Source organism: Photorhabdus thracensis (assembly GCF_001010285.1).
Lineage (GTDB): Bacteria > Pseudomonadota > Gammaproteobacteria > Enterobacterales > Enterobacteriaceae > Photorhabdus > Photorhabdus temperata.
Window position 1 is genome coordinate 4,090,408 of sequence record NZ_CP011104.1, and the last position, 57,671, is coordinate 4,148,078.

Annotated in this window: 54 protein-coding genes and 3 pseudogenes (2 of these 57 only partly in view); 29 read left to right on the forward strand and 28 right to left on the reverse strand. The window is 42.2% G+C overall.

Translation table 11 applies throughout. The features are described from left to right. The 15 genes and pseudogenes from VY86_RS17760 to VY86_RS17830 all read left to right on the forward strand — a co-directional run. A protein-coding gene (locus VY86_RS17760; RefSeq protein ID WP_046975939.1) for a phage tail sheath subtilisin-like domain-containing protein crosses the window boundary here: on the forward strand, window positions 1-1,179 show its 3' portion. Its footprint begins 249 nt before the window's first position; only the last 1,179 of its 1,428 coding nucleotides appear in the window; the start codon falls outside the window, past its left edge; its stop codon occupies window positions 1,177-1,179. Further along, window positions 1,179-1,703, forward strand: coding sequence for a phage major tail tube protein (locus VY86_RS17765; RefSeq protein WP_011147613.1), 525 nt, complete (start codon window positions 1,179-1,181; stop codon window positions 1,701-1,703). Before VY86_RS17760 ends, VY86_RS17765 begins: the two co-directional genes overlap by 1 nt. 257 nt (window positions 1,704-1,960) lie before the next feature. Then, a complete protein-coding gene (locus VY86_RS17770) occupies window positions 1,961-2,287 on the forward strand; it encodes a phage tail assembly protein (protein ID WP_011147612.1) in 327 nt (108 codons plus the stop codon). Further along, window positions 2,247-2,366: a GpE family phage tail protein gene (locus VY86_RS26310; protein ID WP_105395088.1), complete on the forward strand. Its 120-nt coding sequence runs from the start codon at window positions 2,247-2,249 to the stop codon at window positions 2,364-2,366. Before VY86_RS17770 ends, VY86_RS26310 begins: the two co-directional genes overlap by 41 nt. Before the next feature lie 747 nt (window positions 2,367-3,113). Next, a pseudogene (locus VY86_RS24255) lies at window positions 3,114-3,871 on the forward strand (IS5 family transposase). Window positions 3,872-3,884: 13 nt separating this feature from the next. Next, entirely contained in the window at window positions 3,885-5,807 is a 1,923-nt protein-coding gene (locus VY86_RS17785; protein ID WP_238591491.1) for a phage tail tape measure protein, read from the forward strand. Further along, complete coding sequence (locus VY86_RS17790; protein ID WP_046975940.1) at window positions 5,807-6,691, forward strand: phage tail protein; 885 nt, start codon at window positions 5,807-5,809, stop codon at window positions 6,689-6,691. The genes VY86_RS17785 and VY86_RS17790 overlap by 1 nt, the downstream gene beginning before the upstream one ends. 2 nt (window positions 6,692-6,693) lie before the next feature. Then, window positions 6,694-6,906, forward strand: a complete 213-nt coding sequence (locus VY86_RS17795; RefSeq protein WP_046975941.1) for a tail protein X — start codon at window positions 6,694-6,696, stop codon at window positions 6,904-6,906. Next, a complete protein-coding gene (locus tag VY86_RS17800) occupies window positions 6,894-8,072 on the forward strand; it encodes a phage late control D family protein (protein WP_046975942.1) in 1,179 nt (392 codons plus the stop codon). The genes VY86_RS17795 and VY86_RS17800 overlap by 13 nt, the downstream gene beginning before the upstream one ends. Beyond that, a complete protein-coding gene (locus VY86_RS17805; protein WP_046975943.1) occupies window positions 8,069-8,668 on the forward strand; it encodes a phage baseplate assembly protein V in 600 nt (199 codons plus the stop codon). Before VY86_RS17800 ends, VY86_RS17805 begins: the two co-directional genes overlap by 4 nt. A gap of 55 nt (window positions 8,669-8,723) precedes the next feature. Next, on the forward strand, window positions 8,724-9,077 hold the full coding sequence (locus VY86_RS17810; RefSeq protein ID WP_046975944.1) for a GPW/gp25 family protein: 354 nt from the start codon (window positions 8,724-8,726) through the stop codon (window positions 9,075-9,077). Then, complete coding sequence (locus VY86_RS17815) at window positions 9,068-10,171, forward strand: baseplate assembly protein (protein WP_046975945.1); 1,104 nt, start codon at window positions 9,068-9,070, stop codon at window positions 10,169-10,171. Before VY86_RS17810 ends, VY86_RS17815 begins: the two co-directional genes overlap by 10 nt. Next, window positions 10,164-10,739, forward strand: coding sequence for a phage tail protein I (locus VY86_RS17820; RefSeq protein ID WP_046975946.1), 576 nt, complete (start codon window positions 10,164-10,166; stop codon window positions 10,737-10,739). Before VY86_RS17815 ends, VY86_RS17820 begins: the two co-directional genes overlap by 8 nt. A gap of 1 nt (window position 10,740) precedes the next feature. Continuing rightward, a complete protein-coding gene (locus tag VY86_RS26045; protein ID WP_238591492.1) occupies window positions 10,741-11,718 on the forward strand; it encodes a gp53-like domain-containing protein in 978 nt (325 codons plus the stop codon). After that, window positions 11,719-12,171, forward strand: coding sequence for a tail fiber assembly protein (locus VY86_RS17830; RefSeq protein WP_046975947.1), 453 nt, complete (start codon window positions 11,719-11,721; stop codon window positions 12,169-12,171). A gap of 262 nt (window positions 12,172-12,433) precedes the next feature. Here the strand turns inward: VY86_RS17830 and VY86_RS17835 are convergent, their stop codons facing one another. Then, complete coding sequence (locus VY86_RS17835; protein WP_046975948.1) at window positions 12,434-12,781, reverse strand: hypothetical protein; 348 nt, start codon at window positions 12,779-12,781, stop codon at window positions 12,434-12,436. Window positions 12,782-12,957: 176 nt separating this feature from the next. Here VY86_RS17835 and VY86_RS24950 point away from each other — a divergent pair, with 176 nt between their 5' ends. Continuing rightward, complete coding sequence (locus VY86_RS24950) at window positions 12,958-13,281, forward strand: hypothetical protein (RefSeq protein ID WP_046975949.1); 324 nt, start codon at window positions 12,958-12,960, stop codon at window positions 13,279-13,281. A 79-nt stretch (window positions 13,282-13,360) separates the two neighbouring features. Here the strand turns inward: VY86_RS24950 and VY86_RS17845 are convergent, their stop codons facing one another. Both VY86_RS17845 and VY86_RS17850 read right to left on the reverse strand, forming a co-directional pair. Beyond that, a complete protein-coding gene (locus VY86_RS17845; protein WP_046975950.1) occupies window positions 13,361-13,699 on the reverse strand; it encodes a helix-turn-helix domain-containing protein in 339 nt (112 codons plus the stop codon). Continuing rightward, entirely contained in the window at window positions 13,696-14,055 is a 360-nt protein-coding gene (locus tag VY86_RS17850) for a type II toxin-antitoxin system RelE/ParE family toxin (protein ID WP_046975951.1), read from the reverse strand. Before VY86_RS17850 ends, VY86_RS17845 begins: the two co-directional genes overlap by 4 nt. A 117-nt stretch (window positions 14,056-14,172) precedes the next feature. Between VY86_RS17850 and VY86_RS17855 the strand changes: the two genes are divergently transcribed. Beyond that, window positions 14,173-14,496, forward strand: a complete 324-nt coding sequence (locus VY86_RS17855; RefSeq protein ID WP_036843602.1) for a hypothetical protein — start codon at window positions 14,173-14,175, stop codon at window positions 14,494-14,496. A 68-nt stretch (window positions 14,497-14,564) separates the two neighbouring features. On the opposite strand, the gene VY86_RS17860 is transcribed toward VY86_RS17855, so the two are convergent. The 8 genes from VY86_RS17860 to VY86_RS17890 form a co-directional block, all read right to left on the reverse strand. Then, on the reverse strand, window positions 14,565-14,903 hold the full coding sequence (locus VY86_RS17860; RefSeq protein ID WP_036850009.1) for a helix-turn-helix domain-containing protein: 339 nt from the start codon (window positions 14,901-14,903) through the stop codon (window positions 14,565-14,567). Continuing rightward, window positions 14,900-15,022, reverse strand: a complete 123-nt coding sequence (locus VY86_RS26595) for a type II toxin-antitoxin system RelE/ParE family toxin (RefSeq protein ID WP_387695626.1) — start codon at window positions 15,020-15,022, stop codon at window positions 14,900-14,902. Before VY86_RS26595 ends, VY86_RS17860 begins: the two co-directional genes overlap by 4 nt. Beyond that, window positions 14,997-15,077 carry a hypothetical protein gene (locus tag VY86_RS26600; RefSeq protein ID WP_387695633.1) on the reverse strand — a complete coding sequence of 27 codons (81 nt, stop codon included), beginning with the start codon at window positions 15,075-15,077 and terminating at the stop codon, window positions 14,997-14,999. Before VY86_RS26600 ends, VY86_RS26595 begins: the two co-directional genes overlap by 26 nt. Window positions 15,078-15,887: 810 nt before the next feature. Further along, window positions 15,888-16,406 (reverse strand): efflux RND transporter periplasmic adaptor subunit, encoded by a 519-nt coding sequence (locus VY86_RS24955; RefSeq protein WP_228939732.1) that lies wholly within the window; start codon window positions 16,404-16,406, stop codon window positions 15,888-15,890. Window positions 16,407-16,430: 24 nt separating this feature from the next. After that, the gene (locus tag VY86_RS17875) at window positions 16,431-20,822 is read right to left on the reverse strand and encodes a condensation domain-containing protein (protein WP_046975952.1); all 4,392 of its coding nucleotides are present in this window, start codon (window positions 20,820-20,822) and stop codon (window positions 16,431-16,433) included. 17 nt (window positions 20,823-20,839) lie between these two features. Next, window positions 20,840-21,334 carry a hypothetical protein gene (locus tag VY86_RS17880; protein WP_046975953.1) on the reverse strand — a complete coding sequence of 165 codons (495 nt, stop codon included), beginning with the start codon at window positions 21,332-21,334 and terminating at the stop codon, window positions 20,840-20,842. Continuing rightward, window positions 21,331-22,341 carry a hypothetical protein gene (locus tag VY86_RS17885; protein WP_046975954.1) on the reverse strand — a complete coding sequence of 337 codons (1,011 nt, stop codon included), beginning with the start codon at window positions 22,339-22,341 and terminating at the stop codon, window positions 21,331-21,333. Before VY86_RS17885 ends, VY86_RS17880 begins: the two co-directional genes overlap by 4 nt. Window positions 22,342-22,920: 579 nt before the next feature. Next, a complete protein-coding gene (locus VY86_RS17890; protein ID WP_046975955.1) occupies window positions 22,921-23,985 on the reverse strand; it encodes a radical SAM protein in 1,065 nt (354 codons plus the stop codon). Between the two features lie 539 nt (window positions 23,986-24,524). On the opposite strand from VY86_RS17890, the gene VY86_RS17895 reads away from it, so the two are divergent. Next, entirely contained in the window at window positions 24,525-24,977 is a 453-nt protein-coding gene (locus tag VY86_RS17895) for a DUF441 domain-containing protein (protein WP_046975956.1), read from the forward strand. A 5-nt stretch (window positions 24,978-24,982) separates the two neighbouring features. Next, window positions 24,983-27,034: a tRNA(Met) cytidine acetyltransferase TmcA gene (locus tag VY86_RS17900; RefSeq protein WP_046975957.1), complete on the forward strand. Its 2,052-nt coding sequence runs from the start codon at window positions 24,983-24,985 to the stop codon at window positions 27,032-27,034. Here VY86_RS17900 and VY86_RS17905 read toward each other — a convergent pair. The 5 genes from VY86_RS17905 to VY86_RS17925 form a co-directional block, all read right to left on the reverse strand. Further along, window positions 26,985-27,173, reverse strand: a complete 189-nt coding sequence (locus tag VY86_RS17905; RefSeq protein WP_036849379.1) for a YpfN family protein — start codon at window positions 27,171-27,173, stop codon at window positions 26,985-26,987. The genes VY86_RS17900 and VY86_RS17905 overlap by 50 nt on opposite strands. After that, window positions 27,173-27,850, reverse strand: a complete 678-nt coding sequence (locus VY86_RS17910; RefSeq protein ID WP_046975958.1) for a M15 family metallopeptidase — start codon at window positions 27,848-27,850, stop codon at window positions 27,173-27,175. Before VY86_RS17910 ends, VY86_RS17905 begins: the two co-directional genes overlap by 1 nt. Further along, a complete protein-coding gene (dapE, locus tag VY86_RS17915) occupies window positions 27,847-28,974 on the reverse strand; it encodes a succinyl-diaminopimelate desuccinylase (protein WP_046975959.1) in 1,128 nt (375 codons plus the stop codon). The genes VY86_RS17910 and dapE overlap by 4 nt, the downstream gene beginning before the upstream one ends. A gap of 1 nt (window position 28,975) precedes the next feature. Next, window positions 28,976-29,359, reverse strand: a complete 384-nt coding sequence (locus VY86_RS17920; RefSeq protein WP_046975960.1) for an ArsC family reductase — start codon at window positions 29,357-29,359, stop codon at window positions 28,976-28,978. 191 nt (window positions 29,360-29,550) lie between these two features. After that, window positions 29,551-30,186, reverse strand: a complete 636-nt coding sequence (locus VY86_RS17925; protein ID WP_011146941.1) for a response regulator — start codon at window positions 30,184-30,186, stop codon at window positions 29,551-29,553. Between the two features lie 576 nt (window positions 30,187-30,762). On the opposite strand from VY86_RS17925, the gene maeB reads away from it, so the two are divergent. The 5 genes from maeB (at window position 30,763) to VY86_RS17950 (ending at window position 39,578) form a co-directional block, all read left to right on the forward strand. Continuing rightward, window positions 30,763-33,042, forward strand: coding sequence for an NADP-dependent oxaloacetate-decarboxylating malate dehydrogenase (gene maeB / locus VY86_RS17930; protein WP_046975961.1), 2,280 nt, complete (start codon window positions 30,763-30,765; stop codon window positions 33,040-33,042). Between the two features lie 112 nt (window positions 33,043-33,154). Next, entirely contained in the window at window positions 33,155-34,030 is an 876-nt protein-coding gene (locus VY86_RS17935; protein WP_046975962.1) for a ChaN family lipoprotein, read from the forward strand. A gap of 153 nt (window positions 34,031-34,183) precedes the next feature. Beyond that, complete coding sequence (locus VY86_RS17940) at window positions 34,184-34,993, forward strand: TonB family protein (RefSeq protein WP_046975963.1); 810 nt, start codon at window positions 34,184-34,186, stop codon at window positions 34,991-34,993. 121 nt (window positions 34,994-35,114) lie between these two features. Next, the gene (locus tag VY86_RS17945; RefSeq protein WP_046976957.1) at window positions 35,115-37,172 is read left to right on the forward strand and encodes a S9 family peptidase; all 2,058 of its coding nucleotides are present in this window, start codon (window positions 35,115-35,117) and stop codon (window positions 37,170-37,172) included. A 129-nt stretch (window positions 37,173-37,301) separates the two neighbouring features. Next, entirely contained in the window at window positions 37,302-39,578 is a 2,277-nt protein-coding gene (locus VY86_RS17950) for a TonB-dependent receptor domain-containing protein (protein ID WP_046976958.1), read from the forward strand. A gap of 30 nt (window positions 39,579-39,608) precedes the next feature. Here the strand turns inward: VY86_RS17950 and xseA are convergent, their stop codons facing one another. After that, window positions 39,609-40,982 (reverse strand): exodeoxyribonuclease VII large subunit, encoded by a 1,374-nt coding sequence (xseA, locus tag VY86_RS17955; RefSeq protein WP_046975964.1) that lies wholly within the window; start codon window positions 40,980-40,982, stop codon window positions 39,609-39,611. Between the two features lie 172 nt (window positions 40,983-41,154). Between xseA and guaB the strand changes: the two genes are divergently transcribed. The 4 genes and pseudogenes from guaB to VY86_RS17975 form a co-directional block, all read left to right on the forward strand. After that, window positions 41,155-42,621, forward strand: coding sequence for an IMP dehydrogenase (guaB, locus tag VY86_RS17960; protein ID WP_046976959.1), 1,467 nt, complete (start codon window positions 41,155-41,157; stop codon window positions 42,619-42,621). Between the two features lie 79 nt (window positions 42,622-42,700). Further along, window positions 42,701-44,278 carry a glutamine-hydrolyzing GMP synthase gene (gene guaA / locus VY86_RS17965; RefSeq protein ID WP_046975965.1) on the forward strand — a complete coding sequence of 526 codons (1,578 nt, stop codon included), beginning with the start codon at window positions 42,701-42,703 and terminating at the stop codon, window positions 44,276-44,278. Between the two features lie 640 nt (window positions 44,279-44,918). Beyond that, window positions 44,919-46,245: pseudogene (locus VY86_RS17970) on the forward strand (TRM11 family methyltransferase). A gap of 84 nt (window positions 46,246-46,329) precedes the next feature. Further along, window positions 46,330-46,554, forward strand: a pseudogene (locus VY86_RS17975) (ATP-binding protein); the annotation flags it as partial. 90 nt (window positions 46,555-46,644) lie between these two features. On the opposite strand, the gene VY86_RS17980 reads toward VY86_RS17975, so the two are convergent. From VY86_RS17980 to VY86_RS17990, 3 genes are all read right to left on the reverse strand, one after another. Continuing rightward, window positions 46,645-47,847 (reverse strand): IS256 family transposase, encoded by a 1,203-nt coding sequence (locus tag VY86_RS17980; RefSeq protein WP_046974170.1) that lies wholly within the window; start codon window positions 47,845-47,847, stop codon window positions 46,645-46,647. Between the two features lie 765 nt (window positions 47,848-48,612). After that, complete coding sequence (locus VY86_RS22690; protein WP_052760872.1) at window positions 48,613-48,948, reverse strand: DUF2335 domain-containing protein; 336 nt, start codon at window positions 48,946-48,948, stop codon at window positions 48,613-48,615. After that, window positions 48,917-49,159, reverse strand: a complete 243-nt coding sequence (locus VY86_RS17990) for a hypothetical protein (RefSeq protein ID WP_238591495.1) — start codon at window positions 49,157-49,159, stop codon at window positions 48,917-48,919. The genes VY86_RS22690 and VY86_RS17990 overlap by 32 nt, the downstream gene beginning before the upstream one ends. 280 nt (window positions 49,160-49,439) lie before the next feature. On the opposite strand from VY86_RS17990, the gene rlmA reads away from it, so the two are divergent. Further along, entirely contained in the window at window positions 49,440-50,258 is an 819-nt protein-coding gene (gene rlmA / locus VY86_RS17995) for a 23S rRNA (guanine(745)-N(1))-methyltransferase (protein ID WP_046975966.1), read from the forward strand. Between the two features lie 57 nt (window positions 50,259-50,315). On the opposite strand, the gene mntP is transcribed toward rlmA, so the two are convergent. The 8 genes from mntP to pabB all read right to left on the reverse strand — a co-directional run. Then, window positions 50,316-50,897 (reverse strand): manganese efflux pump MntP, encoded by a 582-nt coding sequence (gene mntP, locus VY86_RS18000; RefSeq protein WP_046975967.1) that lies wholly within the window; start codon window positions 50,895-50,897, stop codon window positions 50,316-50,318. Window positions 50,898-51,251: 354 nt separating this feature from the next. Then, a complete protein-coding gene (locus VY86_RS18005) occupies window positions 51,252-51,710 on the reverse strand; it encodes a DUF986 family protein (protein WP_046975968.1) in 459 nt (152 codons plus the stop codon). 64 nt (window positions 51,711-51,774) lie between these two features. Continuing rightward, window positions 51,775-52,641: a PTS mannose transporter subunit IID gene (locus VY86_RS18010; RefSeq protein ID WP_046975969.1), complete on the reverse strand. Its 867-nt coding sequence runs from the start codon at window positions 52,639-52,641 to the stop codon at window positions 51,775-51,777. 13 nt (window positions 52,642-52,654) lie between these two features. Next, window positions 52,655-53,455: a PTS mannose/fructose/sorbose transporter subunit IIC gene (locus tag VY86_RS18015; protein WP_046975970.1), complete on the reverse strand. Its 801-nt coding sequence runs from the start codon at window positions 53,453-53,455 to the stop codon at window positions 52,655-52,657. 58 nt (window positions 53,456-53,513) lie between these two features. Beyond that, entirely contained in the window at window positions 53,514-54,497 is a 984-nt protein-coding gene (gene manX / locus VY86_RS18020) for a PTS mannose transporter subunit IIAB (protein ID WP_046975971.1), read from the reverse strand. Window positions 54,498-54,994: 497 nt separating this feature from the next. After that, the gene (locus VY86_RS18025) at window positions 54,995-56,359 is read right to left on the reverse strand and encodes an L-serine ammonia-lyase (protein ID WP_046975972.1); all 1,365 of its coding nucleotides are present in this window, start codon (window positions 56,357-56,359) and stop codon (window positions 54,995-54,997) included. 169 nt (window positions 56,360-56,528) lie between these two features. Further along, window positions 56,529-57,092 carry a CoA pyrophosphatase gene (locus VY86_RS18030; protein ID WP_046975973.1) on the reverse strand — a complete coding sequence of 188 codons (564 nt, stop codon included), beginning with the start codon at window positions 57,090-57,092 and terminating at the stop codon, window positions 56,529-56,531. After that, window positions 57,089-57,671 carry the 3' portion of an aminodeoxychorismate synthase component 1 gene (pabB, locus tag VY86_RS18035; RefSeq protein ID WP_046976963.1) on the reverse strand. 788 nt of this gene lie beyond the right edge of the window, so the window shows 583 of its 1,371 coding nt (coding positions 789-1,371); the start codon falls outside the window, past its right edge; it ends in the stop codon at window positions 57,089-57,091. Before pabB ends, VY86_RS18030 begins: the two co-directional genes overlap by 4 nt.

Genomic DNA, 57,671 nt, shown 5'->3' on the forward strand with positions numbered 1-57,671 from the left:
GTTCTTGATCCTGAGGTGCATAAAACTAATGTTGCCAGTGAAAGCATTATCTTTGATAAAACCACAGGAACAGCGAAATTGGTTAATCCCGTGGTCAGTAATGTCTTGCTAAAAGCCACCTCTGGTAGTGCACCTTATGTAGAAGGGCAAGATTATTCTCTGGATGCTCAAACAGGCAGCCTCAAGAATATCGGTAAAAACATTGCTGCTGGCGCAACCGTGATTGCCAGCTATGACTTTGCCGACCCTACATTAGTGACGCCTGCTGACATTATTGGCAGCATCAGTGCAGCGGGTAATCGTACAGGTATGAAGTTGCTGAATGATACTTATAACCTGTATGGGTTCTTTGCCAAGATTTTGCTGGCTCCTGTCTACTGTACCCAGCTAAGTGTGACAACAGAACTGATTGCCCTTGCAACTAAATTGGGTGCTATGACTTATATTGATGCCCCGATAGGTACCACTTTTGTTCAGGCTATCAGTGGCCGCGGCCTGTCTGGCACAATCAATTTTAATACCAGTTCTGATCGTGTCCGGCTGTGTTACCCACACGTCAAAGTCTATGATGCGGAAAGCAATAGCGAGCGCTTGGAACCCTTGTCATCTCGTGCGGCAGGGCTGCGTGCCAAGATTGATGCAGACAAAGGTTTTTGGTGGTCATCCTCCAATCAAGAAATTATGGGGATCACAGGTATTGAGCGTCAGCTATCCGCCATAATTGACGATCCACAAAGTGAAGTGAACCAGCTCAATGAACAAGGGATTACTACAGTGTTCAATAATTATGGCTCTGGTTTGCGCTTATGGGGCAACCGTACCGCCGCGTGGCCAACTGTGACACACATGCGTAACTTCGAGAACGTGCGCAGAACGGGCGACGTGATTAATGAATCCCTGCGTTACTTCAGTCAGCAATATATCGATATGCCGATCACGCCAGCGCTGATAGATGCCCTGACAGAATCTGTGAATGCCTATGGTCGTAAATTGATTGCTGATGGCGCTTTGTTGGGATTCAAATGCTGGTTTGATCCGACCCATAACGAAGAAACGGAGCTGACATTAGGTCATCTGTTACTCAGTTATAAGTACACACCGCCACCACCACTGGAACGGCTGACATTTGAGACCGAAATTACCTCTGAATATTTGCTGAACTTAAAGGGAAATAATTAATGGCCGGAAAAATAGAGATTAACCGCATCACCAACGCCAATATTTATATTGACGGCAATAACCTGTTGGGACGTGCTGAAGAAGTGAAACTGCCAGACGTTTCCATGACCATGCAGGAGCATAAGGCGCTGGGGATGGTCGGCAAAGTGGAGCTACCGGCAGGCTTCGATAAACTGGAAGGCGAGATCAAGTGGAACAGTTTCTACCGTGACGCCATGTTATCTGCTGCCAATCCCTATAAATCTCTGGCATTGCAGTGCCGTTCCAGCGTCCAGAAATTCAGTTCACAGGGGCGCATTGATGAAGTGCCATTGGTGACATATCTGACCATTTTATTTAAGAAGAATCCGCTGGGCACATTTAAGCAACATGAAAATGCTGATTTTTCCAGTAGCTTTACCAGTACCTATATTAAGCAGGTACTGGATGGTGAGGAGCTGTTAGAACTGGATTATCTGGCCAATATCTTCCGTGTTGGCGGCATTGATCAACTGACCGATTATCGCATCAATATTGGAGGTTAAACTAAATCATGACTGCACTCGCTCCAAAGCCAGAAAGCTTGCCAACTTGATTGATAAGTGGACTCCTCCGGAAGGTTGGTTTTCCGATATCGGTGCAGCGAAAGGGAAAGAATATCTGATAGACTTTTTCCGTAACTGTAAAGGCTTTCGCACTCACTAATGACAGGGGCATCAGCCCCTTTCTTCTTTAATCCCCTTTAATATTTCCGTTTCCATACATGAATGATACTGAATGAAACTTACAGAGGAGTATCATCATGTCAACCACGACTTACCATCTTCAATTTCCCTATACCACAGCTGCTGGCGTTCGCATTGAAGAGCTTCAGTTATCACGTTTGAAAGTTAAAGATATCAAGGCTGCCCGGCGAGCCAGCGAAAATCCTACTGACTGGGATGATATTTTGATAGCACGTTCGACAGGATTGTTACCAGAAGATATCGAACAGATGGATGTCGCTGATTATCTGGCACTACAGAAACGATTTCAGCAAGTTATCGGATTGGATCAGGGAAATAAAAACAGTGTGGCAAGCATCGGCGATGTTGGCACGATGGTTCCGGTTCCAGCCGAGCGAGATTGATAATCTGGCGCTGGATGAATTTGAATGTTGGTTGAATGAGGCCAACACTCAAATCAAACGCGAGAATGGAGGCAGTTAATTCGTGTCAACAGAATTTTCCATTGGTGTCATTATTGGTGGAGCCATTAGTAGTGCGTTCAGTTCTGCCATGTCTGGTACACGCCGTACTCTAGGAACACTGGGAGAAACGACTCGCCAACTGGAGAACCGACAGCAGGCACTGAACCGTGCTGTTGAACGTTACGGTCAACTTGGTTCCCGTAGTGCCCAGCGTTTGAATGCGGATCTACAACGCATCAGTCGAACACTGGAACAGTTGAACCGCCAGCAACAGCGCTTACAGTCTACGGCTAGTATGAGTGATGCAGCCAAAGCGAATCGTATGGCGCTATATGCACAGGGAGCCGAAACCTATGCATTAACTCGCACGATATCCTCTCCCGTTGTTCAGTCCGTAACAAAGTATGCCTCTTTTGAATCAGGATTAAGGGATATAGCTGTCACGGGCAATTTGTCTCCGAAAGAAGAGCAAAAAATCGGAATCATCTTGCGCCAGAACGCCAAGCAAACAAACCAATTACAAGAAACTCTGCTGGAAGGTATTGGTACATTGGTTGCCGCCGGAAAATCTCCCATGAAATCGACCGATATGAGTAGATTATTGGGCCGCGTCGCCACGGCATCCAAAGCTAATATTAATGACTTAGAACCTATCCCAAAAGGAATTGTCATGTTGTATAATATTCTAGAACGGATAATTTCTGAAGGTATAGAGAGTATGACAAACAACAAATGGCGGCTCAGTGATGAGCTTTGGGAAAAAATGATGCCACTTATCCCCGAACATAAAACTCAGCATCCGCTAGGTACACATCGCAAACGGGTTGATAACCGCGCCGCTATGGATGCCATCTTCTTTGTGCTCAGAACAGGCTGCCAATGGAATGCCCTGAATGCAACAGGAATATGCTCGTCAAGTTCGGCTCACCGTCGTTTTCAGGAATGGCGTGACGCCGGCGTTTTTGAACGCTTCTGGCAGAACGGTTTGCTGGCCTGCAAGCACCTCGCGATCATCGACTGGTCGTGGTTATCACTGGATGGTTGCATGACCAAATCCCCTTTAGCGGGGACAAAAAAACAGGTCGTAACCCCACAGACAGAGGGAAACAAGGCGTAAAACGCAGCCTCATGACCGAGGCTAACGGGCTTCCTCTTTCACTCGTTGTTGGCGCAGCAAATACGCACGATATCAAACTGGTTGCAGATACGCTCGATGCACTTCAGACAGGCAAGCCGGGTAAAAAGGTCAGGCTGTGTCTGGATAAGGGATATGATGCTAAATGGCTGAAAGACTATCTACGAAGTCGGCATTACGAGCCGCATATTCAGTCTCGCAAGGAGGAATCAGATGCCTGCCAAAATACGGACTTTAAAGCTCAAAGATGGGTTATCGAGAGGACGCATAGCTGGATGAATCGCTTTCGTCGGATACTGATCCGATGGGAAAAGAAGGTCGAAAACTATGAAGCTATGTTACATTTTGCCTGCGGGATTATAGTCTGGAACAAAATCCTATTGGGATAGGCTCTTAGCCAAAATGGCTCTGTCCTTTGAGTCCCTGAAAATTGAAGGCGATCAAGCGCTAAAGGAAGCCTTTAACCGAGCCGTTTTCGGTGCTAAATCGGGTCGTTTTGAATTAAAAGATCTCGCCCAATACTTTCCAGAAATGGCGCAGCAATTTGCTGGTAAGGGAATATATGGTCAGGAGGCAGTTTCACAGATTATAGCCAGCTTGGAAGTTGGCCGTGAAGGCGCAGGAACGGAAGGTGAAGCAGCTACCAATATGAGGAATTGGCTAGCTTCAATGGGACGTGGTGATATTGCCAAAAGATACGCTGAAGCTGACGTCGATTATCAAACCTCAATGAGCAGATATGTTTCTTCGGGGTACTCACAATATGAAGCCTCAATCATGATCGCAGACCGCTTTATCAAGAGTAAAGGCGCTGATCTCATGAAAGAGTGGAAAAAAGCGGGAGCCAGAGGTGATGAAGATGCACAGCGTATGCTCATGGAATCCTTCGGGCTATCCTCTATTTTCACCGACGTACAGACAGTCAACCATCTCTTGTCCATGCGGCAACGTTGGGGAGATTATCAGCGTATCAAAACAGGCATGGGGACTGATTCGGCTCAAAAATCTGTTGATACCGACTTTGATAAACAAAACGATACCTTAGAAGCACAGTGGCGGCGTACTCAAATTGAGTTTAATGATTCGGCTATTAGCATTGGTCAGTCGCTGCGTCCAGCATTAATACAGTTAGCTGAAACCTTTATTCCATTGATGGACAAGACCGGAAAATGGCTGGCCGCTAATCCTGAACTTATCAGCAATGTTGTCACGTTGGTCGGCGGGTTCTTGGCATTCAAAGCAGCTTCAATCGGTGTCAGATTAGGTCTTAATATTTTGCTTTCCCCTATAACTGATATCTGGAAAGGCGCAATGTTAATGCGCACTCGGTGGTTACTGTTTCGAATGGCTATCGGTAGTGGCGGCAGATTCAGTGTCGTTGCAAACATCTTGGGGAAAATAGCCGGAGCAGCTCTCTGGTTGGGCAGAACCCTTGGTAGTGCTCTCTATAAGGGCTTGATGGTAGCTGGCAGAGCTATTTTGTGGATTGGACGCGTACTATTAATGAATCCTATCGGATTGATCATCATTGGTATTGCAGTGGCCGCTTATCTTATCTATCGCTATTGGAAGCCCATCAGTAATTTCTTTAAACGGCTTTGGGTCTTAGTGAAATTCGCTTTCCAAATGGGATGGCAGGGAATCAAAAATATTTGGTCTAACGTCAAAGGTTGGTTTACAGCTCGATGGAATGACATTACTAATGCGTTTGATGGCGGAATATTTGAGGCCAGTAAATTAATTTTAAATTGGTCGCCATTGGGATTGTTCTATAAAACATTTGCTGACGTTATGAAATGGTTTGGCATTGATATACCCAATAATTTTACTGATTTTGGTAAAAATATGGTTAATGGGTTGGTTAATGGTATTTCTAATATGCTGACCACGGCTAAGGACACCATTAAAAACTTTGGTGGCAAAGTTTCTAGCTGGTTTAAAGAAGCGTTGGGTATTCAATCCCCCAGTCGGATATTTATGGGATTTGGCGATAATATTGTGCAAGGTGCGGTTGTTGGTATTGATCGTACTACGCCGTTAGCTGCTCGTGCCACTCAGCGTCTAGCTGAGGGAATGACCCCTGATGTCCCACAAATTTCACCTCCTGAGATGATGTCAGGCAATCCGGTCAGACGAACAGGTTATAAAGATGCCAGCAACAACAATAACGGTTTTTCTATCTCTTTCGCCCCGCAAATATACATTGGTGATAAACAACAAACGGCTATACCCGATATTAGTCAAGCCTTAAACCTGAGTATGCGTGAATTAGAAAAACTGCTGGAACGTATTGTTATTCAGAGAGAACGCCGGAGGTACGGATAATGTTTGCAGTATTAGGTGATATCGAATTTGAGCTTATCACATATTGGGATGGTTTTGATGTAACGTTTGGTGTTGATTATGCCGAACATGCACGAATTCAAGGTAAACCCGGCTTGCAGTTCGTGGGTGAGAAACTGGATGAAATTCAAATTAGTCTGGTCTTTCATCAACATTATTGTGCGCCGGATGTTGAATTGAATCGGCTGCGTGAAGCAATGCGGAAACATCAAGCACTCGCGCTAGTATTCGGAAATGGTGATTACCGTGGCTGGTTTGTTATTACTGATGTGACAGCCACCAGTGAACAAACGGATTCAGTAGGTAATGTATTTGCCCTCAATGCCTCGGTGACATTACGTGAATATATCGGTGATCCTAAAAAATCGCTGAAACCACCTGCCATTAAATCCCATGTTCCGAATACAAAGGCGTTGTCTAATGCAATACCGAAACCATCAGGTATGGCTAAAAAAGTCAGGGATGGCGTGAATTATGCCAAACAAGCACAATCAGCACTGCAAACGACTATCAGTGCGGTACGTATTGCACAGAAGATGAAAGACAACCCGGCCGTAGCGTTAACCCGCGTACCAGGTCTTCTTACCGGACTCAACAATATTGTTGGGCCATTAGGGAAAAGCTATCCGGCTTTTCAATCACTCGGTAACTCATTGCCAGATGCAATTCAATTGACCAGAGCAACGGGACAAGCAGCAACATTTGTTAACAATGCTCAATCGTCATTAAGCCGTGCAGATAGCCGTAATATCGCGGCTGCATTGGACTCTGTATCAGCTCAACTTGAATCGGCAAGTTCAACATTTACATCAATATCACCCGCGATCAGTAAGATGGCAGCGCAAATTACCACAAGGGCACTTTGATCATGTTTCTTGAACACATAACGAAAGATGGCGATAGATGGGATTTATTGGCTCACTATTATTATGGTGACCCTTTAGGTTACGCTCGCATAATTGCTGCTAATCCGCACGTTGCAGTTACACCTATATTGCCATCAGGTGTCGTATTGTTGATCCCTATCATTGACGCTGACAATGTAGTAACTGCCGAGGATACACCACCGTGGCTGAGATAATTGATCCCAAGCAAACACCATCTATAACGGGTGTCTCAGAGGTTTTAAGTCCGACATTCACGTTACGATATTTGCAAAAAGATATCACAAATGACATCACTCCTTATGTCACTCGTGTCAGCTATACCGACAACATCAAAAGCGAATCCGATGAAATAGAGGTAGAGTTGGATGATACTGATGGTCGCTGGCTGGATAAATGGTATCCGGGCAAAGGTGATACATTAACATTGAAGTTGGGCTATTTCGGCGAACGGTTACTGAATTGTGGCTCATTCTATATTGATGAAATTGAAGTCAGCATCCCTCCTTCTATTGTATCTGTCCGAGGTGTAGCAACGTCCATTAATACGGCATTGCGTACCAAATCTAACCGTGGATTTGAGAATACAACTCTGGCAGCTATTGCTAACCGCATCGCCAAGAAACATCAGTTAAAGCTGATCGGTAGTATCGAAATCATCAAGATTGACAGGGTGACGCAATATTCAGAAACTGACGTGGCGTTCCTGAAGCGGTTAGCCAATGAATATGGTTATGCCGTTAAGATTGTCAGTGAACAGCTAATTTTCTCCCACTTGGCTACTTTGCGCAGCCAAAAAACCATAAAAAAATTATACCCTCGCGATGTCGCTCAATTTTCGCTGCGGGACACGATTAATAAAGTCTATAAAAAAGCCAAAGTGAAACACCAAAAGGCTGATGATAAAAAGTTGATTGTCTATGAAGCTGATGGCCCGACCAGTGTAAGTCATCAGTCCAATTCAAAAGGCAAGAGTAGTGGTAAAGAAACCAGCGTAGATACCTTAAAAGTAAACAGCCGAGCTGCTAACAAGGATAACGCTGAAATAAAGGCCAAATCAGCACTGGATTCATATAATGAGTACCAGCAGAACGGCTCACTTTCATTGATGGGTGCCCCTCAGCTAACCGCCGGAAATAAAATTGAGTTAATTGAATTTGGCAAGTTATCTGGGCAATGGTTAATTACTTCAGCTCACCACTCTTTTGATCGCAACAGCGGATATATAACCGAACTTGAAGTTGCTCGTGGCCCTGTTACATCAAGTAGATCCAAGAAAGATAAAAAGGGTAAGACTCAGAAATTGGTTGTCTATAAGCCCGATGGTTCTTCCGACATGATAATCAAGGAGAAATCCAAATGAGCAGCGTAACTCGTCAAGTCGGCACGATTAGCGCCGTAGATCCTGCTACTGTTCGTGCCCGCGTACGATTGCCTGAATGCGATAATATGCGTACTAACTGGCTGAATGTGTTGCAGCGTAATACCCAGAATAACAAGGACTATTGGTTGCCTGATGTTGGAGAACAGGTTGAAGTACTATTGGATGCCAATGGTGAAGATGGTGTTATTTTAGGTGCTATCTATTCCAGTATTGATAAACCGCCACCAACTAACAATAAAGACGTTCGTGGTATGACTTATGCAGATGATGCAGCTTTTTACTATGATCGTACCTCACACACCCTGACTATTAATGGTGGCATTCAGCACATTAAGATCGCGGTGGGAGCCAATGTTGTTATTCATGCACAGCAGGCAACTATTGATGCGCCGGAAACAATCGTAACCGGAAATATGTTAGTGAAAGGTCAATTAACTTATCAAAATGGACTGTCGGGTTCTGGTGGTAATGGAGCTGCTGCGACCATTCAGGGCAATGTCAGCGTTAATGGCAACATCCATGCAACGGGCAACATCATGGATGAAGGTAGTAACTCAAATCATCATCTTCATTAGTTTCTTTAAACATCTTTAATATTAGATATGCCTACAGGGGATGATACTGTTCCCCATGAATACGAACTCACACTCTGTTTTTTGGCAACTCGCTCTCCAGAACTCAGGCAAAATTGCCTGTGGGCTGGATGATATCGCCCAAGCAATACGCATTATTCTACGTACACCACGTGGCAGTGACCCACATCGACCTGAATTTGGCAGTAATTTACACCTTTATATGGATTATCCAATAGACCGCGCGATTCCTCACGTTGTCAGGGAGTCTATTGACGCTATTACTCGTTGGGAACCTCGTTGTCAGTTGTTATCGGTGAAACCAAATGTTGAGGCAGAGCACCTGACTTTGCGCGTGAATTGGAAAGCAGTTGATGGCATCACACAATCTACGGAGTTGCTATGGCGCTGACAGAACCTGATTTTATCGAGCGTGATGTAGAGAAAATCACAACCGAAATGATCGCAAAGTATGAGGCTGATGTAGGTAAGACTTTGTACCCAGCACAGGCAGAACGCCTGCTGATCAATTTATTTGCATACCGTGAAGCACTGACCCGAATGCGGGTTCAGGAAGCCGCCAAGCAGAATTTGGTCGAGTTTGCCCGTGCGCCCATTTTGGACTACTTAGGGGAATTGGTCGGAGTATATCGGCTACCCGCCCAACCGGCGCATACAATACTGCAATTTAGTGTTGATGAAGCATTAGAGCAAGATGTACTCATTCCAGTTGGAACTCGTGTTAATGCATCGGACAGTATTACTTTTGCTACTAATACAGATGCTGTTCTGAAAGCAGATACACGTTTCGTTAATGTCACAGCTACTTGTACAGATGCTGGATTATCAGGGAATAGCTGGCAACCAGCACAAGTCAATACATTGTTGGATGAAATCGACGACATTGACCTGCAAGTGACCAACACAATAGTGAGTAGTGGTGGTTCGGCAGAGGAAAGTGACGAGAGGCTACGTGTACGAATCAAGATGGCCCCTGAATCGTTTACTAATGCGGGCAGTCGTCAGGCTTATCACTTTCATGCCATGCGTGCTCACCCCAATATTGTTGATGTTGCAGTCAGGTCTCCCATTCCGGGTGTTGTTGAACTGTTTCCACTATTGGCGACGGGGCTGCCAGATGAAAGCATTTTAACGCTGGTGAAAAGTTTTTGTTCTGATGAAAAAATCCGCCCGTTGACTGACACTGTATATGCAAAACCTCCCGTGAAGGTTGATTATACCATCAAGGCGAAACTGACCTTGTACAGTGGCGTTAATGCACCTGATATTCAATCAGCAGCAAAACAAGCCATACAAGCATGGGTAGCTGCACGAGCAACAACGTTAGGGAAAGATATTGTTCCCAGCCAAATCATCTCAACATTGTCTGTTTCTGGCGTCTATCAAGTCGTACTGGAGTCTCCCACGTTTCAGGTTGTAGGTGAAAATGAATGGGCGAACTGTATCGGTATCACTGTTGTGGTCACTGGAGTCGCTGATGGTTAAGTTACATCTAGCACCTCCACTAGAAGCTGATATCAGTATGCGTGCATTAGGTCAGTTGGCCTCCCGTTTTGATGATATCGATTTAACTCAATTAATGGTTTATCTCATTGATACTGTCGATAGCAGCGCACTGCATTGGCTGGCAAATCAATTCTCCCTATTTGGCGATGGTTGGGAGCTTGTCGAATCAGACAATGCTCGCCGTACGTTAATCAAGTCAGCTATAGAATTGCATCGATATAAAGGCACACCGTGGTCAATTCGTGAAATTATCCGTCGTTTTGGGTTTGGTGAAATTGATTTAATTGAAGGCACTGGTCAAATCAATTATGACGGACATGCCAACCATAACGGTAATTATGTTCATGGAGATTCAACATCCTGGGCAAATTATCGCGTCATACTTCAGCAACCTATTACCAATGATCAAGCCTCGCTATTGCGTACCACATTGGCAGCGTTTGCGCCAGCACGCTGCCACCTTGCCAGTTTGGAATATCAGTCTGTATCAATTCGTTACAATAATACTGTCAGTTATGACGGTAGTTACAATTATGGGAGCAGTTAAAATGGCTAATTTGCTGGAAACCCCACAGTGGTCAGAGGGAGTGTATCAAATAGAAACCTCAGATCCCGTGTTAGGCGGGCCTGATGGTATTTCCAATCGGCAGGCTAAACAGTTGGTCAACCGCACAAGTTATCTTAAACAGAAACTAGAACAAAATGGGAATGAGTTGAGGGAACATTCTGAGGTGCAAGATCCGCATACTCAGTATGCACCGAAAGCCAGTCCCATTTTCACAGGAACGCCAATCGCCCCCACACCTGCTAAAAACGTTAATAATACTCAGATTGCAACAACAGCATTTGTGCAATCACTGACGAATACGGCGAATCAAAGTGCTGTAGCTGCAAATAACAACGCTAATAGCCGAGTACCGTCCATTCGTAAAGTGAATGGAAAAGCGTTGTCATCTGATATTTCATTGAATGCCGGAGATGTGGGAAGTTATGCTAAATCTGAGAGCGATAATACTTTCTTGCGCATTTCTAGCGATAAAACCGCAACCGTTGGTAGTTTATTGATTGATAGTAAAACTCCTTTTCCTGAGCTACGTTTCAAATCGAAAGATGGGTATGTGGTAGGAATTAATAGTTCGGAAGGAAAATTGTTACATATTTATTCTAACGATCCGAGCAATCAGCGACGTTATAATATATTAACACCTGAGCGAAGCGGTACACTCGCATTACAAAATGCAGCTATAAAATCTGAAAATGGCTGGTGGCAATGCGGGGATACGGGAATAATGATTCAATGGGTTAAAGTTGCATCAAACCAACAGTCATGGGTAAAAGTCAATTATCCAATTTCTTTTAAAAATCAGTTTATTGGATATGTCGCAAGCATGTCGAGTATAAATACATCAACAGGTCACACATTAGTACGTAATGCAACATTATCGACGTTTGAATATCAGGCTGGCACTCCCAACAACAATGAAAATCCAGGTAAAGTTGTTCATATATTATTTTGGGGGGTATAAATGGTTTATTTCTCCAGAAAAGAAGGCGCTTTTTATAGTGAAGCCCATGAAGAATGCGTTGAAATAACAGCAGAGAAACACAATGAATTACTAACAGGGCAGTCACACGGTTTGTCTATTGTCAGTAATAAAGAGGGTTATCCAGTGCTTACTGAACGCGCTCCGTCCGTTTATCATAAATACGATGGTGAAAAGTGGATAATATCAGAAAGCGGTGTGATAAAACTTAGGCAGGAACAGCAGCAACAAGCAGAACATAAGAAACAGCAACTTATGTTCACTGTAAGTAAACAGATAGCTCCGTTACAAGATGCTGTAGATTTGGGGATGGAGAGTGATGAGGAAAATTCTCGGTTGACCGCTTTGAAAAAATATAGGGTATTGCTCAACCGTGTTGATGCTAACTTAGCGCCAGATATTTATTGGCCCGAAAAACCCAGAATTACGGAATAAGGGATCAATGGCCCTATTCTTATTTCTGATACTGTAACCAATTCCGTATAGTTATGGACTATACCCGTTATTTTTCAAGTTGCTTCTTTGTTGGCTGCACTCGCTCACTCCCTTGCCGTCGCGATGCATCTTGAAATCTTTAGGGTATATATCAGGGATGATTCCAAAACAGTATAAGATGTACGTGGATGGTATCCACTTGTAGATCATGGGATTACAAGTGGAAGCGATTAGCATAATGAGCGTTTAGGCCATTTCAGAGTTAAAGGTGGCGTAACTGAGTTTCTTTATTGGCTTTCTGATACAGAGTAAACAACATCGGCAATAGTGAGCTGATAGCAGCTAGACAATGGCCTAACTGACAAAGACTTTCTGGGGTGAATTCTACCACGTCATTAGCGGCAAAAGTAACAAGAGTATCTCCCAGAAAATGTAACCCATGACAGAGCCCAGCACTGTTAGCTTCGCAGGCTTCTTCCAGTAGTTCAATATCTTGTTCACTCATAACCGCCGTATCCAGTACTGACACAACATTCGCCATGTCGGAATAGAAGATATCACAGTAGTTCTTAATGTCCGCAGTATTCTTAATATTCTTAGTATTAAGCATGGTTCAGTTCCCCCAGTGGCTTGCATGAGGCAAATACAAAAGGAAAGCCTGCTAGCAGAGTACAAGCTTCTATTTCCGTAGTAGCTAATATTGAAATCATGCGTAATGGGGGAAGTTTGATTATCAGTCGGTTAGAACGGGCGTTAATAAATATATAGGGCTTTGAATGTGCGCGTATGTTACTATTAGCGTTAGCCATAGCATTAGCTCCAATAATGTTGTGGTCAGAAGCCCGGTTAGTGGTGAGACACTACCGGGCTCCGTTGTTTTTGAAACCCTTTGAATATACACTGGTGTATACAGTAACATTAAATCATGGGGTATATACCTTGTCAATGCCAAATAAAAGATCTCCTCAATTTCCGATGAGATTAACAGAGGAATTTCGTCTCCAGCTTGAAGCGGAAATGAAGAAAGATGGTGATACGTCTTTGGCTACATGGATAAAACGAATTTTGCGTAAAGAGCTGCTGGCACGTGGTATTGAACCGAAAGGTTGAATCATTTTGAAATACCAAGAGGCACCCATTCTAAGTGCCTCTTATTTTAAATTATCCTAATAACTTTAATATGCGCGTCTTAACCTACCGTAATCTGAACAGGTTTCCCTATACGGGTTAACATACTAACCAATGCGTCAATGGTGAATTTATTTACTTTTTTATTCACAACATCAGATACTCTTGGACGAGAAATGTGCAACACTGTTGCTACCTCAGTTTGTTTTATTTTTTTATCTACAATCCATAGGGTAATTTCTCCTATTAACCGTTCTTTGATTTGCCGTGTGTTTTCTATTTCTCGTAAAGAGATTGCATGAAGTTGCTGAGCCTCTTGCTCGGTAAAACCTAATTCAGAAAATATATTATGTCCGGCTGGAGTTGCCCTACGAATTTCAGTGTCAATTTTAGTGGTCATTTGATATTTCTCCGCTGCTGGATAACTGCGTTGTATCGTACTTTAGCGATATCCTTATCATGTTTATTCGTTTGTTGAGTTTTTTTCTGAAAACTATGTAATACGTAAATAGCTTCATCAAATTTAGTAACATACATAATGCGATAAATACCTGTACTGTCTCTTAGCCGTATTTCTTTTACGCCAGAACCGATGTCAGAAAAGGGTTTCCAGTCTTCAGGATCTATTCCACGCTGTATTCTGTGAAGCTGATAGCCTGCGTCTTTACGTGTGTCTATAGGAAAGGCTAATAAGTCTTCATGAGAAGAACCAATCCAAGCAATTTCTTTCTCTGTACTGCTCCTAATTTTCGTCATAGTTTTCCTTCCTTATTTAATTGTATGCAATGTTGAAATCATGTATAATGGGCGAAGTTCAATTATCAATCGATAAGAAAGGACGTTATAAATGTATAGCGTTTTGAATGCGTGCGTATGTTACTATTAGCGTTAGCCATAGCATTAGCTCCAATAATGTTGTGGTTAGAAACCCGATTAGTGGTGAGACACTACCAAGCTCCGTTGTTTTTGAAACTCTTTGAATATACACTGGTATATACAGTAGCATTAAACCATAGGGTATATACCTTGTCAATACAAAATAAAAGATCTCCTCAATTTCCTATGAGGTTAACAGAGGAATTTCGTCTCCAGCTTGAAGCAGAAATGAAGAAAGATGGTGATACGTCTTTAGCAACATGGATAAAACGAATTTTGCGCAAAGAGCTGCTAGCACGTGGTATTGAACCGAAAGGTTGAATCATTTTGAAATACCAAGAGGCACCCATTCTAAGTGCCTCCTATTTTAAATTGTTAATATATGTGCTTTAACCCACCGTAATCTGAACAGGTTTCCCTATACGGATTAACATATTAACCAATGCGTCAATGGTGAATTTATTTACTTTTTTATTCACAACGTCAGATACTCTTGGACGAGAAATGTGTAACACCTCTGCTACTTCAGCTTGTTTCATTTTTTCATCCACAATCCATAAAGTAATTTCTTCCATTAACCGTTCTTTAATTTGCAGTGTATTTTCTATTTCTTGTAAAGAGGTTGTATGAAGCTGCTGAGCCTCTTGCTCAGTAAAACCTAATTCAGAAAATATATTATGTCCGGCTGGAGTTACCCTACGAATTTCAGTGTCAATTTTAGTGGTCATTTAATATTTCCCCGATGCTGGATAACTGCGTTGTATCGCACTTTAGCGATATCCTTGTCCTGCTTATCTGTTTGTTTAGTTTTCTTCTGAAAACTATGTAATACGTAAAATAGCTTCATCAAATTTAACAGCATACATAATGCGATAAATACCTGTACTGTCTCTTAGCCGCATTTCTTTTACATCAGAACCGATGCCAAAAAAGGTTTCCAGTCTTCAGGATCTATTCCATACTGTATTCTATGAAACTGATAGCTTGCGTCTTTACGTGCGATCTGTAAGGAAAGGCTAACAAATCTTCACAAGAAGGGCCAATACAGACAATTTCTTTCTCTAGTACCGCTCCTGATTTTTATTATAGCTTCCTTCCTTATTTGATTGTATAAAATTTTATACCACCGCGAACAAAATTGCAAATGAAGAATTGAAGGAATTTGAAGCCTAGCGAGGAGAAAATGTGCGATAAGTATGTTTCAGGCCACTGACAAGCCTCTCTATTTCAAACGAAGCCCTATGTTGCCCAAGCCATACGCAGGCACTATAAATGGTTTATGTCACAACAGCATGAAAGAACCGCGTGTCTAAGGCAAAGGCTGATCCAATCCAAGCATTGCAAGAGTGCTCAACCAAATACTGGCGAATGAAGAGCCCAAAGTTGTTATTAATCTACGGTTTCTGACATGGAGAAGCTTGGTCGCGATTTGAAACTGTCTTCTCTCAAACATTATGTTGAGGCGACTGGCAGTAAGTTGTGTCTCGATATCGAGTTGCCCTACAAGTACGTATTACAGATTCAAAGGAAAAATGGGTAATATTGGATAAACTACAGTCATATCTATGACGGTTAGTTATGTAAAAACTTTTCAATAGATGAAACGCAATTACCGCTTCATTTATTGCGCGAGTGAGGGAAATTTATCGTGCGCGGCATCAGCCGAGAGGGAAGACAATAAAAAGGAATAAAAAGAGAAACCAACAGCAATATCAAATAACGGCAAGCCGTATACCAATCTCCCGTCTACGTTCTCTGACACTGATCAGAATGGTATTCATGACACTGACACCGGCAACAAAGAGTGTTACTGATGAAATTGCCAACAGGAAAAGGTTAATTTGTGATTGCATTTCATTCAGGGTTTGCCCTGGATCAACATGGATTGCGGTCACTACGCCGGCAATAGGCGAATAGATTTGGGTATAACTGAGGCTGACTTCTTCATTACGCAAAATATGTTCATTTTGCCTGATATCAGCTTTAAGGCTTTCAATTCTTGCCTGACTTTTCTTCACGCCGAAAGTGGCCTCATCCAGCAATTGCTGGCGGGTTGGTTGTATAACACCGGCAGCGCCTACTATCGTGATAACATCGCCCAGCGTTCCGGTGATGATTTGTTCTGTTATGATCGCAGGCGTTTCTTTACGGTTGAATTTGTTATAAATCACGGCAAGAAAAACGATCATGATGATAGTGATAATTGCCCATTTCTTTTTTTTAACCAGCACAATCAGCATCCATTTTAGTTGTTGTTATCGTTCCGTATTGCCAGGTATTAAGTTATGCTCAACGCCCATGCAATCTAATAAATCAAGCAAAAACAGCCCCATGTCGCTGATGATATCTTCAGAGAAAATATCATCGTCATAGAGCCACTCCAGACCCATCCCAGTTGGTGAATTTACCAGTTCGAGCGCGATATCCCCTTTAGGTTTGAGTCCCTTGATTTTCTCTTTTGTGCAATGGGTTTCACCAAGATATAAACCGGTGGAGAATCCTATTTGAGAAGAGAAGTAATAAGCGATTTCCGGTAACTGTATGCTGTGGTGGTGGTGAAGGTGTTGTTTCAGATACGCCAGCGAGATATTTGAATGGGCATTTGCATCCATCAGGAAATCACGGACATACTTGGATACGTTAATTAATGAGGTTTCCGCAGTAACATAAGGCAGTAGCAACGTTGTAGCAAAGCTGCCAACACCATCGAATGGCACAGGAGGAACACGGTTGGCACAAGGGATACCTAGGATCAATTCGTCTTTATTGAGTAATGATCTGATGGTCATCAGAAATGCCCCAATCACGATCTGTTCCAGAGTCACCGAGTGTTTCTTTTGCACGCAGGACAGCGTGGTAATTAATTGAAGAGACAACGGCATTGAGTAGCGTCGGCCACGAACCCGAAGATTAGCCCCTGATGTAATATCTCGCTGTCCGGCAACAGAAAGTACGTTGAGCAATTTTTCTGTCCAAAAATTTAATGTTTGGTCCGACATGCGCGGATTAATTACAGTAACTCTTGTTTCTACAGTTGCTGCAATTTTCGGTGTATTATCCGTATAAGATGAGGATAATTGTTGCAATATATAAGCAATCGACATTCCATCACAAAATGCATGATGGAAATTTAACAAAAGGTAATGCTTATGCTCTGCTATTTTCAGCAACTTAAAACATACCGGTGGATTGTCCTGCAATGACATCGGCTTGAATGCCATATCATTTAAGATTTTGCGCAATGAAATCTCAATATTGATGCCAGTAGCATGAGTCAGATCGATATATTCGAAGGGCAGGTTTTCTTCGGTTGCAGATGAGTGGGTTAAAGAGAATTGCCCATCCGTCATGGTGACTCTTTGGCGGAGAGCAGGGAAACATTGCATGGTATACAGCAAAGCGGAGCGTAATTTCTTTAAATCGATATCACCGGCCAGATGATAATATAACGGGATATTATGGGCACCTGAATGATTAGAAATAGTATCAATTATCCAATAATACTGGTCGTGCTGTTCTGTCAGGCAGGTGCTATTTTTATGGGTTAGAACGGGCATTTGCCCCTGTTGAATGACAGATTGCAATAAATAACCCAATCTGGGGGAGTGGTAGAAATCTTCCAGGCGGATAGAGCAATCAAAACATTGCTGGATCTTATTAATGAGCAATAATGCTTTAAGCGAAGTACCGCCTGCGTCAAAGAAATTCGTATCTTCATCAACAACGCCATCGCTATCGCCAAAGACCTCGCGCCATAATGTAAAAAATATTTCGCGTTTTTCCCCTTTAATCTGTGAAACATTATCTTCTTTATTCAACTCTGTCACAGAGGTGGAATCGTTGGATAATGGTGATTCGACAATAAAAGGCACCTGTAATTTTGGATAGCATCCACGCAGGAATGAGACGATTTCATGACGTGCAATTGAATATGAGTCATGAGGGATAAATATATTGATATACTGATATCCGGTTTCATTCTCTTTTATCGTTAAATGAATTTCGTCAATATGAGTTGCCGCTGTAAGTATTTTCTGCATTTCCTCAAGATCGACACGTTTTCCATCAATTTTATGCTTTTTGTCCAGCCGACCGACGAAATTTAAATTTCCTTGGGCATCGTAAAACCCACGGTCTCCCGTTAAATAATAGATTTCTCCATCGTTCAACTGTAAGAATTTGTGCGAGGTTGACTGATTGTCGTTAATATATCCGGCACATATAGAGTCCCCACGAATACATATTTCTCCACTGCTGCCGCTAATGATATTATCAGTTCCATATTCCCGAATGACAATAGAACTATTTTCCAGTGCTTTACCAATAATATTACCGGGTTGGAACTCATCATCTATTTTGTGACAGCTTGCCACAACACAACATTCTGTTGGGCCATAAGAGTTAATCAGAGAAATTCCGCATCCTACTTTTTCCAACCAATGATGGATGGCTTTATCCATTGCTAGATCGCCACCGATAATTGTCATTCTGATGGTCGGTGATAATTCTTTAATGGCCGCGTGCAGGAAAAAGACAATTTGGTGCCAATAATTCGTAGGAAAGTTAACGACAGTTACCGATTGTGCATGGCAAAATGAAAACAGTGAATCAAGCTCAACGATCATGTGATCACTGGCAATTGCCAGTGTAGCTCCCCGATAAAAACAGCCAAATACTTCCTCAATATAAGCATCGAAAACCGGGGTACTGAAATTAAGAATAACGTCATCTTGTTGAATACCATACCGATCTGTCATAGCGGCTAAATAAGCATAAAGCCCCTTGAAAGTTATCGGTACCGCTTTTGGTACTCCGGTGGTGCCTGATGTAAAAAAGATATAGGCTTCATCCTCTTTGGTCGCCGGGCATTTTATGTCATTTCCCGGAGATATCTCGGAAGGAAATGTGTTTATATCTTCAATAAAGAAAACATGCGTATTATTAATATCATTCACTTTCTCATGATGGTGACGAGAAGTTATTAATAAAGCGATATCCAGCCCATGCAATATATTGCTGATTTCTTCTCGTCCGAATGTCATGTTGATTGGAATAAAGCATAATCCCGCCGTATGGATTGCTAATATAGACAATAAGGATTCCATTCCTCTGGGTAATAACACGGCTATTCTTCGGTTTTTTAGTGGGCAGGATAATAGCAGTTGGCTGAAAGTTAATAATTTACTGTAAAGCTCATGGTAATTAAAGAAATATGCAGAGTTTATTGTGGTTTGATTTCCGCAAATTACTGCTTTTTTATCCGGAGATATTGTGGCGATTTGCGCTATTCGGGTAATTATATTCTCTCTGATGGGGTGATTAACGACAATATTCTCTGGAGTCCCTATGCCAGATGTTATATTGTCCATGAGTTCAGTTATTTTATATTTTTCCCAATATGCTGCGACAGTTTCATTGATATTTTCTGCAATGGCGTTATAAATACGTAAATAATTATCAATCAAAGCGTCGGCGGTAAAGGTACTGTACAAGCGGCTTCCTGCATCCAATTCAACTAATGCTGACTTTCCGTCAGAAGAAAACCGGATATTAACCCCATAATCATTTACTGCGCCGGAAGTCATACAGCCGCGAATCGCGCGATTATTTTTCATAAGATCATGTTCAATCTCATGCAATAAATTGACATAAGGGACCGCGGTTAATTGATCTGCCTTACTTATCGCGCCATCATTCAAATCACGCATATCAATACGGCTATGCCTGCTATGCAGACTAATTTGTGACTGCATTTCCGTGAGGATCTGTTTTATCGTTGTTTCTGGCGATAAAGAAACCATAAGAGGTAAGGTGTTCATTGCCGGGCGATAATAACGGTATTCTCTTTTGTCACGTCGGTTAGAGAAAGGTAAATTAATGATACTTGTTGATAAACGGCCCCGTTTAGTCATTTGCAGGCATAAGGCCAGTATCATCATTAATTTATCATTAAAGGTAAAACTATCGTTGTTTGCGGTGAGCGGTCGGCTTACTTTAATGGCTTTCGAGGGAAACAGACGTTTACTTGCATAATCCTCTAATTTGGGAAGTTGGTTGAGGTAATTATCCCAATAGTTTTTGTCGTTAGCATAATGCGCGCTTGCTTTATATTTCATATCGTTAAGATAAGCCTGGTAGGTAAAAACAGGCTCTGATGTTGGGGGGAATAATTGTTGTTCGTAGCAGGACAAAACATCGTGAATCAACTGACCTATGCCCCAATAATCTGTGGCGACATGGTGAGCGATAATTCCCCAAAAGCAGCACCCAACATCATTAAAATAAAGATAATGCCGGATCGTCACACCATTTTCCGGGGCCAGTGGTTCAGTTATTCTTTTGTCGAAATCGGCTTTTGTAACTTGTTCTATTGCCGGATCTGATAGTTTTATTGGTATCACTTCGATCGGCGTGTAACACTTCTCCTGAAAAATATTTTGCTCAGAAATACGGTAACGTAAGGAAAAACCATCATTGAAGCGATGAATGGTCATAATGGCCTGTTCCAATCTTTCCAGACTAATATTGTCATTGAAGCTGACGAATTCGCCGACATTGAAGACAGACTTATCGTCAGCAACAGTATTAGCAATGGCTAAACGGAGCTGTGTATAGTTCAACGGCCAACAATTATCGCTATATTCCATTATTTTGCTGCTCCACGTTATATTTTATCTCGTAATTCGCCCTTTATTTTTTCGAAAACAGATTCATCTATACATAATCCAATATTGTCTTCCGCACTAAAACATATTAAATGGCGTTTACTTACGCGTAGAATGAAATATTTATTTCGTTTCTTGTGATAATATCCCGACGAGTAATGGATAATATGTATACCATTACTGCGATGAAAATCTTCCAGAGAAACGCCTTCTTCCCGGTGTAATGAGGAAATAGCCCATTCGTGTGAATATACTCCGGACTTCATCAATAATTTCCCTTCCTTGATCACCGCCTTATTTGATAACAGTTGATAGCCTATAAATAAGGCAATGACCACGAAGAGAGTTGTCGTAATACTTGCCGCCAGTTTATTCGGATTACTGCTATTAAGCCAGTATGGTACAGGCAAAAAAACCAGGGCGATCAGGACGAACATGGCGACGTTCATTAATATGACTTTGAAGTCTGGATTCAATCCCACGATATTGCTCATGCTGCTGCCATTCCTAAAGATAATTCGGTAAAAAGATGAATTACTTCTTTACGCTCTTCGCGTGTTGCCGGCAGATTGATATAACCACATTTTTGCGCAGCAAACAGGCAAGCGGTGATTTCCCTGCGGATAGCTTCTGTGACCAGAGTATCCACCATCTTTTGATTGTTATAGAGTCTGGCAAGATGCAGAGAAGCAGTGCCGGTTGAAAGGTCACTGTGATCGATTTTGGGTAAATAATTTGCCATACATACCGTGACAGCTACTTGTACTGCCAGGCTCACATAGGCTGCTACGTTTACTGCCGCCGCTGCATTTACTGCTGCGACGACTCGGGTACCGACAGCCACATTAACCGCAGCAACCACGTTTGCCCCTACGACAAGACGGGCAATTTCGATACTGGTATCGTCTTCACTGTTCAAAGGTTCCAGAATTTCCTTCAACCTGATAAGGGGAGGGCTGTTTGTATCTTGCAGCTGGTAGGATTCGATATGTTCTTTAAAATGTGCAACAAGGCTGGCGTCTTGATTGAGATGGTGGTTGATCCGGCTCCTCAGGCTTGAACCTCTTTCGTTTAAACCATAGGCCTTCAGTCGGGAAAATAATTCTTCATAGTCATTGGTTTTTACTGCATTCATCAAATCCTTATCATAAGTGATGAACAGCAGTAATTCCTCTGCTGAACCGGGGCTAACGATATTTTTGTCTATGCCGAATTCAGCCAGGACTTTCTCCGGTGATTCCCTGTATTTTAATGCTAAGTTGGGCTGTTGTTTTATGGTTTCCCAAAATCGGTTATAGGTGATGATCTCTTCCCAAACTTCAACCGGGAGTTTTGCATTTGACATTGACAGCCTTAACTTATTTTCTTCAACCTCTCCTGGAGAGAGCAATGAACGTGGTACGCCAAAGAGGCGATTGCTATCGGCACTGGCATTAACGGTTGGGATGACACTGCCAATAGCTGCTCCGGCTGCTACGCCAATAAATGTACGTCTTTTCATGATTCGTTCCTTTCTAAGTTGACGGAATTCTTTTTTTACTGGGTGCTATATAGATGAGTGCTAGCCTTTTCTTATTAAATTTCTTCGTTGCTGAAATAATTTCATATAATAATTATCTAACTAATATTTCTTACCAACGATATTTATCGTAAGTGTATATTGTGATTGTTGTAACAATATTTTGATATTATTCCTGATGTTCAGTGGTGAAGCATAGAATAATTCGTCCTCAGCGCTATTAATCGGTGGATGATACTAACTATTAGCTGGATGGTTCCATTTTGCAATATGTTAGCTGATTAAATTTTTATTTTGAGCGTTTAGACTAAATATATCTTATTACAAAATCTGCTTATTTAGAGTCTGCTCACAAAACAGCAGGTGAAAATATTCCTAAAGGAGAATAAAGTATTTCTTTTCCTTGATTACCACCTTATTTAATAAAAATTTGAGAGTCGGTAAATAGTGATCATGGTGATATTGAGTAGTATGACGTTAAAGCCTGAATTCAATTCCGTAGTATTATACGGCCAACGGCTGCTCTCGCCACTATGCTAATAAATGTACGTCGCTGCATTATTACTCCTCAGTTAAGTTAACGGCATTTTTTTCTGCTGAATAGCAGATCAAATCCAGCCTTTCTTTGGCATTAAATTTCTTCATCACTGGAATGATTTCACTATGATAGTTATCTAACAAATTCCGGCGTATTCCTTCGTCTTTATGCAGATGGGCACAGGCTTGGCAGGGGTGAACGATTTTTTCCAGATTAATGTTGCTATCATGCGGGCGATATTTTTTTAGAATTTTGTATGGTCCTTCTGTTCGCAACCATACTTTCATAAAGTCTTCTTCCTGTCCCTTGAAAAGCTGGGATAAATCGCCTCCCTGCAACTGACCCAGTTTCATCTCAGGGATATGCTCTAATGTCAGCCCACAGCAGGCGGAGATTTCACCGTGTGGTGTCAGTACGATATTTTCAAAGACCTGATCGCACCCTTTTGCCAGTTGCTCATCCCGGTTTGGAACGTCTTTTCGTTCTTCACTGGTGTCATAGAACGGCATCCATGTGTTGCGTTGTAAGTTAATTTTATTTTGTTCTTTGAGGTGCTTGATGATCGGATGCTGTGTGATTTGTGTCGCAATGGCAGAATCAGCGGTATCCTGTTCCACGGTAATCAGTGTCGTAATATTTTGCCCGGCTAATGCTTCTGCTGCCGCAACTACGCTGTCGATAGATATCCATTCACTGTGATCTTTCCCGGTGCTGATGTTTATTTCTGTGATACCGGCATCGGTTAAATCTTGGGCGATTTTTTGTGCCTTTTCTCTGTTTTTTCCCCAGTAGCCGTTAGTCACGCAGCGAGTTAATAAGCCATGATCTGAGGCGAAACGAATGGCTTCAATCAGATCTTTACCTAACAGGAAACACTCTCCACCACTGAAGACGACTAACTTTAGCCCCGGGAAATTGGCCTTTGAGTGTGAAATAAATTGTTTAATTTCATCCAGGCTCAGACGCGCTTTCACCGAGGGATTACATTCAAAACAACATTCTTTGCAGGCAGCATTGCAAGTATATGTTGTGATCACTGTGGCAGTGTTCGGATATTGTTCCCAATATCCGGTAGGAAAGCATGACATAATTTACTCCCTGTTGGATTAAAGGTCAGACGATATTTACTATTATCAGTATTAATTTATTTTGCAATGAATTGGTTAGTTAAATTTGTATTATTGCGTGTTTAGACTAAGTATGAGTTGTTAAAAAAACACTTATTTAGAACTTGCTCACAAAATAGAGGAGTATTTCTAACGGAGGTAAAGTAAATAGTGAGTGACTATCGCGGAATGGATTGAAATAACTGATTATATCGTTGAAGTATTATATGTTATTTAAGCTGAAAGATTTCTATATAGAAAATGACTGTGGCTATTTTAGTCATACAAGGTGATTTTATTGATGGCATGCAAGACTATTTCTTACAATTTTTTGGCAATAATAGTCCTTTAATCACTCAATTAATTAAAAATATCCATTTGTTGAGAGTGTTTATTTTATAAAGAAAAAATATTCCCATTATAAACTTGTTAATTGTCTGAATTAGTAGGAAAATATAAGTTATTTCTGTGACATAAGGAAAAATTGCCCTAGCCTGATGGGATATAGGGTATTGAAGTTTATGAGCCATCTTGATCCGACTTTACTTGTGCTGCTGGTGTTGGCGGCACTGGGTATCATCAGCCACAACATGACCGTCACTCTTGCAATGTTGCTCTTGCTGGTTATCCGTATAACACCACTAAATCAATTCTTCCCTTGGGTGGAAAAATATGGGCTGACTATCGGTGTATTTATTTTGACTGTGGGGGTGATGGCACCCATTGCCAGTGGGAAAATTACGATACAAGCGGTTCTTCATTCGTTTTTGAATTGGAAATCGTTACTGGCAATAGCAATCGGAGTATTAGTTTCTTGGCTGGGCAGCCGCGGGGTTTCGTTGATGTCTAATCAGCCTTCAACGGTTGCGGGTTTACTGGTGGGAACAGTACTGGGTGTTGCCTTGTTTAAAGGTGTTCCGGTGGGGCCGCTGATTGCTGCCGGGATTTTGTCATTGCTGATTGGTAAATCGTAGTCGTTATGCTGCCGGAACTGAGTGCGATACAAGCGGAAATGCAGCGGCAAGGATTACGTCGTTTACTGGTGTTGAGTGGCGATCATGATTGGTGTTATCAACAGGCTAATGAGCTACAGCAGAGATTTGCTGGTGATTGGTTATGGATCTCTTATCGCAAAGAGAAAGCAGTGCCACCAGCAAAAGCGGTCAGTTTATTAGGTCAGGAATATCTGCACGGAATATTTGATGCCACCGAAGGTTTTAATGCGGAAGCACTGGCGATATTAGCGGGGACATTGAAGGCCGGAAGTTGGTTGGTCATGATGGTTCCATCGTGGTATCAATGGCGTTATCAACCGGATAAGGACAGTATGCGTTGGAATGAACAATTAGACGCAATTCCAACTCCGCACTTTATTCAGCATATTCAGCGGCAACTTATTAACGATCCTCAAGTTTTGCTATGGCGGCAAAATACTTTTCTTCACCTGCCTGAATTGCCACAATACAGCGAGTGGCAATTGCCTGATGGCAATCCGACTGCTAGCCAGCATGCCATTTTAGCGCAACTTTTGCAGGCAAATCAGGGAGTATGGGTAATTACGGCGCCAAGAGGGCGAGGTAAATCGACGCTTGCAGGCATGTTAATGCAACAATGGCTAGGGAATAATTGCTGGCTGACAGCGCCGGCAAAAACAATGACTGAAATTATCAGAGGCTATTCTGGTGAAAAAGGGTATTTCTGGGCAGTAGATAATTTGCTGAAATATTGCAGACAAAATAGCGTATCAGACGTTGATTGGTTGCTTATTGACGAAGCCGCAGCTATTCCAACGCCGCAGTTATTTGAGCTGATCAGCTATTTTCCCCGGGTATTATTAACAACAACTGTGCAGGGATATGAAGGTACAGGGCGGGGATTTTTACTTAAATTTTGTGCTGAAATTCCTGATTGTCATATTTTAAATCTGACAGCGCCTGTACGTTGGGCTGAGAATGATCCTCTGGAGAACTGGCTGGAAAACGCTTTATTGTTTGAGGATGCCGTCCCGGTAAATAATTCTGATCAGGCGATCTGTTATCACATATATCATCAGCAGCAATGGATTAAACAGCCTGAATTGCTGAGACAGTTTTATGGCATATTAACCAGTGCTCATTATAAAACTTCACCTTTGGATTTACGGCGTTTACTTGATGCCAAAGGAATGCAGTTTATCGCAGCGCTTGGAGATAAGACCTTGGCAGGTGCTTTGTGGATGGTTGATGAAGGTGGATTATCGCCTGAGCTGGCACATGAAGTATGGGCAGGCAGGCGTCGCCCCAGAGGAAATCTGGTCGCTCAATCGTTAGCGGCCCACAGTGGTTTACCTCAGGCGGCAGTCTTGAAATCTCAACGGATTAGCCGGGTTGCCGTACAGGCTAACAATCGCAGACAGGGTATTGCTCAGGGAATGATCGCGTTTCAGTGGGCAAGGGCAAAAGGACAGGGAATAGATTTTATTTCTGTCAGCTTTGGTTATACCGCTGAACTGTGGGCATTATGGCAAAAATGTGGTTTCCAACTGGTCCGTATGGGAACCCATTTGGAAGCCAGTAGCGGTTGTTATACCGCAATGGCGATTTTTCCACTGAGTCAACTGGGGATGGCACTTTGTATTCAGGCACAACAACAGTTTGCCCGTGATGCATATTGGTTGGAGTCACAGATTGGGTTCTGCTTGCCTGTGGATTACCAAATTGACCGCCATCTCAATCAGAGTGATTGGCAAGAGCTTGCAGGTTTTGCATTTGCTCACCGGCCATTTTCTGCTTCATTACCGGCTTTGCAACGATTGTTATTGAACAGTGATTTGCCGTTGCCCGCACTGAGAAATCATCTCCAGCAGGAGATGAGTATTGAGCAGTGTGTCACTGTGTTGAAGTTAAGCGGATATAAGGCATTAACATTACTCTGGCGGCAAGAAGCTGCACAAGCGTTGGCAAGTCTCGACAAGAAATTGGCTAGGCATTGGCAAGAATGGACTACGGCTTTTTCTGAGGCCAGTCGTCCTTATCATCCCATTTGTCATTAAAATCCCGGTGAGGAGGGAGCTCGGGTTTATTATCCAGAAATTTTTTGACGTCCAGGCGGCGTAATTCTTTAATTGCATTGAGAAGAACGCCAACCAATAGAACTAAAATAATCCACCAATAATCAGCTAACCATTGCATTAGGTTATCTCCTGCGCAGTACTGAGATAGTTCTCAAATAGATAGGGCAAGTTAGCCGATAACCAGTCAATACCTGCGATATCATGCTGTTGCCATACATCCAGTAGCATCTGTTTAGTCAGCAATTTTTCCAATTGTCCGGATAGTGGCCGGTAACTGATATGCCACGGTTCATAAGCGACGCCATCACGGTTACCGACAAAAGGGCGATAAAAACCGAAATGGGCTATATTCTCTGTCAACCAATGTGTCAGCGGTTCAAAGTAACCACCATTTTCATATTCCCAGGGTTCCAGCTGTAATTTCTGGTTTTCCGGCAGCATCGTTGGAGCATAAATATCCAGCTCAGTTCCCCAATGATGGCGGCTGGCGCCGGGCAGGGCAGACCAGCGGAGAATAGCCTGACAAAGTTCTCCTTCTGTTAATTGGGTGATATCTATGGGTTGGCTGTTTTCGTCCAATACCGGGCGTTCGCCGCGGAATTTGCCATTCCAGATAGCCTGTTGACGCTGGAAATCGCGGAATGTGCTGGCAGGTTGCAGATTAATTCCCGCATTTGCTGCTGCTTGCTGCATGGAAAGAAAAGATTTGACTGCTTCTGGTTGTAATCGGTGATTGCCAGAGAGAGAAATCAAGTGCCCGGTAGCCAGGCCAGTTAACATATTTGCGGTTATCACTGGATGAGTTGCTCCATAACGCGCTGATAAATCCGGCTGAGTTGTTGCAGATCTGCGGCACTGACGGATTCATTAACTTTATGAATTGTTGAGTTGAGTGGCCCCAGTTCGATAATCTGAGCGCCCATCTGAGCAATAAACCGCCCATCGGATGTGCCGCCACTGGTAGATAATTCAGGTTTATAGCCACAATAATGGTCTATTGCCTGTACGACGGCACTGACTAACTCGCCTTTGGCAGTCAGGAAAGGCTGGCCGGGCAATATCCATTCAATCGTGTAATTCAGCTCGTGATTTTTCAGGATTGTCTCAACCCGTTCACGGATTTGGCTATCGCTCAGTTCCGTACTGAAACGGAAATTGAATTGAACCTGCAAATTCCCCGGGATCACGTTATGACTGCCTGTTCCAGCATGAATATTGGCAATTTGCATACTGGTTGCCGGAAAAAACGCATTTCCTTCATCCCACTGGGTATTGACCAGCTCTTGCAAAGCCGGCAGGGCCCGGTGGATTGGATTATCAGCTAAATGCGGATAGGCAACGTGGCCTTGGATACCCTGTATTGTCAGATTAGCCGTCAGGGAACCGCGCCGGCCATTTTTCACCATATCGCCAAGATGGTGCTGACTGGACGGTTCACCAATTAGACAATAATCCAGCCGTTCGTTACGGGACATCAAAGCTTCAACCACTTTAACTGTGCCGTGGGTGGCTTTTGCTTCCTCGTCAGAGGTAATCAGGAAGGCCAGGCGACCACTGTGATTGGGATAATTGGCAACAAAGCGTTCAGCTGCGACAATCATGGCAGCCAGTGAGCCTTTCATATCTGCTGCGCCCCGGCCATATAACATGCCATTACGAATAGTCGGCTCAAAAGGGGGCTGTTCCCATTGAGATTCGTCGCCCGCAGGGACAACATCCGTATGCCCGGCAAAGGCTAACGTCGGGCCTGTGCCACGATAGGCCCAGAAATTGTTTGTGTCGCCGAAAGGCATCCGTTCAATGGTGAAGCCAATGGCTTGCAGACGGGCGATCATAATATCCTGGCAACCTTTATCATCCGGGCTGACAGAGGGGCGTTTTATCAGTTGTTGTGCAAGTTCAATTACAGGACAAGTCATTTCAGAGCGCCTCAGCAAAAAATTGCTGATATTCATCTGTCTTATAACCCAGCAGGCAGTTGCCTTTTGCAGAAATTAACAGTGGACGTTTGATAATAGCCGGTTGTTCCAGCATCAACGCTTTTGCTGCTTCAGCATTATTGATTGTCGCGCGTTGTTGATCACTCAATTTACGCCAAGTTGTACCACGGGTATTAATTAATGGTTCCCAGCCAAGTTTGTCAATAAATGACTGCAAAAGCGTGGCGTTTAATCCGTCAACACGATAATCATGAAACAGGTAGGAGATTTCCTGCTCTTCCAGCCAACGACGGGCTTTTTTTATGGTGTCACAATTCTTAATCCCGTAGAGAGTAAAAACAGGCTGAGAAGATTTATCCGACATAATTAAGAGGCCCTTAAAAAAATTTAAACACCTAAACATAATGCTGGAAAATACCTGTTTTTTCCAGATGATGTCCTGATTTTTATTATCTGGGATATCAAAAGAGGGGAACGCAATCTTATCGGCCTGTCATCATAGCGATAAGAGCCGGCCCCCGGCAACAAACCAAAGAGGGCGGCTCAGGAAAAACATTAAGCTACGCCATTTTTCCTATGTTGCAGATACATAATTGTTGCAGCCAGGCGGGAACGTACGTTTAGTTTTTTTAACAAGTTTCTGATGTGTACTTTCACCGTCTCTTCAGAAATAAAGAGAACATCAGCGACTTCTTTATTGGTCATGCCACTGGAAACTTCTTTTAAGACATCTAACTCACGTTTGGTCAATTCAGATAAAGGATCAACATGTTTATGGCGATTAGCCAGATGTTGATATATTTTTTCACTAAAGACAGTTTGCCCGCGGGCTGCGTGACGAATACTGCTTAATAGCGAATCTAAGTCACTGTCTTTCAGTAAATAGCCATTGGCGCCTGCGTCAATGGCTGCGTAAACATCATTCCGGTCATCTGAAACAGATAATACCAGGACATAAGAGTTGATCCCTTTTCTACGAATAGATTTAATCGTATCCACGCCAGAAAGACCATTCATATTGAGATCTATCATAATGACATCAGGTTTCAGTTTGCATGCAATGTTTATTGCTTCTTCACCATTGTCAGCTTCTGCTGTTACGGTAAGCGCTCGATCGAGCTCTACAATCTGTTTCAAGCCATGGCGAATGAGAGGGTGGTCATCAACTATCATCACTGAATGGTTATACATTTTCCTTCTCCCTAAAAGATTAAAGCCACGAAATGCACGATTAAAGGCAGTAATGAATGGGTCTGCCCTAAATTAAATTACTGTGAAAAAATTTTCTCAAAACCGATTGATTTACAGAATTGATAGCTCTGTAAGTCCAGAAAGCACATCCTGATATAAAAATATAAATAGCGCAAATTAGTTTGATAAGTAAAAAAAGAAGATGAGCAATTTTCACCAAAAACATATAACGTTGATGTAAAAAATAATATTGTAAATCAATTTGTTATAAATCTAATTATTAGATTTGTTTTCTTTTATAAAATTTATTTTAATTGAATTTATATTGAGAGTTTTTATTAGTTATAATTATCATGGTTATTATAACTCAAATAATATTATATAAATTATAATGTTTATTTATTGATGTTCCCATACTCAGTCGGTGGTATTAGATGAATAAATTCGGTCGTGGTTTTTGTGAGCAAAAAAGTGCTGATTTATGGGTAAAATGCTGTCAATGTTATGATTTATCACACAGTACCCATTATACTGCTTCTGCTCTTACTCCAGATACTGTATATAAAGGATCCGACGATGGATGAAAAATTAAAACAGAGTGCATTGGATTTTCACCAGTTTCCACAACCCGGGAAAATCACGATTACACCAACTAAGCCTCTGACAACTCAGCGGGATTTGGCCTTAGCTTATTCACCGGGTGTTGCCGCGCCTTGTCTGGAAATTGCAGAAGATCCATTAGCGGCTTACAAATATACTGCGCGTGGCAATCTTGTGGCTGTAATTTCCAATGGTACTGCGGTCTTAGGATTGGGGAATATTGGTGCACTGGCAGGCAAGCCAGTGATGGAAGGCAAAGGCGTACTGTTTAAAAAGTTCTCAGGTATTGATGTATTTGATATCGAAGTTGATGAGTCTGATCCTGATAAATTAATTGATATTATTGCGGCACTGGAGCCGACTTTTGGGGGAATTAACCTCGAAGATATCAAAGCACCGGAGTGTTTTTATATTGAGAAAAAACTCCGGGAAAAAATGAACATTCCAGTATTCCATGATGACCAGCATGGCACTGCGATTATTTGTACCGCAGCTGTTCTGAATGGTCTGCGGATCATGAAAAAAGAGATTTCAGAAGTTCGTCTGGTGGTTTCTGGTGCCGGTGCTGCATCAATTGCCTGTATGAACTTGCTGGTTGCGCTTGGGTTGAAACGTGAAAATATCGTGGTATGTGACTCTAAAGGGGTTATTTATCGTGGCCGCGATGGAAATATGGAAGAAACTAAAGCAGCCTATGCGATTGAAGACAATAGCAGCCGTACATTAGGTGATGTTATCCCTGGTGCGGATATTTTCCTCGGGTGTTCCGGTCCGGGCGTGTTGACTCAGGACATGGTGAAAACCATGGCGAAAGATCCTCTCATCATGGCGCTGGCAAACCCTGAACCAGAAATTCTGCCGCCATTGGCTAAACAAGTTCGCCCTGACGCTATCATTTGTACCGGTCGCTCTGATTATCCGAATCAGGTTAATAATGTTCTCTGTTTCCCATTCATTTTCCGTGGTGCGCTGGATGTTGGTGCGACAACCATCAATGAAGAGATGAAACTGGCTTGTGTTCACGCTATTGCTGATTTGGCGATGGCAGAGCAGAGTGAAGAAGTGGCTTCTGCTTATAATGATCAGGATCTGTTTTTTGGCCCGGAATATATTATTCCCAAGCCATTTGATCCACGCCTGATTGTTAAAATTGCCCCGGCAGTGGCTAAAGCCGCCATGAATTCCGGCGTGGCAACCCGCCCGATTGAAGACTTTAGCGCGTATATAGAGAAACTGAATGAGTTTGTTTATAAAACAAACTTGTTTATGAAACCTATTTTTTCTCAGGCCAAAAAAGCGGAAAAACGGATTGTTTTGGCCGAAGGGGAAGAAGTGCGTGTATTGCATGCGACGCAAGAGCTGATCTCTCTTGGATTGGCTTATCCGATCCTAATTGGCCGCCCAAGTGTTATCGAAAAACGTATCCAGAAACTGGGGTTGCATATTGAAGCGGGTAAAGATTTTGAGGTTGTCAATAATGAGAACGATCCACGCTTCAAAAAATATTGGCAAGAATATCACCAGATTATGAAACGTCGTGGCGTTTCTGCGGAACAGGCGCGCCGTGCAGTCATTGGTAATCCAACCTTAATTGGGGCGATTATGGTGCTGCGCGGGGAGGCTGATGGCCTGATTTGTGGCACCGTGGGCAGTTACAGTGAACATTATGATGTGGTGAAAAATGTCTTTGGTTTCCGTGATGGGGTTCATACTGCTGGTGCAATGAACGCATTACTCTTGCCAAGTGGTAATACTTTTATCGCTGATACCTATGTCAATAATGATCCAACACCTGAACAACTGGCTGAGATTACCCTCATGGCCGCAGAAAGTGTTCGCCGTTTTGGTATTGAACCAAAAGTTGCATTGCTTTCTCATTCAAGTTTTGGTTCTGCGGATTGCCTTTCAGCCCAGAAAATGCGCCGGACGCTGGAATTGGTCAACAAAATGTCACCTTCACTTGAAATTGATGGTGAAATGCATGGTGATGCAGCGCTGGTTGAAAGTATCCGCCGTGACATCATGCCGGATAGCCCACTGAAAGGAGCGGCGAATTTGTTAATTATGCCAAATATGGAATCTGCTCGTATCAGTTATAACCTGCTGCGCGTAACCAGTTCTGAAGGCGTTACTGTTGGCCCGGTGCTGATGGGCGTGGCAAAACCGGTACACATTCTGACGCCAATTGCTTCTGTACGTCGTATCGTCAATATGGTCGCCTTGGCAGCTGTTGAAGCGCAGACTCATCCATTGTAATACCAATGGGTTAAAACGGCCCCGGTTCCCTGGGGGAAGCTGGGGTCGTTTATTGTAAATAATTCTTATTATCTATATGATGCGGAAAAATATTATATGGATAACGGACGTTATGACATTTCTCTCTGCTGTAAAATCTTTTCTGATTATCTGTGGCTTACTTATCTTATCCGGGTGTGCATCTGTACAACAAAAGTCCACTCCCCAAGTGCTTTCACCCGAACTGACTCAACAAGGGGGGATTGTCGATCTCAAAACAGGCAACGCTCTTACTCCTGATGAATTGATCAACCAATTGGCATCACACCAACGGATTACTGTGGGTGAAAAACACGATAATCCATACCATCATCAGATTGAGCTTTGGCTGGTTCAGCAACTTCGCCTTAAAAGAGAACATGGTGCGGTTTTGCTGGAAATGATTAACCCTGACCAGCAAGAAAAAGTGAATAAAGTTAAAAGTTGGTTGCAAACTAAACCTAGCGTGCGTGAAAGCCGTATAAAAGAGTTGCTGGCATGGCACGATGGCTGGCCGTGGCAGTTGTATGGTGGGTTGGTCATGGAGCTTATGCAGCAGCCTTATCCGTTACTGTCTGCAAACCTGAATCGCAGTGAAGTTAAAGCTGTTTGTTGCAACCCGCCGGTTCTCCAGGGAGATATTTCCGTCTCCAAAGATGTAAAATCGCGGATTGAAGCGACGATTAAAAATGCTCATGGTGGTGAAATAACAGCACGCCAACTATCTGTTATGACAACTATTCAGCAAATGCGGGATCGCCGAATGGCAGAGCAGCTACTTAAAGCTCCAGCACCTGCCACATTGATTGCGGGTGCATACCATGCAACAAAAATAATGGGTGTTCCTTTACATGTTAAAGATTTGTCACCGCAAGAGGATCTGGTGGTGCTGATTCTCGCGGAGAAAGGCAATGTATTGGACGGTCAACATGCAGACTATATCTGGTATACACCAGCCAAAAAACCATAGATATTTTAAGTAAATGATAGTTTTTTCCCGGTAGTTAAAGGGCTTTGGCACATGGATGTGCGCAAGTTAACGATATATATAAAAATAATTTTCATTAGTATATGAAATTAATTATCATTACCAAATGATAATTAAAATTATGCGCTGTAATCCATGTTGACGCTGACAAACCCCATCTTTCAAACAAATCCTGTTAAAAAAGGACTTGCTTTTACTGTTGCTATTGCTGCTCACCTCATTTGGGTTATGTGGATTATCTGTCAGCCAGAAGAAATCCCTGGTGAACTGATGCCCCCTCCGGCAGTAATGATGGAATTTTCATTGCTGACAGAAGCAACACATCAAATACAGAAACAATCTATTGGTATTGAACAGCAACTTTCTGTTGCCAGCCGGCAGCAGGAAAGTGCGGTTAATGAGATGAAAACACCTGAGCTTATTAAAAATGAGCAGGCTCAAATACGGGTGCATAAGCCTAAAAAACAGAAAAAGAACCCGGAAGAGCAGAAGAAAACATCGCAAGTGAAGCGACAGCAGGCAGAGGAAGAGAGTAAAAAGTCTCAGAATAGTGCTGCCAGGGTAAGCAGTACCGCTACGTCGGCTAATTTGACTTCGCGGGTTGCGGCCTCTTATGACAGTGATTCAAATACTGTCATTGATGCGGATGCTTTATGGCGGGCTGAGGTTATCGGGCATTTGAACCGTTATAAACGTTATCCCGAGGATGCACAGAGAAGAAACCGCACTGGCCGGCCTACAGTCAGATTCACCATTAATAAGCAAGGTTATGTAACTAACAGCGATTTAGTCCGTCGTTCAGGTACCCATTCTCTGGACAGGGAAGCGAAGCAAGTTCTGGCGAGAGCGCAGCCATTGCCGATTCCTCCTGATAGCGTTTTAAAAGGCAGTGAAATTACAATAGAACTGCCGATTGATTTTAATTTAACTAATCGAATCTTTTAGCGACTTAAGGACAGCAGATATGTTAAGGCAGCAAGCGCGGTTTGCCCTGAAAACTAAAGGGCTGTTATTAACGTTTTTATTAAGCGGCTGGTTGAATTCCGCCGCCGCAGAGGGAGAAATTATGCCACCAAAAGCAATGAAACAACCACATCAGATGACGATTCACGGTGATACCCGTACAGATGACTATTACTGGATGCGGGATGATAATCGCAAGGATCAAAAAATCATTGATTATCTGACAGCCGAAAATAAATACACCGAACAGATGCTGAAACCCGGAGAGCAACTGAGGGATGTATTATATGAAGAAATGGTCGGCAGGATGAAACAGGATGATCAGTCTGTACCCTATACTTATAATGGGTATATTTATCGTACAGTTTATGAAGCTGGAAAAGATTTCCCGATTTATCAGCGTAAACCTGTTGATGATTCATCAGACTGGCAGGTTCTGGTTGATGGTAATGAAAGAGCTAAAGGTCAGGAATATTATCAACTGAGTAATTTTGCTATCTCTCTGGATAATAAACGTATTGCAATTGCTGAAGATACTCAGGGGCGCCGTAATTATCAGATCTCTTTTAAAGACATCGCTGATAACCAGTGGAGTAATGACGTAATAAAAAATACTTCCGGCAACATTGTTTGGGCAAATGACAGCAATACACTGTTTTATGTGCGCAGGCATTTACAGACTTTATTGCCATACCAAATATTTCGTCACCAATATGGTACAGATACCACTGAAGACCAGAAAATATATCAGGAAGAAGATGAGCGTTTTTATTTAGGCATAGCTAAAAGCTCCTCCCGTGATTATATTATGTTGTCGATAGTCAGTAATTCGACTTCTGAATATTTGCTGATTGATGCGAATAAGCCACAGGCTGAACTTCAGGTACTTTCTCCTCGTCAGGAAGGACGGGAATATTATATTGATCATTTCCGAGGCCATTTTTACATTCGCTCAAATCATGAAAGCGAAACTTATGGGCTTTATCAAACTGATGCCATAAATATGCCGTGGAAAACAGTGATTGCTCCGCAACAGGAGACGGATCTTGAAGATTTTGCACTGTTTAATAACTGGTTGGTCGTTCAGGAGCGAACGAAAGGATTGCCGACAATTCGTCAGATTAATTGGCAAACTGATCAGGAAAAACAGATTAAGTTTGATGATCCAAGTTATATGGCATGGATTGATTACAACCCTGAACCTGATACTGATGTTGTGCGTTATGGTTATTCATCCATGACAACACCAAGCTCGACATTCCAGTGGAATATGAAAACCGGTGAGCGGGAATTACTTAAACAGCAGGAAGTCAAAGGCTTTGATAAACATCATTATGAGAGTCAGCGTATTTGGGTGAAAGCCCGTGATGGCGTGGAAGTTCCTGTTTCTTTGGTTTATCGTAAATCACTGTTCAAAAAAGGCCAGAACCCGATCCTGATATATGGTTATGGGGCTTATGGTATCAGTATGGATCCTTCATTTAGTTCACCACGATTGAGTTTATTAGATCGGGGCTTTGTTTACGCGTTGGTACATGTGCGTGGCGGCGGTGAATTGGGTAAAAAATGGTACCTGCAAGGTAAAGTCGAAAATAAAATGAATAGTTTTACTGACTTTATTGATGTGACCAAGGCACTGATTGCTCAGAAATATGGCGACAGTAAACGGGTTTATGCTATGGGAGGCAGTGCCGGTGGTTTGCTGATGGGTACGGTGATTAATCAGGCTCCGGAATTATATCGTGGTGTGGTTGCTCAGGTGCCATTTGTTGATGCGGTTACAACTATGCTCGACCCTTCTATTCCATTGACCGTAGGAGAATATGAAGAGTGGGGTAACCCGGAAAATAAAGAAGATTATCTTCGAATTAAATCATATAGCCCGTATGACAATATAAAGCATCAGCGCTATCCAAACTTATTAGTTACGAGTGGATTTCATGATTCACAGGTTCAATATTGGGAACCGACTAAATGGGTAGCAAAATTACGGGATATGAAAAAAGGTGACTCTATTTTATTATTGGAAACCAATATGAGTGCCGGGCATGGTGGTAAATCAGGCCGTTTTAACCGACTGAAAGACACTGCACTGGATTACAGTTTTATTTTGATGCTGGATGATGCTCAGAAGTATTTCCCACAATTAAAAGATAACTGAAAGAAATTATAAATATAAGTTTTTATTAAAAGCACTGATAATTATTTATCAGTGCTAAATATTTCTATTGTTTTTTTGAAAATGGGTATGTAAGCAAATATTTATTTGTATGCATTTTGGATGATTGAAATGAAAATAATGACAAAAATAGCAGGGATCGGGGTTGTTTTTATTGGTCTTCAAGGGCTTGCTTATGGTGAGGAAAAGCAAGAAGGGAAATCAGATAAGGTGCTGAAATTCAGTAGTCTTAAGGTTTCAGGTTCACAGGATAATGCTGAAGTGCGGGCAATGGAAAAACCCGGTTCTTATAGTTCTAAAGGTGAAGATACTAAACTTCAGTCAGTGGATAGTATATTACGCAGTATGCCAGGAACTTATACTCAAATAGATCCGGGTCAGGGAACAGTGACGATTAATATACGTGGATTAAGTGGTTTTGGGCGAGTGAATATGATGGTTGATGGTGTTAGCCAGAGTTTTTATGGTACATCTCCGACTAGTCCAGCTCACGGTACTACTTATAATCAATTCGGTGCAATAATTGATCCTAATTTTATCGTGGGAATCGATGTCAATCGTGGTCAATCTGATGGTTCAGATAGCGTTAATGCATTAGTGGGTAGCGCTAATTTCCGCACAATTGGCGTAGATGATGTGATATTCGCGGGGAATTCGTTGGGAGTACGCACAAAAGCAAATTATGGCAATAATGGTATTGGTCATAATGGCATGATAGCGGTTGCAGGTAAAACCTCGGCTTTCAGTTCTGAAGGTTCAATAGGTGCTATGCTGGCTGTCAGCGGACATTCAATTGATGCGCATTATAAGAATGGCGACGGCGTATTTAGCGATGAGTTTGCTACAAATGAATCATTTAAGCAAAAACCTAATTCGCAATTAATTAAAATAAATATTAAACCGAGCGACTTTCATGATATGGAGCTCAGTGGGCGGAATTATCATAATAAATTCACCCGCCGTCATATTGATAGTCGGGATATTTACCTAAAATACAATTACACACCATTCAGCGAATGGGTTGATATAAAATTACTGGCTAGCACCAGCGAGGGGACTCAACGCTACGAGGGTGATTCACTTTATAGGCTGCTGAATAGCAATGCTAAAAATAGATCAGATGCAATAGATATCAGTAATATCAGCCGTTTCGGCTATGGTGATACAGATTTTGAACTGACATTCGGCAGTAAGTTGATGAAAACCGAATATAGCAAGGCAACGGATAGTATTTATTTTGGTAAAGGTCAAGATGAACAAGAAAGGAAAAAATATGAAAAAACGGATAGTGAAGCAAAAGAAAATAATGTTTTTGCACCAAGTGGTAAACAAGATATTGCCAGTATTTATGGCGGGCTGAAAATTAGTCGTGGAATTTATCGGGCAGACATTTCGTTTAATTATATGGACTACAGTGTCAAAGGCCATAAACCGGCTTGTGATCTGCGGATCCCTTGTTTCCCTCAGTGGGAAACTGAATTGGATTTGAAACAACATGGATTTAATCCAGGTGTTTTATTATCAGCAGAAATTATTCCTGAATTCCAGCCATTCGTCAGTTATGCCCGTTCAATGAGAGCGCCAAATATTCAGGAAACTTTCTATAGTAATGAAGGTGGTGGATCCATGAACCCATTTTTGAAAGGAGAGACATCAGACACTTATCAAATTGGCTTTAACAGTTTCCGCCCAGACTTGATTGTAAAAGGAGATACCTTCCGCCTGAAGGCTGCCTGGTATCAATCTAGAATAGAAGATTATATTCTCAGTGATATCTGGCTTATCTGTGGCAATAGGAAAACATGTAGAGCTGATAGTTCAGTAGATTACGATACAGTCGATCCTAACATCAAAATGTATATCTATCACAATAGTCTGACGCCGGTGAAAATAAGCGGGTATGAAGTTTCTGCTGATTATGATGCAGGTATATTTTATAGCAAATTGGCTTATAGCTGGCAAAAAACGCGCCAGCCAACTTCTGCCGCTACAGCGCATTTTGGTGCCGATCCCGTGTCACAATTGCCTGATAGTTTTATGACTCTGGATACCGGTGTCCGTTTATTTGATGAGAAAGTCCGTGTTGGTGCGATTGTTAAATATACGGGTGATTCTCATAGGATGGACCCAGATCAATATAATTTTGATGACGACGGGCGGGTTATATTGCAAAGAGAACCTAAAATCCCAACGATAGTCGATCTTTATAGTGATTATCAGATAAATAAAAACGTGCTGTTGAAATTTTCAGTCCAGAACTTGGCAAATAAAAATTATTCTGAAGCACTTAATCGCGCAAATTCGTCTCCATTAATGATTGAACAAACTTCGTCTATGCAAACAGCCAGAGGCCGGACTTATATTGCAGGCGCAGAAATCCGTTTCTGATATAGGAAAAATAAGTGGCAAGGAATGCCACTATTTCTGACTTGCTGGTCGTTTTTTACGTTCTTTCTTGACCTTAATCACTTCACTCTCAATCCAGCCATCTTGTAACCGGGTTTTCAGAGTATCACCAATATGTACTTGTTTGGTTTGTTTCAGTAATTTTCCATCAGGGGTTTCGCTGATGCTGTAACCACGGGCCAGTGTTGCCAGTGGGCTGACGGCTTCCATTCGTGAGCAGGAAACAGCAAATTTTTCTCTGGAACGGCTGATTTGTCGTTCGATCGCTTGTTTTAGCCGAAAATCTTGTTGCTGAATCTGTTGGCTATACTGGCGGATCTGCTGACTGGGTTCTGAATACCAGAGCCGTTGTTGCAATTTCTCATAAGCCAGATCGCTTTGTCGCAGATGTCGTTGCAAGCTGTCAGTGAGTCGCTGGCGTAAACTGACTAGTAAGTTTTGCTGACGAGCCAGCCGTAAATGAGGGTGTTGTTGTTGTAAACGGTGAGATAACAGGCTGAAAACCTGTTGTTTCTGCGCAAAGAAGTAATCCATTGCCATTTCCAATCGCTGTTGTTGCGACTGGATTTGACGTAACAATTCGAGCTGATTACGGCTGACCAATTCAGCGGCTGCTGATGGTGTCGGGGCTCGCAAATCTGCCACGAAATCGGCAATGGTAACATCCGTTTCATGGCCTACTGCACTGACTATCGGAATATCACTGTGAAAAATCGCTCTGGCAACACGTTCATCATTGAAACTCCATAAATCTTCCAACGAGCCACCACCGCGTCCGATGATCAATACATCACATTCCTGCCTTTCATTCGCTAATTCGATCGTCCGAATAATCTGTAACGGTGCTTCGGTCCCTTGAACGGCTGTTGGATAAATGACGATTGGCAATGATGGATCACGGCGCTGCAAAATATTCAGAATATCATGCAGGGCGGCACCACTGGCTGATGTAATCACCCCAAGCTGTTGAGCAGGAGAGGGAAGGGGTTTCTTATGGCTCTGATCAAATAATCCTTCGTCACTGAGTTTCTGTTTCAATAATTCAAACTGTTGCTGTAACAGGCCATCACCGGCGGGTTGCATACTTTCAACAATAAGCTGGTAGTCCCCCCTGGGTTCATAAAGGGTAATTGCCGCGCGAACTAAAACCTGCTGACCATTTTGTGGCCTGAATGTTACCCGTTGATTACTACTGCGAAACATTGCGGCCCGCACCTGAGCGCGTTCATCTTTCAGGGTGAAATACCAGTGTCCGGAGGAGGGTTGAGAAAAATTCGATATTTCAGCACTTAGCCAAATTCTGCCCATTTCCATTTCGAGCAGTTGACGGACAGTCTGATTGAGGCGACTGACAGAAAAAATTCCAGCATTAGAAGGTAGCGACATGTGAGCCAGATCAAATTCCAAAATGAGAGCTTAATCCATTGATACTAACGTTCATTATGGAGTAAGCAAGAAATTTTTTAATAAAATGCTGGAGGCAACCGATTACGTTCTGTATAATGCCGCGGCAATATTTTATCCCTTAAATTGCCCACAGCCTGGTGAGATATTGCTTATGTTACGAATTAAAAAAGAAGCTTTAACCTTTGACGATGTTTTGTTGATTCCTGCCCACTCTTCTGTTCTGCCTAATACTGCTGATTTGTCTACTCGACTGACTTCCACTATTCGTCTAAATGTTCCGATGCTGTCTGCGGCTATGGATACCGTGACTGAATCCGGCTTGGCTATCGCGCTGGCTCAGGAAGGCGGAATTGGTTTTATTCATAAAAATATGTCTATTGACCGCCAGGCAGAAGAAGTTAGCCGGGTGAAAAAACATGAGAGCGGTGTTGTGACAAATCCCGTCACGGTGGCTCCGAAAACAACACTGCGTGAAGTTCAGGCACTGACAGAGCGTAATGGTTTTGCTGGCTATCCTGTTGTCACCGAAGGAAATGAGTTGGTTGGTATTATTACGGGTCGTGATGTACGTTTCGTTACTGATCTGGATCAACCTGTTACTGCGGTAATGACACCTAAAGAGCGTCTGGTAACAGTAAAAGAAGGCGAAGCCCGTGATGTTGTGTTACAAAAAATGCACGAAAAACGAGTTGAAAAAGCGCTGGTGGTTGATGAAGACTTTCATCTGCTTGGCATGATCACGGTTAAAGATTTTCAGAAAGCAGAACGTAAACCTAATGCCTGTAAGGATGAGCATGGTCGTTTACGTGTTGGTGCCGCGGTTGGTGCGGGTGCCGGTAATGAAGAGCGTGTTGATGCGTTGGTTGCTGCTGGTATTGATGTTCTGCTGATTGATTCATCACACGGTCATTCTGAAGGTGTATTGCAGCGTATTCGTGAAACCCGCGCTAAATACCCGAATCTGCAAATTATTGGCGGTAACGTGGCGACTGGAGAAGGTGCGAAAGCGCTGGTAGCGGCTGGAGTTAATGCGGTTAAAGTCGGTATTGGTCCAGGTTCTATCTGTACTACCCGTATTGTGACAGGTGTCGGTGTGCCGCAAATTACCGCTATCTCTGATGCGGTTGAAGCGCTGGAAGGCACAGGGATCCCGGTCATTGCTGATGGTGGTATTCGTTTCTCCGGTGATATTGCAAAAGCAATTGCCGCAGGGGCTTCCTGTGTCATGGTCGGTTCCATGTTGGCAGGAACGGAAGAATCCCCAGGAGAAATTGAGCTGTTCCAGGGGCGTTCATTTAAATCTTATCGTGGAATGGGTTCTCTGGGTGCGATGTCTAAAGGTTCTTCCGATCGCTATTTCCAAACTGATAATGCCGCAGACAAACTGGTCCCGGAAGGCATTGAAGGCCGTGTTGCCTATAAAGGGTTGCTGAAAAACATTGTTCATCAGCAAATGGGGGGGCTGCGTTCCTGTATGGGGCTGACCGGCTGTGCAACTATTGATGAATTGAGGACCAAAGCAGAATTTGTTCGCATTAGCGGTGCGGGTATTCAGGAAAGCCACGTTCATGATGTTACCATCACCAAAGAGTCGCCAAACTACCGGTTAGGTCTGTAATTCATATTTATTGTGGCTCCTGTAGGAGCCATCTATCTCCTTTATTTCTTATTTACTTGTTTTTTGGAATTCGCCGCACATGACAACAAATATCCATCAGCACCGTATTCTTATCCTTGATTTTGGTTCGCAATATACTCAGTTGATTGCTCGCCGTATTCGTGAAATCGGAGTTTACTGTGAACTTTGGGCATGGGATGTAACGGAAGAACAAATCCGCGAATTCAACCCAAGCGGTATTATTCTTTCCGGTGGCCCGGAGAGTACTACAGAGCAGGGAAGTCCACGTGCACCTGAATATGTTTTTAATGCCGATATCCCTGTACTGGGTGTCTGCTATGGCATGCAAACTATGTCGATGCAACGCGGTGGCAAGGTAGAAAGTTCTACTGAACGTGAATTTGGTTATGCTCAGGTTGAAATTAAAGCGGAAAGTGCATTGCTTCGTGGTATCCAGGATTTGTTGAACGGGCAAGGTAAACCGTTACTGGATGTCTGGATGAGTCATGGCGATAAAGTCACCGCAATCCCTGCGGATTTTATCACTATTGCCAGCACTGATACCTGCCCGTTTGCCATTATCGCGAATGAAGAAAAACGTTTTTATGGTGTACAGTTCCATCCGGAAGTCACTCATACCCATCAAGGGCAACGCATACTGGAACGTTTTGTATTGGATATTTGCCAATGTGAAGCTCTGTGGACTCCTGCTTCTATTATTGAAGATGCGGTTGTACGTCTGCGTGAACAGATTGGTGACGATCACGTTATTTTGGGGTTGTCCGGTGGTGTTGATTCCTCTGTCACCGCGTTATTACTGCATCGCGCAATTGGCAAACGTCTGACCTGTGTATTTGTCGATAACGGTTTACTGCGTTTGAATGAAGCCGATCAAGTGATGGAAATGTTTGCTGGTAAATTTGGGCTGAATATCGTCCATGTTCCCGCAGAAGATCGCTTCCTTACTGCATTGGCTGGCATCAATGATCCGGAAGAAAAACGCAAAACCATTGGCCGTGTGTTTATTGAAGTGTTTGATCAAGAGGCAAGTAAACAGACTCAGGTTAAATGGTTGGCACAAGGCACTATTTACCCGGATGTTATTGAATCAGCGGCCTCTGCGACAGGTAAAGCACACGTCATCAAATCTCACCATAACGTAGGTGGTTTGCCGGAAGAGATGAAACTGGGTCTGGTGGAACCGCTGAAAGAGTTGTTCAAAGATGAAGTTCGCAAGATTGGCCTAGAGCTGGGATTACCTTATGACATGCTGAACCGCCATCCATTCCCAGGTCCTGGTCTGGGTGTTCGTGTCTTGGGTGAAGTGAAGAAAGAGTACTGTGATCTGCTACGTCGTGCGGATGCTATCTTTATTGAAGAACTGCACAAAGCTGATTTGTACAATAAGGTAAGTCAGGCATTTACTGTATTCCTGCCTGTTCGTTCTGTGGGTGTTATGGGGGATGGACGTAAATATGACTGGGTTGTCTCTTTACGTGCAGTAGAAACAGTCGATTTCATGACCGCACATTGGGCACATTTACCTTATGATTTCCTTGGTCGGGTTTCTAACCGGATCATCAATGAAGTCAATGGAATTTCAAGAGTTGTGTATGATGTCAGCGGTAAACCGCCTGCGACGATTGAGTGGGAATAGTACTACAGTATCCAAGGACGTCTCAGGACGTCCTTTTAATTCAATCGAAACAATAAATTGATCACATTCCTCTGTCTGAAAGAATCCAACGAAGATCACTTTCATACAGCTATTTCTACCGTGATTGGTTATGAAAAAAAATTATAGGGAAATGCTATATTGACGGAAACTAAGCTCAAGCCTCTGAAACCTAGGGACAAAACCTATAAGCTGCTCAAAATACCGAAATCTGGCTATGGCCGATAATCGAAAACTGTCTCCAAAGGGCATGGGTCGGAAACCTGTTTTTGGCTGGAAAAGGCCCGAGTGTATTTATGCCAGAATGCTTTCAAAACACCACAAGGAAAATCATGTAAAAACAAAACATTGGATGCGTGTTTTGAAAGGCTTAATTCTTAAGATCCTGTATATGAACAGCCCCTAGGTCATATCGCAAAAATATCACTTGATAAACTTTATACTCAAAATAGAAAGGAGTCTATGATGGCGTATCGCATTAAAAAGAAAGGTTGAGTGCCGAGAATGTTGCTGAGGGGGAGGCATGGTAGATGTAAGCATTAGCTACTAAAAGACCTGGTATGATGCTCTATTATTTGATAAAGGTTATATATGGAAGACCGAGAAATGAACATATGAACATATGAACTTAACAGAAAGAGATAGTGCATTGTTGAATAAAGTTACTTCTTATTCAAGGGGTAATGAAGCTTATTGGTCGTTTAAAGGTAGGGCAAAAAGGCAATACTGTCATGCTCTGATTCAGTATCCAGCAATGATGGTTCCAGCAATGCAGGGGGAGCTCATTGACGCTGTATTAGAAACAGATTTAAATGTAAAAAGCATAATCGACCCGTTTGTTGGTTCAGGAACTACACTTGGCGAAGCTATGTGTAGAGGTCTTGACTTTGTTGGAATAGATATTAATCCTCTTTCAATTTTGGCTTGCGAAGTTAAGAGCGGGCCATTATATATTGATGCATTTAACTTAAAATACAGTATTCTAACAAAAAAAGCACAGAATGATAAAAGCATAGATGTAGCTGTTCAGATAAAGAATATTGATAAGTGGTTTACTAAAGAGGTTCAACAGGACTTAAGTAAGTTATATAGAGCCATACAAGCTGAAAAATCGAAATGGGCGAGGAAAATTTTTTGGTTGTGTATGAGTAACACTGTCCGGACGGTTTGTAACTCAAGAGGATCAACTTTTAAACTACATATTAAGTCAAGTGAGCAGATTGGGAGTACACCAAATACACTAGAGGTATTTGCAAAGAACATTGAGAAAAGCATAGTTGCTTTAAAAGAGCAAAAAGCAGTACTTGAAGAAATGGGAAATCTAAGGAGAGCAATTTCTAAGAGTAAAGTGAGTATCATGCATGCGGATACATCAAAAACAATGAAGAAAAACTCCCAGTGTGATTTGCTCGTAAGCTCTCCTCCCTACGGAGATAACAATACTACAGTTACGTATGGGCAGTTCTCGTATTTATCCTTAAAGTGGATTGATGAGAGGGATATAGATAGCTTAGAGATTAAAGGCTTGTTGGAAAACCAAAATAAAATTGATTCAAGTAGTCTTGGTGGTTCTCTAAGGCAAGCTTCTGAAAAACTAGAGTCTCTAAGGTGTAAGTCTCCATCATTAATTAGGGCTGTAAATGAAATTCAAGAAATTAATCCTGATAATATTAAAAAACTAATTACTTTTATTTTTGATTTAGATCTTGCTTTGGATAACTCATTATTAAATCTCCGGGATAATGCATATATGATATGGACCTTAGGTAACAGGAGAATATCCAATATAGAAATACCATTAGATAGTATCATGAAGAAGCTTTTGGAGTACAAAGGTTGTAGTTTTATACATCAGATAGAAAGAGAGATTCCATCTAAAAGAATGGCAATAAAAAATAATATTGCAAGTACAATTGGATAAGGAATTAATCCTTATGATGAGGAAGTAGTGCTTGATTTTTCGGCTTATTTTCTATGTGATCTTTTTTGATTTTATTTATAACGATTGTGTTTGAAAAAGGAAAGTTTACTATATGTCGTCTGTATCGCTTAAGTTTGGTGGAAAGTTAATTGAGGAACTTTCTCAAAAAATTCCTTCGTCGTTGTTTGCTTTAAATGAGTTAATAAAAAACGCATATGATGCATTTTCTCCTGATGTCACAATTAAAGTTTCTCCATCACAGCAGACGATCATTATTTCTGACAGAGGAAATGGTATGGGGGAAAGTGAAATTAAGTCACTATTTCACATATCAAAACGCAATTCGACCACGTTATTAGAATGAAAACTGATCACATCACGTATGCCAGGAGGGCGTTCAGAATTCTGTGTCACGTTAATTGAGCGGTTATAACGTTATCACATTATCCAAACGCCCTTCAAAGTAAATATAGAGTTGCGACAGCGTTAGATTCCAGCTCTGTATTGGCATTGTCCATTTTTCCTGTGCATTGAGAAGCCCCAGATAAAGCAGTTTCATCAGACTGTTTTCATTCGGGAACGCCCCTTTAGTTTTTGTCAGTTTCCTGAACTGACGGTGGACTGACTCGATGGCATTGGTTGTGTAAATGACCTTGCGGATGCCCGCCGGATAGCGGAAATAACCCGACAGGTTACCCCACTTACGACGCCAGCTCTGGATGACTACCGGATACTGTTGACTCCATTTCGCATCCAGTTCGTCCAGCGCGCTTTCTGCTGCGTCTTTTGAGACCGCACGATACACGGGTTTCAGATCAGCCATGAAGGCTTTGTGGTGCTTTGAAGCCACGTATTTGATGGAGTTACGGATCTGGTGAATGACGCACAGCTGCACCTCCGTTTGCGGGTATATGCTGTTGATCGCTTCCGGGAAACCCGTCAGGCCATCAACGCAGGCGATGAGAATATCTTTCAGTCCACGGTTTTGCAGGTCTGTCAGCACGGATAGCCAGAAGTTTGCGCCTTCGTTTTCAGACAGATACAACCCAAGGATTTCCTTTTTTCCCTCAAGATTGAGCGCCAGTACGGTATAGACAGCCTTACTCACGTAACGACCCTCCTCACGGATTTTGTAATGGATGGCGTCCAGCCAGATAAAGGGATAAATGGCTTCCAGCGGGCGCTGCTGCCACTGTTTTAACTCGGGAATGACCTTGTCTGTCACAGCGCTGATGGTGGCACTAGAGACGCTGAAGGCGTACAGGTCTTCAATTTCCCGGCTGATATCGGTGTAGCTCATCCCGAGGGCAAACAGGCGGATAATCTTCCGCTCTATCTCGTCTGATAACGTGGTCTGGTGCTTCTTAACCAGTTGGGGCTCAAAAGTCCCATTACGATCCCGTGGTGTAGCCAGTTCAAAGTTACCGGTCGGGGCTTTGATGGTCTTTTTGGTGGAACCATTCTTCCGGTTGGCCTCAAGGTCATTAGCCAGATAGGAGTCAAGTTCGGCAACCAGAGCGGCTTCAGTAAGTTGCTTAATCAATGGGGTCAGGATGCCATTCTTACCGGTCAGTGCCTGACCCTCCTGAAGCGCTTTCAGGGCTTTGTCGAAATCGAAAGATTGAGTCATTTATCATTCCTTTTTGAGATATATTACTGGAATGACACAGAATTTCTAACACTCCCTATGCCAGTAATATGACCAATTAGACATTGATCTTCATCGCTATATTCAATTTTTGCGGTGTATCCTTTGTATGTCATGATATTCATAGTATTATTCCTTATCCTCAAGAAATGTTTTGGTATCATATACCTGATAGGATTTAGCTTTCTTTTCACGATTCGGGCGATGAAATAAAGCAATAACTCAAATTACAGCTGATGGTATTGTTATCCGTCAGGTTATTATCATATTATAGCTTCAAGTGATGTTCAGATGTTTAATCATTAATTCATTTTCTATTTGTTACTCTTTTACTAATGGAACAGTGAAGTTAATAATAAAAATTTTTATTGCAAGAGTATTATATTGATATTTATGCATTAAAACTCCAATAGACATTAAGCTAATTGAAAAAGGCTCTTTATTATGGTGATGTGTTTTAATAATTAAACAATATATAATCACCAGCAATATATTTGTGGCTGTTTTATTTTTACCTATAAATATTAGGCAGAGTAAAGATCTATGACGATATAAAAATGGGTCTTTTTACTCTGGCCTATATTGATTTATCTTATATACGATTGTGGATTTCTGTTCAAAACATAAATAATTAAAACCGTTGTTACAGTAAATAATGTTTCATAATTCTGCTACACATAGCCTTCTTCAACCCGTTGTTATACATAGAATTATGAGTGACATAAGATGTAGCGCCATTTTGGAATCTTATTTACCGCTTCCAATAATACCTGCTAACCAATTATGTTCATTTAAGCCTAATATTAAAGCGACAAACAGAGAGGCCAAAGTCAGTAATAATCCATAACTTTGCCCCCTTATACCTTTTCTTATCGTTTGTTCTAAGGCAACTTTTTCCATTTCATGCCTATGCTTTTGTTGTTGTTCAATCAGGCTCAAAAATCTGTCAGCCGCTCCTTTTGTATATTGTTCATAAATAGTTAATATTTTTGAATCAGGGAGTAGATCATATATTGAATTGTTATCGTCTGAATTTAATGGTTTAACTATTTTAGGGTGTTTTTTGTTTATTATTCTTTTCATATATCGTTTCTTTCCCTGTAGATAATATAACTTCATCATTAAACTGCTTCAATACAACAGCAAAATCTGCCCGAACTTTATCCAGATCATCTGCTAAAGTATCAATATCACTCTTTTTTGGAATAAGATCAAAATAGTTTGTATTTGGCATAATGTCAAATTTTGGTGAAATTGATCTTAATTTATTAAAATATTGTATGAAAATGTTCATTCTATTACCTGTATTATTAGCTGGTTATGTTAGTTAAATCACTTATTAATAACTGGTATTTTCTTGATTTTTGATTAGAAAATAATACCTGATAAATATATTTATTCCACAAAAACATTGCGAGCTGGCTCAAAAATAATTCTGAAAATAGTGGAATTTAATTTCATTCAAAATAATGATTAATCGCTTATATAGAACTATTAAGTAGTATGATTTACGATGAAAAGTATCAGAATATGCTATAGTATCCGCTGATTTTTACTTATTTTTTGGGAGTCATATGTCTTATCAATGCCCTTTATGCCATCAACCTTTATTGCTAACCCGGCAGCAATGGCGCTGTGAAAATAATCATCAGTTTGATTGTGCTAAAGAAGGGTATGTCAATCTGATGCCCGTTCAGTATAAAAGGTCCAAAGAGCCAGGAGACAGCCCGGAGATGATGCAATCAAGAAGGGCATTTTTGGATTCAGGACATTATCAATCATTACAACAACGGGTTTCAGAACTGCTGGAGAAGTATCTGCCAGAAAATGCAGATAGTTTGCTGGATATAGGATGTGGTGAAGGTTATTACACCGCAGCGGTTGAAGAGCGGTTAAGCAAGAGGCGTAATCTTAACATCTATGGGTTAGATGTTGCTAAGATCGCTGTACGTTATGGCGCTAAACGCTATCCTTCAGTCAGTTTCTGTGTCGCGTCAAGCCATCGTTTGCCATTTGCCGATAAATCTCTTGCTGGGGTGTTGCGAATTTATGCACCTTGCAAAGCAGAAGAGTTGGCAAGGGTGACTAAGTCACAAGGAATTGTTCTGACAGTGACTCCTGGTCCTCGACATCTTTATCAGCTCAAGGAGTTGATTTATCAAAATATTCATCTTCATCCATTGAAGACAGAACAATTGGCAGGGTTTGAATTGATAACAGATGAGTCATTATCTTATTCAATGAAATTAGATGGAGTACAAGCGTGTCATTTATTACAGATGACGCCATTTGCTTGGCGGGCAACTGAAACGGTGAGAAAAGAATTGGCAAATAAGGCGCTGTTTGAATGCGAAACTGATTTTATATTGCGGGTTTATCAATGCCTTAGATAATCAGGATTTCAGCCCAAAATACAGTTCTTGAGAGGTTAATATTTTGGGCTGAAGATGTTATTTTGCGTACATAAACAATTCGAGATGCTCAAATAAGATATTGAAACCAATCGCAATCAGAATAAACCCACCAATAAACTCAGCGCGTTTTCCCAGCAGTGGACCAATATAGCGGCCAATTAACATCCCCAATGTTGCCATAATCATTGTCATCATACCGATAGCCATAGCAGTATGCACGATATTGACCTGAAGAAAAGCGAGCCCGATACCGATTGCCATTGCATCCAGGCTGGTAGCAATGGCTGTTGCTATTAGTACCATTAAGTTGTGGCGACAGGGTGATTCGCACTTTTCTTCCTGATTCGCTTTAAAACTCTCTGTAATCATTCTACAGCCCAGAATAAATAACAGAGTAAAAGCAATCCAGTGATCCCACTCCATAATGTATTGGCTGGCATAAAGCCCGATAGACCAACCAATCAGTGGGGTACAGGCTTCTACCAGGCCAAATATCAAACCAGTACGGATTGCTTCACGAAAATGTGGTTTATGTAGTGCGGCCCCTTTACAAATTGCAACAGCAAAGGCATCCATTGAGAGTGCTAAAGCTAAGATAAGGGTTGCGTACATGTTCATTAAAATAACCTCGGTTGGGCGTTTCCATATACATATAATCCACCCCCAACCAATGATGGTATTATATGCTATGGTCTTGCCAACCGAAATAAGGCTGCCCGCACCACGTTTTATTTTTAAACGAGCGTGTTGATACGAGCTTTTCAGAAAAATTAACTAAATCGTTTTCCTGAAACAGGCTACTCCCCATGACTTTTTAAAAGATAGCACAATAATTCAAAAAGGGAAAATAATATTGTTTTTAGGATTGAGGTATAATGTCGATAATAATTATCATTATCTATTATGTGGTAAAAATAAAAGTCAGCATCAGGCTGACTGTTTATTATTGATTGATTTATTATTTATTCTTATCTATTTGTTTTCGATAAGAAATTTATAAATCTTTTCCAAATCATCAAGTTGGCTTACTGAGAGATATAACTTCTTATTTTCTAAGCCAATAACCAAGATGCCATCTTCAGATAAATTTATGGTTTTTATCCGGTCATAGGAAATAAATGTGTTTGCATAGAAGAAACCGTTATTTTTAAATAACAATTTAGGTGAGCGTATATAGGCAATATAAATAGTTACCAGGATAGTAAATAACAATAAATATGTGGTTAAACGGCTTCCATAAGCAGTGATGTTATTATAAACAACAATAAATATCAGGATAATAAAGATGAGAGCATCAATTTTATGCTTTCTTTTTAGCTTTATTTGTAAGTAATTTTTCCCTTTTAGCAGATTAACTACAAATTCATCATAGACAGCGAAAGCCAGCATTAGTACGATTAAACCGACTAATACCATATCGTTAAGGCTCATTCTTTAATCCCTGAGTTGCTGTAAAAAAGAGAATGCGGGGAGGAATCCCTCCCCAAATGATTAACTATAGACCGAGGAAACCAAATCTAGCACCAATAATCCCCAGAATAAAGAAGCCAATAATAATCCACAGGGCATTGACTTTATGCCGTAATAGCCACATACAGGCAAATGTCAGTAAAAGTGGGACCAGGCCCGGCATCAACTGATCGAGGATATTCTGAACTGTGGTTATTGTATTTTCACCTGTTTGCTGGTTAGGAATTTCTGATACAACCAGCGGGATATTGACTTTCGTCCATTTGTTAACTAATGCCCCCATGACAAACAGGCCAAGAATTGACGCCCCTTCCGTCATTTTTTGCAGGAAACCGCCACCCATATCCTGAACGATATCAATCCCTTTCTTATAACCATAAGAGATACCTGAATAGAGAACCAACAGGCGTACTAGGTTAAATAAGAAGAAGAACAGCACTGGCCCAAGCCAGCTGCCACTCATGGCGAGACCTGCACCCAGAGCAGCAAATACCGGCCGGACTGTGCCCCAGAATATCGGGTCGCCAACACCCGCCAGTGGCCCCATCAAACCGACTTTGATGCCGTTGATGGCACCATCATCAATCGGAGCACCGTTAGCGCGCTGTTCCTCCATTGCCATCGTAACACCGAGTACAGGCGCGACGACGTAAGGGTGAGTGTTAAAGAATTCCAGATGGCGTTTAATTGCTTGTTTACGCTCATCGGTATTTTCCGGATACAGGCGACGAAGAGCCGGAACCATAGAGAAACAGAAACCCAGAGCCTGCATACGTTCAAAGTTCCATGAACCTTGGAACACATTAGAACGGAGAAATACACCGCGGATATCACTTGGTGTCAGTTTTTTCTGGCCTGCTGTCTGAGCAGTAGTTTTTGTTGTATCTAACATGTTGCTCATCCTCTTAATCTAATTCGTTATCAAGGTGGTTATTGGCTTGTCCAGGGGCAGCAACCACCTGAGGCTTGTTATATTTGGGGCTTAATTGGATGTACAGTACGGCCATAACAATACCAATAACACCTAATGCAACTAGGTTGAAGTCAGTGAATGCCGCAGTGACAAAGCCTAGGTAGAAGAATGGCATCAGGTAGCCGGCACGCATCATATTGATGACCATTGCGTAACCTACAACCACGATCATGCCTCCCGCGATGTTTAGGCCATCTGTTACGACTTTAGGGATAGACGCGAGTAACTGTTGGACTTCATTGGTGCCAACAGATAGTGCGACAATCAGAGCAGGGATGGCGATACGCATAGCTTGGAGCAGTAATGCGGATAAATGGATAAAGCTGATTGCACGAAGGTTACCACGTTCTGCTGCGTTGTCAGCGGCATGTTGGAAGGCAACAGTGATAGTACGTACAATGATGGTCAGCACTTGTCCTGCGGCTGCCAGAGGAATAGCCAGGGCGATACCTTCACCGATATCACGGCCACCGGCAATGACCAGGATAGTTGAGATGATTGATGCTAAAGCCGCATCCGGGGCAATTGCAGCACCGATATTCATCCAGCCAAGCGCGATCATTTCCAGTGTACCGCCGATAATGATACCGGTTGTCATATCACCAAGGATGATCCCAATTAAAGTACAGGCCACGAGTGGGCGATGGAATTGAAATTCATCAAGAATGGAATCCATTCCGACTATACAAGCTACGATGAATATCAATGCAATTTGAACAACGGTAATTTCCATTGTTTGTCTCCTATAACCAAATTAAATTCGGTAAGAAATTTTTGTCATTGAGTAATAGTTAAATTGCTCTGGTTTGTTTTTCGTTTTTAACCTTCTGGAGCAGATCCATCATTTGCAGACGGCTGTCACTGGCAACTTTACGGGCTTCGAGCTCAATGCCACGTTCATCCAGTTTTTTGAAGGCCGCAATATCTGTTTCATCAACGGATATTGCGTTGTTAATTTGAGTTTTTCCTTGACGGAATGCCATTCCACCGATGTTTATAGATGTGATATCCACACCATCTTCGACCAGACGTAAAACATCTGTTGGATTTGTAAATAGCAACATAACACGCTCATTAGCGTATTTGGGGTTGTTATAAACGCGAACACATTTGGCAACGTCAACAACGTGTGCACTGAGCCCCGGCGGAGCAACCTGTTTTAGCAAGGTGGCGCGGACAGTATCAGCAGCAACTTCATCACTGACAACAATGATGCGTTTCACATTGGTCTCTTTTGTCCAACGAGTCGCAACCTGACCATGAATAAGACGGTCATCAATCCGGGCCAGGGCTATTTTCATATGACCACCCGCTGATGGGGTAAATGAAGGTACAGCAGCAGGTGTTACCGGTTTAGCGGGTTCGGCTTTTTGCGGCTCTTCCGTTTTCAGGGCCCGAATGCCTTCTTTTCCTGTTTCCAGAGCAACAGAGACCAGTTCTGTCAGAGATGGGCCGTCATCCCGGCACATAAAGGTTTCAACCAACATCGGAACGTTAACCCCGGTGATGATCTCATAATTCTCTTTATCTACAGCGATACGGTTAGCTGCATTGAATGGACTTCCTCCCCATGTATCAACAAGGAACAGTACACCTTGTTTTGTGTTAAGTGCTTCAAGTTTACTGTTGTATTTTTCAAATAAAGTATCGGCATTTTCACCAGGAACGAAGTCAATATAAGAAACATTTTCCTGTTCCCCAATTAACATCTCTGCGGTACGAAGCAGTTGTTCAGCCGCAGCTCCATGTGTGCCAATCATAATGGCTATACTCACTTGTTTTCCCCTCTGTTAACAATATAAACGTAGGATTATTACAAAATTACTCCAATAATTTTGATGAATCATTCCTCCAATAAAAAGCATGTTTGTACGAATAATAACCTTTTATCAATGTGTTACCTGAATATTTGACTTGATTTAGACTTTATCTCTTATTGACTGAAAAAATAGGCTGCTAGATTACCATCAGAAATACCAGAGGAAAATTGCTGTCAGTCAGAAAAAATGAAATAGATGAAAATGTTAACCACAAAACAATTTAATAAGATGAATATTGTGAAATTAATTTATAATTATCTTAAATTTGCCTATTCATGGTTATTTATTCTGTTTCCGGTAACATCTTATTAATTAAAAATTAAAAATATATTCATCTTTTTCGATCGAAAAGTGATCATTGAGGGGTTTTGCTAAAAAATACCCCTACCTTAAGGTAGGGATATTTTGATGGCGGAAGGATTTACTGATTAAAAAACAGGTTATTTATTTGATTAATCACACTGAACTTTAATCGCCAGACCACCGCGGGATGTTTCACGATATTTAGCGTTCATGTCTTTGCCGGTTTCGTACATGGTTTCAATGACTTTATCGAGAGAAACCCGCGGTTCACTGGTACGGCGCAAAGCCATACGAGCAGAGTTGATGGCTTTTACTGAAGCAATGGCATTTCGTTCAATACAAGGCACCTGTACCTGGCCTGCAACCGGGTCACAGGTAAGGCCGAGATTATGTTCCATGCCGATTTCAGCTGCAATACAGACCTGTTCAGCACTGCCACCCAGCAGTTCAGCAAGGCCGGCTGCTGCCATTGAACAGGCAACACCCACTTCCCCTTGGCAACCAACTTCAGCTCCAGATATAGAGGCATTCATTTTATACAGAATGCCGATAGCGCCGGATGCCAGGAAATAGCGGATATACAGCTCTGGTGTTACAGGCTCAATGCAATGGTTGTAATAAGCGAGTACGGCAGGAACAATGCCACAAGCTCCATTAGTTGGTGCGGTAACAACACGCCCACCCGCAGCATTTTCTTCATTGACTGCCAAGGCGAACATGTTCACCAGATCCACGACATTCATTGGATCATTAGACAGGTTGTTTGATGAGGTCAGCATACGATGCAATGCCGCTGCACGGCGTGGTACACGCAATGGGCCAGGCAAAACGCCTTCTGTATTCAGACCACGATCAATACAAGCCTGCATGGTATCCCAGACATCAGCAAAATAAGCGTTGATTTCTTCTTTACTGTGGAGATCCAGTTCGTTTTTCATCATCAAACCGGAGATAGATAGCCCGGTTTTATTACAATTCATCAGCAGTTCTTTTGCTGAATTGAATGGATATGAAACAGGTTTGATATCCTGAGAGGGTTTACCAAAATGCTCTTCATCAACAATAAAACCACCACCAATTGAATAGTAGGTTTTGTTATAAACTTCTTTGTCTCCCGCGAATGCATGAATTTGCATACCGTTTTCATGTAACGAAAGATTATCACTACGGAAAACCATACCGCTGTCACGTGGGAAATCGACTTCATGTAAGCCATTGGCCAGCTTAATACGCTGAGTTTGCTCTACATCACGAATAAAACCGGGGATTGAATCAATATCAACGGTAGCTGGCAAATTACCTGCCAGACCCATGATAATGGCTATATCCGTATGATGACCTTTGCCGGTTAATGAGAGTGAGCCGTAAACATCGACGGCTACACGCGTGATAGAAGGCATTAAGCCCTGGTTTACCAGATCGTCGACAAACTGTTTGCCGGCTTTCATCGGGCCAACCGTATGAGAACTAGATGGGCCAATACCGACCTTAAACATGTCGAAAACGCTAATCACGCCAGACTCCTTAAAAAAGATAGAGATATAGTTATATATATTGGGGTACGCTACTTTACTGTGATTTAGTCGTGTTGATAAGTGAGTTTACAGTTTTTTTGAATTATGATAGCAACTGTGACAAAAATGGATGAAAAAAACACAGGTTGATTATTTCTCATGATTTGGATCAAACCTGAACCTGTTGAGCTAATTGATAAATGATAGCGGCGGTCAGGCCCCAGATGAGTCGCCCCTGATACCAGTGAAAATAGATGCGATGTTGCTGACCACGGCGGTTAACATCAAGATAATGATAACTTGAAAGTGAAAGCGCTTCAGATAAAGGGACTTCGAATATACTGGAAACTTCTGTCGGGTTGCTGTGGAAAGACAACTCTGGGGGTAATAACCCGACAATGGGTGTCACCAGATAACCGCTAATGCTGTCTAAGGGCATGAGTTGCCCCAAAACTTTAACTTTCTGATGGGGGATGTTGACTTCTTCTTCTGCTTCCCGCAGTGCTGTCGCAATGATTGATTTGTCTTCGGGATCAGCAACCCCACCGGGAAAGGCTACTTGACCGGCGTGTGATCGCAATGTGGTGGCGCGCTGGGTCAGTAATAGCGTTGGTTTCGGCTTGCAGATGATCGGCAATAACACCGCGGCATGGCGGGTGTTATTTGCAAGCCGGTTAGGGAGTGATGGAGTCTGTAACTGAAATCTGTTAATGAAATCAGATAGTGGCATCATATCGATTTTATTTTTCCCAGTTGCGGTAAAATATGATTCAACTTATCAAATGCTTCCTGATACTCGTTTTCAGCAATACTGTCGGCAACAATTCCGCCACCTGCCCAGCAATATATTTTTTCTCTCTCGGTCAACAGGGTTCGAATGGTGATATTACTGTCCATCGTGCCACAAAAGCTAATATAACCAATTGAACCACAATATCCATGCCGGCGATGAGGTTCAAGTTCTTCTATTATTTCCATTGCTCTGATTTTAGGAGCACCGGTAATAGAGCCGCCTGGAAAACAGGCGCGCAGTAAGTCCGTGGCATGCTGTTCATTTGGTAGTGCTGCGGTAATTGTGCTGACCAGATGGTGAACGGCAGGGAATTGTTCAACGACAAATAATTCAGGAACTTTAACTGAGCCCGGTGTGGCTACCCGGCCAATATCATTACGTAATAAATCGACGATCATCAGGTTTTCGGCCCGGTCTTTTTTTGATACTGTTAGTTTTTCAGCTTGTAATGCATCCTTTTCTGCGTCATTTAAGCGCGGTAATGTGCCTTTAATTGGACGAGTCTGGATTTGCTTATTT

Excerpts from the sequence above, each read along its gene's own strand:
- VY86_RS17765 (WP_011147613.1), top strand. The coding sequence starts at position 1,179 with ATGGCCGGAAAAATAGAGATTAACCGCATCACCAACGCCAATATTTAT.
- VY86_RS17770 (WP_011147612.1), top strand. The coding sequence starts at position 1,961 with ATGTCAACCACGACTTACCATCTTCAATTTCCCTATACCACAGCTGCT.
- VY86_RS26310 (WP_105395088.1), top strand. The coding sequence starts at position 2,247 with ATGTTGGCACGATGGTTCCGGTTCCAGCCGAGCGAGATTGATAATCTG.
- VY86_RS17785 (WP_238591491.1), top strand. The coding sequence starts at position 3,885 with ATGGCTCTGTCCTTTGAGTCCCTGAAAATTGAAGGCGATCAAGCGCTA.
- VY86_RS17790 (WP_046975940.1), top strand. The coding sequence starts at position 5,807 with ATGTTTGCAGTATTAGGTGATATCGAATTTGAGCTTATCACATATTGG.
- VY86_RS17795 (WP_046975941.1), top strand. The coding sequence starts at position 6,694 with ATGTTTCTTGAACACATAACGAAAGATGGCGATAGATGGGATTTATTG.
- VY86_RS17805 (WP_046975943.1), top strand. The coding sequence starts at position 8,069 with ATGAGCAGCGTAACTCGTCAAGTCGGCACGATTAGCGCCGTAGATCCT.
- VY86_RS17810 (WP_046975944.1), top strand. The coding sequence starts at position 8,724 with ATGAATACGAACTCACACTCTGTTTTTTGGCAACTCGCTCTCCAGAAC.
- VY86_RS17815 (WP_046975945.1), top strand. The coding sequence starts at position 9,068 with ATGGCGCTGACAGAACCTGATTTTATCGAGCGTGATGTAGAGAAAATC.
- VY86_RS17820 (WP_046975946.1), top strand. The coding sequence starts at position 10,164 with ATGGTTAAGTTACATCTAGCACCTCCACTAGAAGCTGATATCAGTATG.
- VY86_RS26045 (WP_238591492.1), top strand. The coding sequence starts at position 10,741 with ATGGCTAATTTGCTGGAAACCCCACAGTGGTCAGAGGGAGTGTATCAA.
- VY86_RS17830 (WP_046975947.1), top strand. The coding sequence starts at position 11,719 with ATGGTTTATTTCTCCAGAAAAGAAGGCGCTTTTTATAGTGAAGCCCAT.
- VY86_RS17835 (WP_046975948.1), bottom strand. The coding sequence starts at position 12,781 with ATGCTTAATACTAAGAATATTAAGAATACTGCGGACATTAAGAACTAC.
- VY86_RS24950 (WP_046975949.1), top strand. The coding sequence starts at position 12,958 with ATGTTACTATTAGCGTTAGCCATAGCATTAGCTCCAATAATGTTGTGG.
- VY86_RS17845 (WP_046975950.1), bottom strand. The coding sequence starts at position 13,699 with ATGACCACTAAAATTGACACTGAAATTCGTAGGGCAACTCCAGCCGGA.
- VY86_RS17850 (WP_046975951.1), bottom strand. The coding sequence starts at position 14,055 with ATGACGAAAATTAGGAGCAGTACAGAGAAAGAAATTGCTTGGATTGGT.
- VY86_RS17855 (WP_036843602.1), top strand. The coding sequence starts at position 14,173 with ATGTTACTATTAGCGTTAGCCATAGCATTAGCTCCAATAATGTTGTGG.
- VY86_RS17860 (WP_036850009.1), bottom strand. The coding sequence starts at position 14,903 with ATGACCACTAAAATTGACACTGAAATTCGTAGGGTAACTCCAGCCGGA.
- VY86_RS26595 (WP_387695626.1), bottom strand. The coding sequence starts at position 15,022 with ATGAAGCTATTTTACGTATTACATAGTTTTCAGAAGAAAACTAAACAA.
- VY86_RS26600 (WP_387695633.1), bottom strand. The coding sequence starts at position 15,077 with ATGCGGCTAAGAGACAGTACAGGTATTTATCGCATTATGTATGCTGTT.
- VY86_RS17875 (WP_046975952.1), bottom strand. The coding sequence starts at position 20,822 with ATGGAATATAGCGATAATTGTTGGCCGTTGAACTATACACAGCTCCGT.
- VY86_RS17880 (WP_046975953.1), bottom strand. The coding sequence starts at position 21,334 with ATGAGCAATATCGTGGGATTGAATCCAGACTTCAAAGTCATATTAATG.
- VY86_RS17885 (WP_046975954.1), bottom strand. The coding sequence starts at position 22,341 with ATGAAAAGACGTACATTTATTGGCGTAGCAGCCGGAGCAGCTATTGGC.
- VY86_RS17890 (WP_046975955.1), bottom strand. The coding sequence starts at position 23,985 with ATGTCATGCTTTCCTACCGGATATTGGGAACAATATCCGAACACTGCC.
- VY86_RS17895 (WP_046975956.1), top strand. The coding sequence starts at position 24,525 with ATGAGCCATCTTGATCCGACTTTACTTGTGCTGCTGGTGTTGGCGGCA.
- VY86_RS17900 (WP_046975957.1), top strand. The coding sequence starts at position 24,983 with ATGCTGCCGGAACTGAGTGCGATACAAGCGGAAATGCAGCGGCAAGGA.
- VY86_RS17905 (WP_036849379.1), bottom strand. The coding sequence starts at position 27,173 with ATGCAATGGTTAGCTGATTATTGGTGGATTATTTTAGTTCTATTGGTT.
- dapE (WP_046975959.1), bottom strand. The coding sequence starts at position 28,974 with ATGACTTGTCCTGTAATTGAACTTGCACAACAACTGATAAAACGCCCC.
- VY86_RS17920 (WP_046975960.1), bottom strand. The coding sequence starts at position 29,359 with ATGTCGGATAAATCTTCTCAGCCTGTTTTTACTCTCTACGGGATTAAG.
- VY86_RS17925 (WP_011146941.1), bottom strand. The coding sequence starts at position 30,186 with ATGTATAACCATTCAGTGATGATAGTTGATGACCACCCTCTCATTCGC.
- maeB (WP_046975961.1), top strand. The coding sequence starts at position 30,763 with ATGGATGAAAAATTAAAACAGAGTGCATTGGATTTTCACCAGTTTCCA.
- VY86_RS17935 (WP_046975962.1), top strand. The coding sequence starts at position 33,155 with ATGACATTTCTCTCTGCTGTAAAATCTTTTCTGATTATCTGTGGCTTA.
- VY86_RS17940 (WP_046975963.1), top strand. The coding sequence starts at position 34,184 with ATGTTGACGCTGACAAACCCCATCTTTCAAACAAATCCTGTTAAAAAA.
- VY86_RS17945 (WP_046976957.1), top strand. The coding sequence starts at position 35,115 with ATGCCACCAAAAGCAATGAAACAACCACATCAGATGACGATTCACGGT.
- VY86_RS17950 (WP_046976958.1), top strand. The coding sequence starts at position 37,302 with ATGAAAATAATGACAAAAATAGCAGGGATCGGGGTTGTTTTTATTGGT.
- xseA (WP_046975964.1), bottom strand. The coding sequence starts at position 40,982 with ATGTCGCTACCTTCTAATGCTGGAATTTTTTCTGTCAGTCGCCTCAAT.
- guaB (WP_046976959.1), top strand. The coding sequence starts at position 41,155 with ATGTTACGAATTAAAAAAGAAGCTTTAACCTTTGACGATGTTTTGTTG.
- guaA (WP_046975965.1), top strand. The coding sequence starts at position 42,701 with ATGACAACAAATATCCATCAGCACCGTATTCTTATCCTTGATTTTGGT.
- VY86_RS17980 (WP_046974170.1), bottom strand. The coding sequence starts at position 47,847 with ATGACTCAATCTTTCGATTTCGACAAAGCCCTGAAAGCGCTTCAGGAG.
- VY86_RS22690 (WP_052760872.1), bottom strand. The coding sequence starts at position 48,948 with ATGAAAAGAATAATAAACAAAAAACACCCTAAAATAGTTAAACCATTA.
- VY86_RS17990 (WP_238591495.1), bottom strand. The coding sequence starts at position 49,159 with ATGAACATTTTCATACAATATTTTAATAAATTAAGATCAATTTCACCA.
- rlmA (WP_046975966.1), top strand. The coding sequence starts at position 49,440 with ATGTCTTATCAATGCCCTTTATGCCATCAACCTTTATTGCTAACCCGG.
- mntP (WP_046975967.1), bottom strand. The coding sequence starts at position 50,897 with ATGAACATGTACGCAACCCTTATCTTAGCTTTAGCACTCTCAATGGAT.
- VY86_RS18005 (WP_046975968.1), bottom strand. The coding sequence starts at position 51,710 with ATGAGCCTTAACGATATGGTATTAGTCGGTTTAATCGTACTAATGCTG.
- VY86_RS18010 (WP_046975969.1), bottom strand. The coding sequence starts at position 52,641 with ATGTTAGATACAACAAAAACTACTGCTCAGACAGCAGGCCAGAAAAAA.
- VY86_RS18015 (WP_046975970.1), bottom strand. The coding sequence starts at position 53,455 with ATGGAAATTACCGTTGTTCAAATTGCATTGATATTCATCGTAGCTTGT.
- VY86_RS18030 (WP_046975973.1), bottom strand. The coding sequence starts at position 57,092 with ATGATGCCACTATCTGATTTCATTAACAGATTTCAGTTACAGACTCCA.